Origin of the sequence: Bradyrhizobium altum, assembly GCF_020889705.1 — a bacterium.
GTDB lineage: Bacteria > Pseudomonadota > Alphaproteobacteria > Rhizobiales > Xanthobacteraceae > Bradyrhizobium > Bradyrhizobium altum.
Genome location: NZ_JACMYP010000030.1, coordinates 1 through 50,272 on the forward strand (window position 1 = coordinate 1; position 50,272 = coordinate 50,272).

The 50,272-nt window shown below is 64.8% G+C and carries 46 protein-coding genes, 1 tRNA gene and 2 pseudogenes; 26 read left to right on the forward strand and 23 right to left on the reverse strand.

All coding sequences use genetic code 11. The features are described from left to right. The 3 genes from H8B02_RS11050 to H8B02_RS11060 all read right to left on the reverse strand — a co-directional run. Window positions 1-678: helix-turn-helix domain-containing protein (locus tag H8B02_RS11050; RefSeq protein WP_229166272.1), on the reverse strand; the 678-nt coding region annotated here is incomplete at its 3' end. Window positions 679-702: 24 nt separating this feature from the next. Continuing rightward, window positions 703-1,413 carry a bifunctional nicotinamidase/pyrazinamidase gene (pncA, locus tag H8B02_RS11055; RefSeq protein WP_229166273.1) on the reverse strand — a complete coding sequence of 237 codons (711 nt, stop codon included), beginning with the start codon at window positions 1,411-1,413 and terminating at the stop codon, window positions 703-705. A 96-nt stretch (window positions 1,414-1,509) separates the two neighbouring features. Further along, window positions 1,510-2,445 (reverse strand): hypothetical protein, encoded by a 936-nt coding sequence (locus H8B02_RS11060; protein ID WP_229166304.1) that lies wholly within the window; start codon window positions 2,443-2,445, stop codon window positions 1,510-1,512. Between the two features lie 574 nt (window positions 2,446-3,019). On the opposite strand from H8B02_RS11060, the gene dnaK reads away from it, so the two are divergent. The 8 genes from dnaK (at window position 3,020) to H8B02_RS11100 (ending at window position 10,288) form a co-directional block, all read left to right on the forward strand. Beyond that, a complete protein-coding gene (gene dnaK / locus H8B02_RS11065; protein WP_097671378.1) occupies window positions 3,020-4,921 on the forward strand; it encodes a molecular chaperone DnaK in 1,902 nt (633 codons plus the stop codon). Between the two features lie 158 nt (window positions 4,922-5,079). Further along, window positions 5,080-6,210: a molecular chaperone DnaJ gene (gene dnaJ, locus H8B02_RS11070; RefSeq protein WP_229166274.1), complete on the forward strand. Its 1,131-nt coding sequence runs from the start codon at window positions 5,080-5,082 to the stop codon at window positions 6,208-6,210. A gap of 100 nt (window positions 6,211-6,310) precedes the next feature. After that, window positions 6,311-6,913 (forward strand): class I SAM-dependent methyltransferase, encoded by a 603-nt coding sequence (locus tag H8B02_RS11075; RefSeq protein WP_092120946.1) that lies wholly within the window; start codon window positions 6,311-6,313, stop codon window positions 6,911-6,913. A gap of 131 nt (window positions 6,914-7,044) precedes the next feature. After that, complete coding sequence (locus H8B02_RS11080) at window positions 7,045-7,623, forward strand: NADPH-dependent FMN reductase (protein ID WP_229166275.1); 579 nt, start codon at window positions 7,045-7,047, stop codon at window positions 7,621-7,623. A 6-nt stretch (window positions 7,624-7,629) separates the two neighbouring features. Continuing rightward, window positions 7,630-8,352, forward strand: a complete 723-nt coding sequence (gene pyrF, locus H8B02_RS11085; protein ID WP_229166276.1) for an orotidine-5'-phosphate decarboxylase — start codon at window positions 7,630-7,632, stop codon at window positions 8,350-8,352. A gap of 23 nt (window positions 8,353-8,375) precedes the next feature. After that, window positions 8,376-8,672 (forward strand): DUF1330 domain-containing protein, encoded by a 297-nt coding sequence (locus H8B02_RS11090; RefSeq protein WP_057020363.1) that lies wholly within the window; start codon window positions 8,376-8,378, stop codon window positions 8,670-8,672. Window positions 8,673-8,804: 132 nt separating this feature from the next. Continuing rightward, window positions 8,805-9,617: a 4-hydroxy-tetrahydrodipicolinate reductase gene (gene dapB, locus H8B02_RS11095; protein WP_229166277.1), complete on the forward strand. Its 813-nt coding sequence runs from the start codon at window positions 8,805-8,807 to the stop codon at window positions 9,615-9,617. A gap of 47 nt (window positions 9,618-9,664) precedes the next feature. Continuing rightward, window positions 9,665-10,288, forward strand: a complete 624-nt coding sequence (locus H8B02_RS11100) for a 2,3-bisphosphoglycerate-dependent phosphoglycerate mutase (protein WP_229166278.1) — start codon at window positions 9,665-9,667, stop codon at window positions 10,286-10,288. A gap of 66 nt (window positions 10,289-10,354) precedes the next feature. Here H8B02_RS11100 and H8B02_RS11105 read toward each other — a convergent pair whose 3' ends face one another. Together H8B02_RS11105 and H8B02_RS11110 are read right to left on the reverse strand one after the other, a co-directional pair. Further along, a complete protein-coding gene (locus H8B02_RS11105) occupies window positions 10,355-11,254 on the reverse strand; it encodes a methylated-DNA--[protein]-cysteine S-methyltransferase (RefSeq protein ID WP_229166305.1) in 900 nt (299 codons plus the stop codon). A 111-nt stretch (window positions 11,255-11,365) separates the two neighbouring features. Then, on the reverse strand, window positions 11,366-11,926 hold the full coding sequence (locus H8B02_RS11110) for a DUF2244 domain-containing protein (protein WP_229166279.1): 561 nt from the start codon (window positions 11,924-11,926) through the stop codon (window positions 11,366-11,368). 22 nt (window positions 11,927-11,948) lie between these two features. Here H8B02_RS11110 and nth point away from each other — a divergent pair, with 22 nt between their 5' ends. The 9 genes from nth to H8B02_RS11155 all read left to right on the forward strand — a co-directional run bounded on the left by nth (window position 11,949) and on the right by H8B02_RS11155 (window position 21,064). Further along, complete coding sequence (nth, locus tag H8B02_RS11115) at window positions 11,949-12,734, forward strand: endonuclease III (RefSeq protein WP_229166306.1); 786 nt, start codon at window positions 11,949-11,951, stop codon at window positions 12,732-12,734. Between the two features lie 225 nt (window positions 12,735-12,959). Further along, on the forward strand, window positions 12,960-14,054 hold the full coding sequence (locus tag H8B02_RS11120) for an HlyD family secretion protein (RefSeq protein WP_229166307.1): 1,095 nt from the start codon (window positions 12,960-12,962) through the stop codon (window positions 14,052-14,054). After that, entirely contained in the window at window positions 14,041-15,669 is a 1,629-nt protein-coding gene (locus H8B02_RS11125; protein WP_229166280.1) for an MFS transporter, read from the forward strand. The genes H8B02_RS11120 and H8B02_RS11125 overlap by 14 nt, the downstream gene beginning before the upstream one ends. 146 nt (window positions 15,670-15,815) lie before the next feature. Next, window positions 15,816-16,877, forward strand: coding sequence for a type III polyketide synthase (locus tag H8B02_RS11130; protein ID WP_229166281.1), 1,062 nt, complete (start codon window positions 15,816-15,818; stop codon window positions 16,875-16,877). Continuing rightward, window positions 16,874-17,386: an isoprenylcysteine carboxyl methyltransferase family protein gene (locus H8B02_RS11135; RefSeq protein ID WP_229166282.1), complete on the forward strand. Its 513-nt coding sequence runs from the start codon at window positions 16,874-16,876 to the stop codon at window positions 17,384-17,386. Before H8B02_RS11130 ends, H8B02_RS11135 begins: the two co-directional genes overlap by 4 nt. After that, on the forward strand, window positions 17,383-18,951 hold the full coding sequence (locus H8B02_RS11140; RefSeq protein ID WP_229166283.1) for a DHA2 family efflux MFS transporter permease subunit: 1,569 nt from the start codon (window positions 17,383-17,385) through the stop codon (window positions 18,949-18,951). Before H8B02_RS11135 ends, H8B02_RS11140 begins: the two co-directional genes overlap by 4 nt. Window positions 18,952-19,124: 173 nt before the next feature. After that, window positions 19,125-19,454 (forward strand): PadR family transcriptional regulator, encoded by a 330-nt coding sequence (locus H8B02_RS11145; RefSeq protein WP_229166284.1) that lies wholly within the window; start codon window positions 19,125-19,127, stop codon window positions 19,452-19,454. Beyond that, window positions 19,451-19,801 carry a DUF1048 domain-containing protein gene (locus tag H8B02_RS11150; protein WP_229166285.1) on the forward strand — a complete coding sequence of 117 codons (351 nt, stop codon included), beginning with the start codon at window positions 19,451-19,453 and terminating at the stop codon, window positions 19,799-19,801. The genes H8B02_RS11145 and H8B02_RS11150 overlap by 4 nt, the downstream gene beginning before the upstream one ends. A gap of 39 nt (window positions 19,802-19,840) precedes the next feature. Further along, entirely contained in the window at window positions 19,841-21,064 is a 1,224-nt protein-coding gene (locus H8B02_RS11155) for a serine hydrolase domain-containing protein (protein ID WP_229166286.1), read from the forward strand. 97 nt (window positions 21,065-21,161) lie between these two features. Here H8B02_RS11155 and H8B02_RS11160 read toward each other — a convergent pair whose 3' ends face one another. The 3 genes from H8B02_RS11160 to H8B02_RS11170 all read right to left on the reverse strand — a co-directional run bounded on the left by H8B02_RS11160 (window position 21,162) and on the right by H8B02_RS11170 (window position 24,594). Beyond that, a complete protein-coding gene (locus H8B02_RS11160) occupies window positions 21,162-21,914 on the reverse strand; it encodes a sulfate transporter family protein (protein WP_229166308.1) in 753 nt (250 codons plus the stop codon). 189 nt (window positions 21,915-22,103) lie between these two features. Next, window positions 22,104-23,516: an MFS transporter gene (locus tag H8B02_RS11165; protein ID WP_229166287.1), complete on the reverse strand. Its 1,413-nt coding sequence runs from the start codon at window positions 23,514-23,516 to the stop codon at window positions 22,104-22,106. A 154-nt stretch (window positions 23,517-23,670) separates the two neighbouring features. Further along, entirely contained in the window at window positions 23,671-24,594 is a 924-nt protein-coding gene (locus H8B02_RS11170) for a LysR family transcriptional regulator (protein WP_207834204.1), read from the reverse strand. 194 nt (window positions 24,595-24,788) lie between these two features. On the opposite strand from H8B02_RS11170, the gene H8B02_RS11175 reads away from it, so the two are divergent. Both H8B02_RS11175 and H8B02_RS11180 read left to right on the forward strand, forming a co-directional pair. Next, entirely contained in the window at window positions 24,789-25,958 is a 1,170-nt protein-coding gene (locus H8B02_RS11175) for a CaiB/BaiF CoA transferase family protein (RefSeq protein WP_229166288.1), read from the forward strand. A gap of 7 nt (window positions 25,959-25,965) precedes the next feature. Next, on the forward strand, window positions 25,966-26,913 hold the full coding sequence (locus tag H8B02_RS11180; protein ID WP_229166289.1) for a hydroxymethylglutaryl-CoA lyase-like TIM-barrel protein: 948 nt from the start codon (window positions 25,966-25,968) through the stop codon (window positions 26,911-26,913). A 34-nt stretch (window positions 26,914-26,947) separates the two neighbouring features. Here H8B02_RS11180 and H8B02_RS11185 read toward each other — a convergent pair whose 3' ends face one another. After that, the gene (locus H8B02_RS11185) at window positions 26,948-28,546 is read right to left on the reverse strand and encodes a glycosyltransferase family 39 protein (protein ID WP_229166309.1); all 1,599 of its coding nucleotides are present in this window, start codon (window positions 28,544-28,546) and stop codon (window positions 26,948-26,950) included. Window positions 28,547-28,721: 175 nt separating this feature from the next. Then, the gene (locus tag H8B02_RS11190; protein WP_229166290.1) at window positions 28,722-29,603 is read right to left on the reverse strand and encodes a YiiX/YebB-like N1pC/P60 family cysteine hydrolase; all 882 of its coding nucleotides are present in this window, start codon (window positions 29,601-29,603) and stop codon (window positions 28,722-28,724) included. A gap of 198 nt (window positions 29,604-29,801) precedes the next feature. On the opposite strand from H8B02_RS11190, the gene H8B02_RS11195 reads away from it, so the two are divergent. After that, entirely contained in the window at window positions 29,802-31,211 is a 1,410-nt protein-coding gene (locus tag H8B02_RS11195; protein ID WP_229166291.1) for a flavin monoamine oxidase family protein, read from the forward strand. Between the two features lie 390 nt (window positions 31,212-31,601). On the opposite strand, the gene H8B02_RS11200 is transcribed toward H8B02_RS11195, so the two are convergent. The 4 genes from H8B02_RS11200 to pheS all read right to left on the reverse strand — a co-directional run bounded on the left by H8B02_RS11200 (window position 31,602) and on the right by pheS (window position 37,153). Continuing rightward, a complete protein-coding gene (locus H8B02_RS11200) occupies window positions 31,602-32,546 on the reverse strand; it encodes an MBL fold metallo-hydrolase (RefSeq protein ID WP_229166292.1) in 945 nt (314 codons plus the stop codon). Window positions 32,547-32,575: 29 nt separating this feature from the next. Further along, window positions 32,576-33,352, reverse strand: a complete 777-nt coding sequence (locus H8B02_RS11205; protein WP_229166293.1) for a sulfite exporter TauE/SafE family protein — start codon at window positions 33,350-33,352, stop codon at window positions 32,576-32,578. Window positions 33,353-33,580: 228 nt separating this feature from the next. Next, window positions 33,581-35,989, reverse strand: coding sequence for a phenylalanine--tRNA ligase subunit beta (gene pheT / locus H8B02_RS11210; protein WP_229166294.1), 2,409 nt, complete (start codon window positions 35,987-35,989; stop codon window positions 33,581-33,583). Window positions 35,990-36,070: 81 nt separating this feature from the next. Further along, complete coding sequence (pheS, locus tag H8B02_RS11215; protein ID WP_229166295.1) at window positions 36,071-37,153, reverse strand: phenylalanine--tRNA ligase subunit alpha; 1,083 nt, start codon at window positions 37,151-37,153, stop codon at window positions 36,071-36,073. Window positions 37,154-37,348: 195 nt separating this feature from the next. On the opposite strand from pheS, the gene H8B02_RS11220 reads away from it, so the two are divergent. Next, a complete protein-coding gene (locus tag H8B02_RS11220) occupies window positions 37,349-37,759 on the forward strand; it encodes a hypothetical protein (protein ID WP_229166296.1) in 411 nt (136 codons plus the stop codon). 2 nt (window positions 37,760-37,761) lie between these two features. Here the strand turns inward: H8B02_RS11220 and rplT are convergent, their stop codons facing one another. The 3 genes from rplT to infC form a co-directional block, all read right to left on the reverse strand. After that, window positions 37,762-38,121 (reverse strand): 50S ribosomal protein L20, encoded by a 360-nt coding sequence (gene rplT / locus H8B02_RS11225; RefSeq protein WP_029081033.1) that lies wholly within the window; start codon window positions 38,119-38,121, stop codon window positions 37,762-37,764. A gap of 77 nt (window positions 38,122-38,198) precedes the next feature. Further along, a complete protein-coding gene (gene rpmI, locus H8B02_RS11230) occupies window positions 38,199-38,399 on the reverse strand; it encodes a 50S ribosomal protein L35 (protein ID WP_008539890.1) in 201 nt (66 codons plus the stop codon). Window positions 38,400-38,689: 290 nt separating this feature from the next. Next, window positions 38,690-39,229, reverse strand: coding sequence for a translation initiation factor IF-3 (gene infC / locus H8B02_RS11235; RefSeq protein ID WP_092126381.1), 540 nt, complete (start codon window positions 39,227-39,229; stop codon window positions 38,690-38,692). A gap of 228 nt (window positions 39,230-39,457) precedes the next feature. Here infC and H8B02_RS11240 point away from each other — a divergent pair, with 228 nt between their 5' ends. Together H8B02_RS11240 and H8B02_RS11245 are read left to right on the forward strand one after the other, a co-directional pair. After that, a complete protein-coding gene (locus H8B02_RS11240; protein WP_229166297.1) occupies window positions 39,458-40,303 on the forward strand; it encodes an alpha/beta hydrolase in 846 nt (281 codons plus the stop codon). Between the two features lie 159 nt (window positions 40,304-40,462). After that, the gene (locus H8B02_RS11245; RefSeq protein WP_229166298.1) at window positions 40,463-40,930 is read left to right on the forward strand and encodes a nuclear transport factor 2 family protein; all 468 of its coding nucleotides are present in this window, start codon (window positions 40,463-40,465) and stop codon (window positions 40,928-40,930) included. A 138-nt stretch (window positions 40,931-41,068) separates the two neighbouring features. Here the strand turns inward: H8B02_RS11245 and H8B02_RS11250 are convergent. The 3 genes and pseudogenes from H8B02_RS11250 to H8B02_RS11260 form a co-directional block, all read right to left on the reverse strand. Further along, window positions 41,069-41,865: pseudogene (locus H8B02_RS11250) on the reverse strand (acyl-CoA thioesterase domain-containing protein). A 34-nt stretch (window positions 41,866-41,899) separates the two neighbouring features. Next, window positions 41,900-43,090 (reverse strand): tRNA epoxyqueuosine(34) reductase QueG, encoded by a 1,191-nt coding sequence (gene queG, locus H8B02_RS11255; RefSeq protein ID WP_229166299.1) that lies wholly within the window; start codon window positions 43,088-43,090, stop codon window positions 41,900-41,902. Further along, on the reverse strand, window positions 43,039-43,731 hold the full coding sequence (locus tag H8B02_RS11260) for a glutathione S-transferase family protein (protein WP_092120870.1): 693 nt from the start codon (window positions 43,729-43,731) through the stop codon (window positions 43,039-43,041). Before H8B02_RS11260 ends, queG begins: the two co-directional genes overlap by 52 nt. A gap of 263 nt (window positions 43,732-43,994) precedes the next feature. Here H8B02_RS11260 and H8B02_RS11265 point away from each other — a divergent pair, with 263 nt between their 5' ends. Beyond that, window positions 43,995-44,801, forward strand: coding sequence for an undecaprenyl-diphosphate phosphatase (locus tag H8B02_RS11265; protein ID WP_229166300.1), 807 nt, complete (start codon window positions 43,995-43,997; stop codon window positions 44,799-44,801). 230 nt (window positions 44,802-45,031) lie between these two features. Here H8B02_RS11265 and H8B02_RS11270 read toward each other — a convergent pair whose 3' ends face one another. After that, window positions 45,032-46,000, reverse strand: a complete 969-nt coding sequence (locus H8B02_RS11270) for a complex I NDUFA9 subunit family protein (protein WP_229166301.1) — start codon at window positions 45,998-46,000, stop codon at window positions 45,032-45,034. 148 nt (window positions 46,001-46,148) lie between these two features. On the opposite strand from H8B02_RS11270, the gene H8B02_RS11275 reads away from it, so the two are divergent. Next, window positions 46,149-46,235 (forward strand) — tRNA-Leu (locus H8B02_RS11275). A gap of 384 nt (window positions 46,236-46,619) precedes the next feature. Here the strand turns inward: H8B02_RS11275 and H8B02_RS11280 are convergent. Both H8B02_RS11280 and H8B02_RS11285 read right to left on the reverse strand, forming a co-directional pair. Next, window positions 46,620-46,808, reverse strand: a complete 189-nt coding sequence (locus H8B02_RS11280; protein ID WP_229166302.1) for a hypothetical protein — start codon at window positions 46,806-46,808, stop codon at window positions 46,620-46,622. A 34-nt stretch (window positions 46,809-46,842) separates the two neighbouring features. Next, window positions 46,843-48,108 carry an MFS transporter gene (locus H8B02_RS11285; RefSeq protein ID WP_229166303.1) on the reverse strand — a complete coding sequence of 422 codons (1,266 nt, stop codon included), beginning with the start codon at window positions 48,106-48,108 and terminating at the stop codon, window positions 46,843-46,845. Between the two features lie 440 nt (window positions 48,109-48,548). Here H8B02_RS11285 and H8B02_RS11290 point away from each other — a divergent pair. Then, window positions 48,549-50,272 (forward strand): annotated as a pseudogene (locus H8B02_RS11290) (hypothetical protein); the annotation flags it as partial.

Sequence of the window (50,272 nt, forward strand, 5' to 3'; positions counted from 1 at the left end):
CTGGGCGAGCCGGCTCGCCCGGTGAAACCGCATCACGCGCGCCAGCGATTTCGGCGCCAGACCGAGTTCGGATCGAAACCGGCTGGCCAGGTGCTTGCGGCTCCAGCCGATCTCGTCGGCCAATGTCGTGATGTTGACGGCACCGGCCGAGCGCGCCAGCCTCCGATAGGCGAACGCGACTTCGGGAGACGGCGTGTGGCGGGCGCGGCGCAGCACGAAGGCTTCGATCAGGTCGAAGCGGCGCTGCCAGCACGTCACAGCGCCGAGCCGTTCGCGCAAACGGCGGCCCTCATGACCGAGCACATCGTCGATCTCGACCATGCGTCCGACCAGATCGGCCACAGTGCCGCCGAAGAAACTGTAGGCGCCGAGCGGCGTGAAATCCACCTGCACGCAGGCGGCCCGGCCATCGGATTCGATATAGACCGGCCCCGCATGCAGGCCGGCGGCGAAGCTGAGTTGACGATCGGCAGCTCCAGGCTCGCGTCCGAGCGCGATCAGGAACGGGGTGCCGAAACTGACGATCAGCGGGACGATGAGCGGCGCGGTCTGCCGATGCGCGAACCGGCCGGTCGCGGTCTCGCGATAACCCGTGATCCGGACGATCAGGCCCGTCATGGGTGGCGACGGCAGGCGCTGCGCGAAATCGAATGCAATGGGTGAGGCGAACTCGGCCATGCGAATCTCGCGCGAGGCGGCGACTTACCCGATATCCGACGACTGGATGCGCTTGACGCCGGCCTTGTCCATGTCGGTCCAGGCCTTGGCCAGCGATCCCTGGGTGTCGATGCCGCGACAGGCGTCCTCCACGACATAGGTTTCGAAGCCGGCCTTGCGCGCATCGAGCGCGGTCCATGCCACGCAGAAATCGGTGGCGAGCCCGGCCACGAAAACCCGCTCGACATTGCGCGCCTTCAGATAGGCGGCGAGCCCGGTGGTGGTCTTGCCGTCGGCTTCGGTGAAGGCGGAATAGCTGTCGACGTCCTTGTGAAAACCCTTGCGGATGATCAGCTCGGCCTGCGGGATCGCGAGATCCTTCGACAGCGAGGCGCCGTCAGTGCCCTGCACACAGTGATCGGGCCACAGCACCTGCTTGCCGTAGGCGAGGTCGATGGTCTCGAACGGCTTCTTGCCGGCATGAACCGAGGCAAACGAGACGTGTCCGGGCGTGTGCCAGTCCTGGGTCATCACCACATTGGCAAAGCTCTTGGCGATCTTGTTGATCACCGGCACCACCTGCTCGCCGTCCTTCACCGCGAGGCTGCCGCCGGGCAGGAAGCAGTTCTGGACGTCGATCACGAGCAGCGCGGAGCCATCGTCGGGCTTGATCGCAGCCGCCCAGAGATTCCTGGGAACCAGGGTCGCAAGCGCCAACGTGCCGAGGCCTGCAACTATCTGTCGTCGATCCAACATCGCGCCCCTCCTTGCTTTGATACCGCGCGAGGAGGCTAGTTCCGTTCGGCGAACGGCGAAAGTGGGATTTTTCCAACCGGCCTTGCGAAGGGCCGATCAGCCGCGCGGCTGGATGCCGTCGCGGACTGCGCGGAAGCGTGGGAAGGCGGTCTCCCAATCGGTGCGCGGCGAGCTGCCGATGATCCGCAGCGATGTCTGCGCGCCGAACCGCAGCCATTGCACGATGGTCACCGGGGTGTTGTCCTTGCCGCTGACGGCGTCGATCCGGGTCTCGAAGCCGGGCTGGCCATCGATCCGGATCGGTTCGGACATGGTGATCCGCCCGTCGCGCACGCCGGGGATCGTGGTGGCGATCTGCTGGGCAAAGCGGCCGCGATCATCGGGCGTGGCCGGCGCCGAAGCGATGACGCCGAGCAGCATGAAGGGCTTGCTCTCCAGGCCCTTGTCGTCGCCGTCGGCCATCAGCAGCGCTGCGCCCGGCGCCAGCATGCGGATATTCTTGAAGCCGCTGAGCTCGGTGACCTTGAACGGCATCATGGCGAGCTGCTCGTCGACCGGCACCTCCCTGCGGATTTCGGCGGAGGCGAACATCTGCCGGACGGCGTCGTCGGTGTAGATCTTGCCCGCGTTCTCCGGCACCTGCACCGCGACATAGCCGGAGAAGGTCGGCCCCGGCAGGATCATGGAATAGCGCCGCACATTGCTGGCGCCGTCGCGGGCGCTCTCCACGGTGTAGTAGGCGAGGCCGGCCGGCGTCTCGAGGCTCTCGGGCTTGATGTTTCCGGTGCCGGCCGGGTTGGCTTTGAAGGCGGTCACGACCTCTTTGTAGGCGTCCGCGGGCAGGTCGGCGATCAGGACCTTGACGCCCTGGTCCTCGGTTTCGAAGCCGATGAAGGATTTGGCGCGGACGAGGCCCACCAGCGGTTTCATCCCGACATGCGCGCCCGGCGGAAACACCACGTCGGCGGCAAAGCCATGACAGGTGGCAGCAATCAGCAAGGCAACCGCAACGAGAACTCGAAAAGGCGTCATGGGGGATCTACCGGTTTTGCTTGGTGGCCGCGCAACGGGGCCGGTGCAGGGCTGGATGGCCTCTTCAGTCGGACCGCTTTTAGCGGTTTTGATGGCCCAGCAACAGGCCGCCAAATCTCCGCTCCAGGCCAGCCGGTTCGATTCCATGGGCTTTTCGCCTTGATTGGCAGGCACTTTCCAGTTTCCCGAGCTTTCCAGGAACGACCGCCTGCGGCCGCCAGCGGCCAAACAGCGCGCCCTCGACCCGTGCGCCGCTCTCGCATACGACGTTTGTGAGCGTTCACTCAACAGCGCTGACGTCGCGCCGCGAATGTCGCGGTCGACGGCGGGCGGCATTCTTGCCGATTTGTTAACTCGGTCCTGGTTTGAACCGGTGCCGCGGCCGGGCTGACACAATCTTTCAAACGTCAGTCTTTTCAGGCCTCAACGTTGCGTCCAGTCCTTGCGGGCAGGACCCTCTCTCCTATATCAGGCTCACCGTCGCAATATCGCGAGTATGTGAACGTCTGGGGGTTCGGTACGGAGCGCCGTCAGGGCCCAACCAACCTGCCGTAGCAAAGAGGATATCAAAACCATGGGTAAGGTCATTGGGATCGACCTCGGCACCACCAATTCGTGCGTCGCCGTGATGGATGGCAAGAACGCCAAGGTGATCGAGAATGCCGAGGGCATGCGAACGACGCCGTCGATCGTTGCTTTCACCGACGATGGCGAGCGCCTTGTCGGACAGCCGGCGAAGCGCCAGGCGGTGACCAATCCCGAGCGTACGTTCTTTGCGGTGAAGCGCCTCATTGGCCGCCGCTATGACGACCCGATGGTCGAGAAGGACAAGAAGCTCGTTCCCTACAAGATCGTCAAAGCATCGAACGGCGATGCCTGGGTCGAAGCCGACGGCAAGACCTATTCGCCCTCGCAGGTCTCGGCCTTCATTCTGCAGAAGATGAAGGAGACCGCTGAGGCGCATCTCGGCCAGAAGGTCGATCAGGCCGTCATCACGGTTCCTGCCTATTTCAACGACGCGCAGCGTCAGGCCACCAAGGATGCCGGCAAGATCGCCGGCCTCGAAGTGCTGCGCATCATCAACGAGCCGACGGCTGCCGCGCTCGCCTACGGTCTCGACAAGACGAAGGCCGGCACGATCGCCGTGTACGACCTCGGCGGCGGCACCTTCGACGTCTCGATCCTCGAGATCGGCGACGGCGTGTTTGAGGTGAAGTCGACCAACGGCGACACCTTCCTCGGTGGTGAAGACTTCGACATGCGCTTGGTCGGCTACCTCGCCGACGAGTTCCAGAAGGAGCAGGGCATCAACCTGCGCAACGACAAGCTCGCTTTGCAGCGCCTCAAGGAAGCCGCCGAGAAGGCCAAGATCGAGCTGTCGTCGACCACGCAGACCGAAATCAATCTGCCGTTCATCACGGCCGACCAGACCGGTCCGAAGCATCTGACGATGAAGCTGACCCGCGCCAAGTTCGAGGCGCTGGTGGCCGACCTCGTCGAGAAGACCATCGAGCCGTGCCGCAAGGCGCTGAAGGATGCCGGCCTGACCGCCGGCGAGATCGGCGAAGTGGTGCTGGTCGGCGGCATGACCCGCATGCCGAAGATCCAGGAAGTGGTGAAGCAGTTCTTCGGCAAGGAGCCGCACAAGGGCGTCAATCCCGACGAAGTCGTCGCGATCGGTGCTGCGATCCAGGCCGGCGTGCTGCAGGGCGACGTCAAGGACGTGCTGCTGCTCGACGTGACCCCGCTGTCGCTGGGCATCGAGACGCTGGGCGGCGTGTTCACCCGCATCATCGACCGCAACACCACGATCCCGACCAAGAAGAGCCAGGTGTTCTCGACGGCCGAAGACAATCAGGGCGCCGTCACCATCCGCGTCTTCCAGGGCGAGCGTGAAATGGCGGCCGACAACAAGATGCTCGGCCAGTTCGATCTGATGGGCATTCCGCCGGCTCCGCGTGGCATGCCGCAGATCGAGGTGACCTTCGACATCGACGCCAACGGCATCGTCAACGTCTCGGCCAAGGACAAGGCGACCGGCAAGGAACAGCAGATCCGGATCCAGGCATCCGGCGGTCTGTCCGAGGCCGACATCGACAAGATGGTCAAGGACGCCGAGGCCAATGCGGCCGAGGACAAGAAGCGCCGCGAGGCGGTCGACGCCAAGAACCATGCCGATGGTCTGGTTCATTCGACCGAGAAGGCTTTGGCCGAGCACGGTTCGAAGATCCCGGAAACCGATCGTCGCGCGATCGAGGACGCCGTCAGCGACCTCAAGGAAGCGCTGAAGGGCGACGACGCCGAGGCGATCAAGGCCAAGACCAACACGCTGGCGCAGGCTTCGATGAAGCTCGGCGAGGCCATGTACAAGCAGCAGGCCGAGGCCGATGCGGCCAAGGACGCTGCGAAGGATGACGTCGTCGACGCGGAGTTCACCGAGGTCGACGACGACAAGAACAACAAGAAATCTGCTTAAGCGGGCTTGCGATCATGGCCCTCACACCAAAGAGCACGCGACGCGTCTCGGAGGAGTGGGGGTCATTTTTCTTTAAGGCGATCGCTGCATCTTCCAGACAGGCGCAATCCTTTGCGCAATCCTTGGCGATCGCGACGAACTTCGGACGGAATTGAAGGATGTCCACCAAGCGCTGCTATTACGAGACCCTCGAGGTCGAGCGGAACGCGGACGAGACCAAGCTGAAATCGGCTTTCCGCAAACTCGCGATGAAATGGCATCCGGACAAGAATCCGGGCGACGCCACCAGCGAGGTCCGGTTCAAGGAAATCAACGAAGCCTATGAGGTGCTGAAGGACGGCGACAAGCGCGCCGCCTATGACCGCTTCGGCCATGCCGCTTTCGAGCAGGGCATGGGCGGTGGCGGTCCCGGCTTCGGCGCCGGCTTCGCCTCCTCCTTCTCCGACATCTTCGAGGATCTGTTCGGCATGGCCGGGCAGCGCCGCGGCAGCGGCGGCCGCGAACGCGGTGCCGACCTGCGCTACAACATGGAGATCACGCTCGAGGAGGCCTTCCAGGGCAAGACCGCGCAGATCGAGATCCCGGTTTCGGTGACCTGCGAATCCTGCTCCGGCACCGGCGCCAAGGCCGGCACCAAGCCGAAGACCTGCTCGCATTGCGGTGGCGCCGGCCGTATCCGGCAGGCCCAGGGCTTCTTCACGCTGGAGCGGACCTGCCCCGGCTGTCAGGGCCGCGGCCAGATGATCGAGGACGCCTGCGCCTCCTGCGCCGGTTCCGGCCGGGTGACGCGCGAGCGCGCGCTGTCGGTCAACATTCCTCCGGGGGTCGAGGACGGCACCCGTATTCGTCTCGCCGGCGAAGGCGAGGCCGGTGTCCGCGGCGGCCCGCCCGGCGACCTCTACATTTTCCTGTCGCTGACCACGCACCAGTTCTTCCAGCGTGACGGCGCCGACCTGCACTGCCGCGTGCCGATCTCGATGGTGACCGCAGCCCTCGGCGGCGAGTTCGAGGTGCCGACCATCGACAAGAGCAAAACCAAGGTGAAGGTGCCGGCCGGGACCCAGTCCAGCCGCCGATTCCGCATCGCATCAAAGGGTATGCCGGTGCTCCGCTCGCGCCAGACCGGCGACATGTATGTCCAGGTTGTGGTCGAAACGCCGCAGAATCTGACCAAGAAGCAGCAAGAATTGCTGATGGAGTTCGAAAAACTCTCGTCCGGTGCAACGCAACCGGAGGCAGCGGGTTTCTTCTCTAAGGTCAAGGACTTCTTCGGAAGCCGCTCCGTCTAGCCGCAGTCGTTATGCTTGACCGTAACGACTTCGATCTATACGTGTTTATGACTGTTTTCTGACAACCGCTCGATTGTGCGCGGTCCCGCCTGGTAGCGACATGCCTCTGCAATCGTCCGTGCGTGCGTCGAAGAAGCCCCTCCGTCTCGACGACGAGGTTCGATTTCTCCGTTCATGGATCGAGAAGCCGTTGCATATGGGCGCGGTGATGCCGTCCGGGCGGCTGCTCGCACGCACCATGGCGCAATATGTCGATCCCGAAGCCGAAGGACCGGTCGTCGAGCTCGGACCCGGCACCGGTGCGATCACCAATGCGCTGATCGAGCATGGCGTCGATCAAAAGCGTCTCGTCTTGGTTGAATACAATCCCGGCTTCTGTGCGCTGCTGCGCGAACGCTATCCGCAGGCCAAGGTGGTCCAGGGCGACGCCTACAGGCTTCGCGATACGTTGTGGGACGTCATGAAGTCTCCGGCCTCGGCCGTGGTCTCCGGCCTGCCGCTGGTCACCAAGCCGATGCTGACCCGCCTGAAGCTGGTCCGCGACGCCTTCCTGGCTCTCGCGCCCGGTGCGCCGTTCGTCCAGTTCACCTATTCGGTGGCGCCGCCGATTCCGAAGTCGCTGCCCGGCGTGTCCACAGAGGCGTCCGAGCGGATCTGGATGAACCTTCCGCCCGCGCGGGTCTGGGTGTATCGCAAGGGCTGACGCGTATTCCGCAAAAGTGGGTACCGGTTTTGCGCATGGAATACGCGCAGAACATTAGCTAAGAGCATTTTCAGAGAAAATGCTCGCCCTGCGTGGTCGCGCCGGGCGCGTGCCCTAACCGCGATTTCGAAATGTCCGCGCTGAAAATCCTCGTGATCCCCGGATCGCTTCGATCAGGCTCGCTCAACGCGAAGCTCGCGGCTGTGCTGGCCCAGGAGCTCGCGCAGCTCGGGGCCGACGTCACCCGTATCTCGCTCGGCGATTTTCCGCTGCCGATCTATGACGGCGATTTGCAGGCCAAATCGGGCGTGCCGCAGCACGCCGTCAATCTGAAGCGGATGATTGGCGCCCATCATGGCGTGCTGATCGTGACGCCGGAATACAATTCCTCGGTGCCGGCGCTGGTGAAGAACACGATCGACTGGGTGAGCCGCGTGCAGGATCCGCACGAGACCCGTGGCCAGGTGTTCCACGGCCGCGCCTTCGCGCTAGCTGCGGCATCCGGCAACCGGCTCGGCGGCACGCGCGCGCTGGCGGCGCTGCGCCTGATCCTGACGGCGTGCCATGCCACCGTGATCCCGAACCAGCTCGCGCTGTCATTCGCCGAGCACGCCTATGACGACATGGATCGTCTGAAGCACCAGGCCGACATCGATACGATGCGGGCGCTGGTGCGGCAGCTGATCGACCATTCCCAACGCATGATGTGAGGTGACATGCAGCCAGCCAAGATCGCTCCAAGGATCGCTCCAAGAGACCGGTTGATTGTGGCGCTCGATTTGCCGTCGGTCGCCAGCGCCGAGGCGATGATCGACAGGCTCGGCGACAGCGTCACCTTCTACAAGATCGGCTATCAGCTCGGTTACGCCGGCGGTCTCGCGCTGGCGAAGCAGCTTGCGGGCAGCGGCAAGAAGGTCTTCCTCGATCTCAAGCTGCACGACATCGGCAACACGGTGGCGCGCGGGGTCGAAAGCGTCGGCGCCCTCGGCGCGACCTTTCTCACCGTGCATGCCTACCCGCAGACCATGAAGGCGGCGGTCGAGGCGCGGACCGGCTCCGGTCTGAAGATCCTCGCGGTGACGGTGCTGACCTCCTACGACGACAGCGACCTGCACGCAGCGGGCTATCGCCTCAACGTCTCCGATCTCGTCGAAGCGCGCGCCAGGCAGGCGCAGGCGCTCGGTGTCGACGGTCTCGTCAGCTCGCCCGAGGAAGCTGTCGCCCTGCGCAAGATCGTGGGTGATCAGATGAACCTCGTGACCCCGGGCATCCGCCCGGCGGGTTCGGCGACCGGCGACCAGAAGCGCATCATGACGCCGGCCCGCGCCATTGCCGCCGGCGCCGACTATCTGGTGGTCGGACGTCCGGTGATGGAAGCCGCGGATCCGAAAGCCGCGGCCGAAGCCATTCATGCCGAGGTCGCCCAGGCACTCGCCTGAGCCAACAACAAGGGAGAACAGAGATGGCGAAGGGATACTGGATTGGACGCGTCGACGTTCACAATGAGGAGGGCTACAAGCCCTACATGGCGGCCAACCCCGCCATCTTCCAGAAATTCGGCGGCAAGTTCATCGTTCGCGGTGGCAAGTTCACCGGCGTGGAGGGCCAGAGCCGCTCGCGCAATGTCGTGATCGAATTCCCCGATTACGCGACCGCGCTCGCTTGCTACCAATCGCCGGAATACCAGGCCAATATCAAGGTGCGGCAGCCACACTCGATCGCCGACCTGATTATCATCGAGGGGCACGACAGCCCGTAGCCCGGACGCCAGCCCGCCGGTTCGGCTGCTCGGAACAAGCCTCCGATGGCCGTCGTTTAGGCATGTTGTGGTGCCGGAAAACCGGTTTCCACTTTGCCGGATCATGCTTTATACGGCGGTGAGAGGTGAGCCATGGCTGACATGCGTCTGATTGTTGCGGGAGCCGGCGGCCGGATGGGCCGCACGCTGACGCGGGTGATTTCCGAAACCCCGGGGGCGGTCCTGGTCGGCGCGCTGGAAGCGCCGGGCTCGGAACTGCTCGGCAAGGACGCCGGCGTGCTCGCCGGCCTTCCCGCCAATGACGTCAAGCTGTCGGCCGATCTGTGGTCGATGTCCGCGGCTGCCGACGGCATCCTGGATTTCACGGTGCCGGCCGCGACCATCGCCAATGTCGCGATCGCGGCCGAGCGCGGTCTTGTGCACGTCATCGGCACCACCGGCCTGTCACAGTCCGACGACGCGGTGATCCGGAGCGTCACCAACCGCGCCATCGTGGTGAAGTCGGGCAATATGAGCCTCGGCGTCAATCTGCTTGCCGCGCTGGTCAAGCGCGTCGCGCAATCGCTCGACCAGAGCTTTGACATCGAAATTCTCGAGATGCACCACAAGTCCAAGATCGATGCGCCGTCCGGCACCGCGCTGATGCTCGGCGAAGCCGCTGCCGCGGGACGCCAGATCGCGCTGGAGCAGCATTCGGCGCGCGGCCGCGACGGCCTGACCGGGGCGCGGCGTCCCGGCGATATCGGCTTTGCCTCGTTGCGCGGCGGCACCGCGGCTGGCGATCACAGCGTGATCTTTGCCGGTCCTTCGGAGCGCATCACGCTCTCGCATCATGCCGAGGATCGCGCGCTGTTCGCGCAGGGCGCGCTGAAGGCAGCGCTGTGGGCGCACGGCAAGAAGCCCGGCATGTATTCGATGACCGACGTTCTCGGGTTGAGCGACTGAGATCGCGCGACGAAATAAAATCCAGCCAAGCGAAAACGGAATCTGAAATGAGTGATCGTCTTCTTGTGCTCGTTCGTCATGGTCAGAGCGAATGGAATCTGAAGAACCTGTTCACCGGGTGGAAGGATCCCGATCTCACCGAGCAGGGCATCACCGAGGCCAAGGATGCCGGCCGCAAGCTGAAGGCGCAGGGCCTGTCGTTCGACGTCGCCTTTACGTCAGACCTGACGCGCGCGCAGCACACGCTGAAGCTGATGCTGGAGCAGATCGGCCAGACCGGATTGCCGACCACGAAGAATCTGGCGCTCAATGAGCGCGACTACGGCGATCTCTCGGGCCTCAACAAGGACGACGCCCGCAAGAAGTGGGGCGAGGACCGGGTCCTGGTCTGGCGCCGCTCCTACGACGTCCCGCCGCCCGGCGGCGAGAGCCTCAAGGATACGCTGGCGCGCACGCTGCCCTATTACGTGCAGGAGATCCTGCCCGGCGTACTGCGCGGCCAGCGCACGCTGATCGCCGCCCACGGCAATTCGCTGCGCGCGCTGATCATGGTGCTGGAGAAGCTTTCGCCGGAGCAGATCCTCAAACGCGAGCTCGCGACCGGCGCGCCGGTGGTCTATCGGCTCAACGCCGATTCCACCGTTGCTTCCAAGGTCGATTTGGCAGGGTAAGCGGGGCCGTCGACCCTTCGAGACGCGCTTCGCGCTCCTCAGGGTGACGGTGAGAGCGCGTTCGCTTCAGTGCAATCCCACCTGGCCGGCTTCCCAGCCCAGCATCGCCTGCTTGCGGGTGATGCCCCAGTGATAGCCGGTCAGCGCGCCGCTCTTGCCGAGTGCGCGATGGCAGGGCACCACGAACGACACCGGATTGCGGCCAACCGCGGCGCCGACGGCGCGCGAGGCCTTCGGGCTGCTGATCTTGCTCGCAATGTCGGAATAGCTCACCGCGCGGCCCATCGGGACTTTGAGCAGCGTTTCCCACACCCGCACCTCGAAGTCGGTGCCGATCAAGACGACGCGCAGCGGCTGATCCGCCCGCCACAACCGTGTATCGAACACGCGCTGCGCCAGTGCGGTGGTGCCGTCGGTATCCTCGACAAAGGTCGCGTTCGGCCAGCGGCGTTTCATGTCGGCAAACGCGGTCTGCTCGTCGCCGGGGTCGGCGAAGGCAAGCCCCGCGAGCCCGCGGTCGGTTGCGATCACGATCGCGGTGCCGAACGGTGAGGGGTGGAAGCCGAAGCGCAGCGTCATGCCGCCGCCGCCGGTCTTCCATTCGCCTGGAGACATCGCCTCATGCGTGACGAACAGATCGTGCAGCCGTCCCGGTCCCGAGAGACCCGAGTCGAGTGCGGCGTCGAGCACGCTGGCGGAATCGCGCAGCAGGTTCTTGGCGTGGTCGAGGGTCAGCGCCTGCATGAAGGCCTTCGGCGTCAACCCGGCCCAGCGGCGGAACAGATGGTGCAGTTCATCCGGCGTCACGGCGGCGGCATCGGCCATCGCTTCGATGGTCGGCTGCGCGCGCCAGTGCTCCGAAATGAACGCGATGGCGCGCCGCACCGAGTCGTAGTCGCGCAGCGCGGCGCTCTGGTGGAAGCCCGGCTTGGCCAGGCGCTGGTCATGGATGGCGAGTGTCATCATGCTGTCTGATTTAGGAGCCATGGCGCGTCCAAACCACCCGATTTCCGACAAGCATGATCCGGAAAAGTGGGGACCGGTTTTCCGGCAAGATCATGCTTAAGATAAGTATGATCAAGCGATGGGATTGTAAGTCGGGCCGCGTTTCGCGGTGTTCAGGGCCGCAGTCAACGCCTTGGAAAGGCTTGCCTTTTCGTCCGGGCTCAAGAAGCTGCCGACGCTGACCCGGCGGCCCCGCGACACCAGGTAAAGCCGCTCGATGCCGAACTCCTCGTGCGAAATCTGCTCGAACCGCACCCAGAGCGGGTTGAGCACCCATTCGGCCACATGGCCGCGGTGACTGGTCCGGCGCACCCGCAGTTCCGACGGCGTGACGGTGATCTCTTCGCTCGCTTTGGCGGAGCGGAAATTGACCTTGAACGCCCAGTAGATCACCAGCACGTCGAGGCCGAAGAAACCGAAGATCGGCCAGGCACCGAGCCACCAGAACACCGCGCCGGCGATGAAGCTGACCACGGTGACGAACGACATCAGCACGATGAAGCCGGTGCGATTCAGCGAGCGGTGCGGCGTCAGCAGCGCCGAGAACAGTTTCGGCTCCGCCTCGGGCGCATCGACGTCGAGGTCATTGGCCCTGGGGTCTTCGCCCGGATCAAAGTCGTTGCCTGCGGTCATGACGTATCAGTATATCCCGTTCATGGCCAAAATCATCCGCTCTCAACGCGCCAGCACCTCAAGCGTTCGGTCCGCGCCGAAGAAGAAAGCCGCGAAGGCGGCAACACCGCAGCCCAAACGCGCGGCAAAGAAGGTGGCCACCAAGGCCGCCAAGAAGGTTGTAAAACCAAAGCCATGGACGGCGGAGGAGGTCTACGAGGCCTTCGACCGGTTCCGCAAAGCCAATCCCGAGCCGAAGGGCGAGCTCGAGCATCTCAATCCCTACACGCTGCTGGTTGCGGTGGTGTTGTCGGCGCAGGCAACCGATGCCGGCGTCAACAAGGCGACGCGGGCGCTGTTTGCAATCGCCGACACGCCGGAGAAGATGCTTGAGCTCGGCGAAGACAAGGTGCGCGACTACATCAAGACCATCGGGCTCTATCGCAACAAGGCCAGGAACGTCATCGCGCTGTCGGAGAAGCTGATCGCCGAATTCGGCGGTGAGGTGCCGCGCACCCGCGCCGAAATCGAATCATTGCCCGGCGCCGGCCGCAAGACTGCGAATGTCGTGCTCAACATGGCGTTCGGCGAACGCACGATGGCGGTCGACACCCATGTGTTTCGCGTCGGCAACCGCACCGGACTCGCGCCCGGCAAGACGCCGCTCGAGGTCGAGCTGGGATTGGAGAAGGTGATCCCGACCGAGTTCATGCTGCACGCCCATCATTGGCTGATCCTGCACGGCCGCTACACCTGCCTCGCCCGCGGTCCGCGTTGCGACGTGTGCCTGATCAATGACCTTTGCCGGTGGCCGGAGAAAACCGTCTGAGCCATGATCGTCATGTGCTACCAGAGCGTTTTCGAGCGAAGTGGATGCCGGTTCGCGTGAAGAAAACGCGTCAAAAACGAATCTGGAGCCCCGTTCCGATTCAATCGGAACGGAAAAAGGCTGTACGCGCGCCCGGCGTTCGGCGCGTGTGATTGAGGGGAGTGTGGTGTGGCAGCGCAGGTTCAAGACGGTCCATCACAAGTCAGCCAGACCGCGTCCGCAGCAGTGACAACACCAGCCAGGCCGCAGCCTGCGGCGAGCGGCTTCGGAAGCCGCTTCGCCATCCCGCTGTTCGCGGTGCTGGCCGCGCTTGTATTCGTCGCGGTGGCGACCACGCATTGGGACGCCTGGGTCGGCAGCGCCACGATCCAGACCACCAATGATGCCTATGTGCGCGCCGAACTGACCCAGCTCAGCAGCCGCGTGTCCGGCGAAGTGCTCACGGTCGCCGTCTCCGATTTCCAGCGCGTCAAGACCGGCGATCTGCTGGTGCAGATCGATCCTGCCGACTATCAGGCGCAAGTCGCGCAGGCCGAGGCGGGTGTGGTCGGTGCGCAGGCCGCGCTCGATAACCTCAACAACCAGGTCGAGCTGCAATATGCGACCATCGCGCAGGCCGAGGCCGCGCGGTTGTCTGCGGAGGCGCAGCAGACCCTGGCACGTCAGGAGCAAGAGCGTCAGCAGTCGCTGTCGCAAACCGACGCCGGTACGCGGCAGCGGCTCGAGCAGGCCACCGCATCCTATGCCAAGTCGGAGGCCGACGTGCAGGCCAGCCGTGCGGTGATCGCTGCGCAGCGCCATCAGCTCGAGGTCCTGCAAGGCACCAAGAAGCAGCGCGCCGCCGACCTCGACGCCGCCAGGGCGCTGCTGGCATCGGCCAAGCTCAAGCTTGGATACACCAGGATCGTCGCGCCGTTCGACGGCGTCACCGGCGAGCGCCAGGTGCAGCCGGGCGACTACGTCAACATCGGCACCAATCTGATCAATGTCGTGCCGCTGCCGAACGTTTATGTGATCGCCAACTACAAGGAAACCCAGCTGACCAACGTCAAGCCGGGCCAGCCGGTCGAGGTGACCGTCGACACATTCTCCGGCCAGACGCTGCGCGGCGTTGTCGAACGCATCGCACCGGCGAGCGGCTCGCAATTCGCGCTGCTGCCGCCCGACAACGCCACCGGCAATTTCACCAAGGTGGTGCAGCGCATCCCGGTGCGTATCCAGTTCGACAAGGGCCAGCCGTTGCTCGAGCGCCTGCTGCCGGGCATGTCGGTGGTGACGCAGATCAACACCGGCGAGGCGGTCACCAATGGCGGAAAGTGACGAGCGCGAGCGCGGTCCGGTCTCGCGCGGCGATGTCGCGCGCTACCCGCTGTTCGCCGTCGTCGCCGTGCTGCTCGGCGCGTTCCTGGCGAATTTCGACAGCCGGTTGACCTCGGTCGGCCTGCCCGACCTGCGGGGCGCTTTCTCGCTCACCTTCGACGAGGGGGCCTGGCTCTCGACCGCCGCCATCGGCTCGCAGATATTCATCGCGCCCGCGGTGGCCTGGCTCGCCACCGCGTTCGGTCTGCGCCGCGTGCTCGGGATTCCGAGCCTGGTGTATGCCGTGGTCTCGCTGACCATCCCGTTCGTGCACGACTACACGACGCTGATCGTGCTCAGCATCGCCCACGGCATGCTGCTCGGCACCTTCGTGCCCGCGACGCTGATGATCATCCTGCGCAACCTGCCGATCCGCTGGTGGCTGCCGGCGATCGCGATGTATTCGATCCGCGTCGGCTTCGCGCTGGACTCGTCGAGCTCCCTTGTCGGCTTCTATGTCGAGCATCTCGGTTGGCCGTGGCTGTACTGGCAGGGCGCGGTGATCGCGCCGCTGATGGGGTTGATGGTGTATCTCGGCACGCCGAATGAGCCGGTCAATCGCGACCTGCTGCACCATGCCGATTGGGGCGGCATGCTGCTGCTCGGCGCCGGCCTGGCGTTGGTCTATGCCGGCCTCGATCAGGGCAACCGGCTGGACTGGTTGTCGTCGGGCACCGTGATGGCGCTGCTGATCGGCGGCGGGCTTTTGATCATCGCCTTCATGATCAACGAGACGGTCGCGCGCCGGCCGTGGGCGCATTTCAACGTGCTGTTCTCGCGCAATATCGGGCTCTCGCTGATCGTCATCCTGCTGTACACGCTGACCAGCCTGTCGAACTCGTCGCTGGTGCCGAATTTCCTCGGCACCATCGGCGCGCTGCGGCCGGAGCAGTCGGGCGTGCTGCTGTTCACCTACGGCGCGCTGCCGATGTTCGTGCTGGTGCCGATCTCGATTGTCCTGTTGCGTCACCTCGATCCGCGCATCGTCGTGGTGCTCGGATTCTCGGCATTCGCGGCCGCCAATCTCTGGGGCACGCAGCTGAGCCATGTCTGGGCGCGCGAGGACTTCGTCGGCATCGTCCTGCTCACGTCGGTCGGGCAGGCGTTCACGCTGCTGCCGATCATCATCATGGCGCTGTCCAATTCCGATCCGTCGCGGGCGACGGCGTTCGCGGCCTATATCCAGATCATGCGGCTCGGCGGCGCCGAGATCGGCATCGCCCTGATGGGCACCTGGCTGCGCGTTCGCGAGCAGATCCATTCGAACTATCTCGGACAGCACGTCCAGAGCGGCGATGTCGACGTCGTGAACCTGCTGAAGCGGTTGGCGGGTGAATTTTCCGGCCACGGCATCGGGGCGGCGACGGGACGCGCCATCGGCACGCTCGCGGCGCTGGTGCAGCGCGAGGCCAACACGCTCGCCTACATTGACGGCTTCTGGCTGTGTTTCTGGATCGCGATCCTGGCGCTGTTCCTGGTCGCCCTGATCACGCGCGCGCCGCAGGGCCCGCTGTCGCCGGTGCCGCTTGGCTTCGTGAAGAACGCGCTGCGCAAGCCAGACACCGCCGCTTCCTGATTTGCGAACGGTGCGGCGCGGGTATCGCCGGGGGCTTGCCGCTGCCAGAGTCAATTTATAGTGAATGCGGCGCTCCAGCTATCTCGCGGGCGCCTGAAATATTTTGCACGCCGCGTGGTTCCACAAGCGGGGGAACGGGAGCCACGATGATCGAGACCAAGCAGACGGCCGCGCTTGTTTCCATGGCGACGGCGGTTCCACCGCATCTATTCCATCAGGGACAAATCCTGCAGGCCGCGCGCGGCCTTCTCGCCGACCGCTATCCGGAGTTCGAGACGCTCTCCAGCCTGTTCGCCAACACCGGCATCCAGCATCGCTACGGCGTGAAGCCGATCGAGTGGTATCTCGAACGGCGTGGCTGGCCGGAGCGAACGCAGGCCTTCCTGGAAGGCGCGGAGGCGCTGTTCGTCGATGTCGCCCGCAAGGCGTTGACCCGTGCCGACCTGACCGGCAGCGACATCGATATCGTGGTCACGGTATGCTCGACGGGCATCGCCACGCCGACGCTGGAGGCGCGCGTCGCCGGCAAGCTCGGCCTGCGGACCGATGTGTCGCGCGTGCCGGTGTTCGGCCTCGGCTGCGCCGGCGGCGTGTCCGGCCTGTCGATCGCGGCGCGGCTGGCGCAGGCGCAGCCAGGCGCGAATGTGCTGCTGGTTGCGCTCGAACTCTGCACGCTCGCGGTCCGCCACGATGAGCTCACCAAGGCGAATATCGTCGCGGCCAGCCTGTTCGGCGACGGCGCCGCTGCGATCGTGCTGCGCGCCGGCGACGGCGGCGCGACGCGGATCGAGGCGGCCGGCGAAAAGCTGTGGCCGGATACGCTCGGCATCATGGGTTGGACGGTCGATCCGGAAGGCTTCGGCGTCGTCTTTCAGCGCACCATTCCGGATTTCGTCCGCGACCATGTCGGACCGGCGGTTGCTGAGATTCTGGCTCGGATGGAGCTGACGGCCGATGACATCGATCGCTTCCTCTGTCATCCCGGCGGCGCCAAGGTCATCGCCGCGCTGGAGCGGGCGCTCGCGCTTGATCAGGGCACGCTCGATCACGAACGCGACGTCATTGCTGCCTGCGGCAACATGTCGGCCCCGACGGTTCTCTTCGTCCTCGAACGCGCCCGCGCCAAGGGCTTGCCGCCGCGCTCGCTGCTCACGGCGCTCGGCCCTGGCTTCACGCTCAGCTGCGTCGCGCTCAGGCACGCGGCATGAGCTTCGCTTCGGTCATCCTTGCGCTGGTCACCTTGCAGCGTCTCGGCGAGCTCGTGCTGTCCCGTCGCAACACGGAGCGGCTGCTGGCGCGCGGCGCGATCGAGGTCGGCGCGAGGCATTACCCGCTCATTGTGCTGGTTCACGCCGGCTGGCTCGCCGCGCTGTGGATCTGGGGCCGCAACCAGGATGTCAACCTGGCCATACTGGCGGCCCTTCTGCTGCTGCAAGGCTTGCGGTTGTGGATCCTCGCTGCGCTCGGACCGCGATGGACCACGCGGATCATCGTCTTGCCGGGCGCGCCGCTGGTCGCATCCGGGCCGTACCGATATTTTCCGCATCCAAACTATGCCGTCGTCGTCGGTGAGATCGCGCTGCTTCCGCTCGCACTGCATCTGCCGGTGCTGGCGCTGATTTTCACCTTGCTCAATCTCGCGGTGCTCGCGATCCGAATTCGCGCCGAGAGCCGTGCTCTCTCGGTGGCGGACTGGCCGCGCGTCAGCACGCCATGAGCGACCGGGCGGAGCATCGCACCGACAGCCCATCGGCTGCGACCTGGGCAGGCTTCCTCCTGATGTGCTTCGGCATGTTCATGGCGATCCTCGACATCCAGGTCGTCGCGACTTCGTTGCCGACGATCCAGCGCGCGCTTGCGATCTCGCCTTCCGCGATGAGCTGGATCCAGACCGCCTATTTGATCGCGGAGGTGATCGCGATCCCGCTGACCGGATTGTTCACCCATGCGCTGTCGTTGCGATGGCTGTTCGCGATCGCCGTGAGCCTGTTCACCATCGCCTCGGTCGGCTGCGCCTTCAGTGGCGGCTTTGCCGTGCTGCTGGTGTTTCGCGTGCTGCAGGGATTTTCCGGCGGCGTCCTGATCCCTGCGGTGTTCTCCGCCGTGTTCATGTTGTTCCCGGCGCGGCTTCATCCCGTGGCCACCACGATCGGCGGCGTCGTCGCGGTGCTTGCGCCGACCGTTGGACCGGTCGTCGGCGGCTGGATCACGCAGACCTGGTCGTGGCCGTGGCTGTTCCTGATCAACCTGATTCCGGGAACGATCGCGGCCACGGTCACGCCGCTGCTGCTTCCGAAGGAGGGCGTGCACCTCCGCGCGTTCGCCAGACTGGACAGATGGTCGCTGGTCCTGCTCGCAGCGGCGCTCGCAAGCCTCATGATCGGCTTGAAGGAAGCGCCGCAGCGCGGCTGGGTCTCGATGCTTTGCCTGAGCCTGCTGATCGGAAGCATGGCCGGGATCGCGCTGCTGATCCGGCGCACGCTCCGCGCGGCGGATCCGATCGCGCGATTGAACTTGTTCAGGCGGCGTTCGTTCGCGATCGGCTGCGCCCTGAGCTTCTGCCTCGGCATCGGCCTGTATGGATCGACCTATCTGATGCCGGTATTCCTCGCCTTCGTCCGCCGCCATGACGCCTTCGAGATCGGCACCATCATGCTGGTCACGGGGGTTGCGCAGCTGATCGCCGCGCCGCTCGCGGCAATCCTCGAAAGCCGCGTCGGCGCGCTCTTGTTGACTGCTACAGGCTTCGCCTTGTTCGCGCTCGGTCTCGGGTTGAGCGCTTTTCAGCCGCGCACCGCGGATTTCGGCGAGATGTTTTGGCCGCAGATCGTGCGCGGCGTCGCGATCATGTTCTGCCTGCTGCCGCCGACGCGCATTGCGCTGGGCACCCTGCCGGAGGCGGAGGTTGCCGACGCCAGCGGATTGTTCAACCTGATGCGCAATCTGGGGGGCGCGATCGGGATCGCCTTGATCGATACCATCCTCTATGGGCAAAGCCCTGTTCATGGCGAGGCGTTTCGTGCGCGCCTGCTCGCAGGAGACGTCACCGCGGCACAGGCGATCGGGCTCGATCCGAAGTTGCTGATCGACCGTCCGCCGGGTCCGCCTGATGACGCGACGGTGGCGTTTATCCGGCCGCTGGTCGAACGGGCATCGCTCGCACTCAGCGTCAACGAGGCATGGGCGATGCTCGCCTGCGTGGCGATCGTCGGGCTTCTGCTGGTGCCATTGGCGCGCGATCGGATGCCCTCTCCACCGTCGGTGCCTTCAGAGCCGGTCTAGCTGCGGCCGTGCTCCTTGACCTGCTTTTCTCATCGGAGGCGATGGCCGAAATCGCCACCGGCTTCCCTCCGAACAGCCCCGGCCTCCCGCCGCCTCGTAGAGCTTGACGGCTGCTAGTCAGTGATGCTATGTACTGGTAGTCAGTAATGCTAAGTAGAATCAGGAGATGCTTCGTGAGCAAGCAGATGACGGAGATGCTCAAGGGCACGCTGGAGGGCATCGTCCTCGCAATCCTCTCCGTTCAGCCCGCGTACGGTTACGAGATCACGGCACGCTTGCGGGAGCAGGGCTTCTCCGACATCGCCGAAGGCACCGTCTACGCATTGCTCGTCAGGAACGAGCAAAAGGGCTTCGTCGCCGTTGAGAAGGTCCCGTCCGAGAAGGGCCCACCGCGCAAGGTGTATTCGCTCAACGCTCTGGGACACGAATATCTCGCGGAGTTTTGGAGGACGTGGAGCTTCCTCGCGGAACGTCTCGAACAGCTCCGGGAAAGAAAGGCATGAACATGTTCATCGCACGGATGATCGACGAGAAGAAACGCTACTGGCAGTACAAGGCGCGCACGGATCAGCTTCCCGCAAACTATCACACCGCGATCGATGCGCTGGAGCGGTACCTCATGTACTTCGGGCCGGGGAAGGGCGACGAGTTGCTGGCGATGCTGGAGGATCTTGCCGATCTCTTCGACGAGAGCGCCGCGAACGGAACTCCAATCCGCGCGATCGTCGGTGAAGATCCCGTGGAGTTCGCCGAGGCGTTTCGTCGGAATTATCCGGTGGGCCAGTGGATCATCCGGGAGCGCGAACGGCTGACCCAAGCCATCGATGGCGTCGCGGCCAACCAACCGTAACGAAACAGAGAGCGGATGTCCGACGGGAGGCACGAGGCGATGAGCGACGTCAATGGCGTGGTCGAGCACGGCTGGGAGCAGGTAGCGGACACCTTCCGCGCCAACTTCAAGGAAGGAAAGGATCTGGGCGCTGCATGCTGCGTCTATGTCGATGGGCGTGCTGTAGTCGATCTGTGGGGCGGTCTGGCCGACCGCGACGGGAATCGCCCGTGGGTACAGGACACGGTGGCGCTCGTCGCGTCGACGACGAAGGGTGCGACCGCAATGTGCGCTCACCTTCTTGTCCAGCGTGGACAGCTCGATCTCGATGCTCCCGTCACCCGATACTGGCCGGCGTTCGGCGCGGCGGGCAAGGGAACGATGCCGGTCAGGCATTTGCTCTCTCACCAGGCCGGTCTGCCCTATGTCGACACACCGCTGACATTCGAGGAGGCGTGCGCCTGGGATCCGCCTATTCGCGCGCTGGAAGCACAGCAGCCGCTCTGGACGCCGGGGACGGAGCACCTCTACCACGCCATGACGTTCGGCTTCCTCGTCGGAGAGGTCGTCAGGCGGATCACGGGCAAATCCTTGGGCACATTCTTCGCCGAGGAAATCGCCCGCCCTCTCAAGCTCTCCGCATGGATCGGTCTACCCGAAGAGATCGAGCCGCGGGTTGCCCGGCTCGAAGTGGCTCCCTTCCCATACGATTCTCCCGAAGACCTGGTGACCGACTTCGCCAAGCTCATGGGGCTGGACCTCGCCGTGGCGGCGACCTTGGTGAAGGATGTTTACGGACCGGGTTCGGCCTTCATGAAGGCTGGGGCAGTCGGCGGCGTCACCGAGCAGAACATGCACTCGCGGGCTTATCGGGCGGCGGAGTTTCCCGCCGCGAACATGTTCGCCAACGCCCACTCCATCGCCCGCATGTACGCTGCAACGGTGAGCGACGTCGACGGCATCCGTCTCCTCCAGCCTGACACGGTGGCGGCGATGACGGTGGTTCAGACCGACCGCACGCCCATGCACGGCGTCCCGCCGGAGTTGCTGCCCTACACCAAGAACCTGTTCAACATGTCGCTGGGCTTTTGGCGGGCTACCCCGCCCATCAGCTCCCTGCTCGGCCCGGCGTCTTTCGGCCATCCGGGCAGCGGAGGGTCGCTGGGGGCTGCCGACCCCGAATCCCGGGTCGGCTTCGGCTACGTTACCAATCTCTGGGCGGCCACCCTGATCGATCCGCGTGCCATCGAGCTGACGTCCGCGGTTAGAAAGTGCCTTGGCTAAAGCGCGATGAGATTGGGTTGAATCATCATCGCGCCTTGGCTCGTTGTTCGAGCATGATCTTTCGGAAAACCGCTTCCACGCTTTTCCGGATCAAGCGCTAGATCGTCGGCACGTTGCTTCGCCGCGCGGGCTCGATCAGCTCGCGCCGCGGGCCTGACAGCCGCTTGTACATGTGCACCATGAAGGCCATCCCGAACAACGGCGTCGCCAGATTGACGATCGGGATCGACACGAAGGCCGCGATGAACAGGCCGGCGGTGAACACGGTTGCCGCATTCTCCTTGCGCATCGCCTTGGCGTCATCAGGCGCGCGGAAGCGCATCGCGGCGAGCTCGAAATATTCGCGGCCGAGCAGCCAGGCGGTCGCGATGAAGAAGATGATGAAGCCCGCGCCCGCGAACAGCACGAACGGCAGTGCGACCAGGTAGACCAGGACCGTCAGCAGCGCCGTCTTGACGCCTTCGATCGTTGCAAGCGTCACCGGCAGCGCCGTGCCGGGATGGTCGGCCGGATAGTGCTCGCGCTCGACATGGTCGGCGACGTCGTCGACAAACAGGCTCGCCATCAGCGAGGTGATCGCGGGCATCAGGAAGATGCCGCCGAGCACGACGCCGAGGCCCGCCGAGATCGAGACGATCCAGGACAGCACGTGCAGGGTGGAATGGAAGTTGGGGCCGAGCATGCCTTCGGCCCAGACCTCGCCAGTGTCGGCAAACCAACCCAGCAGCCGCTGCAATCCGATCGCGAGCACGGTGATCAGCACCAGCGCAAGTCCGATCGAGCGCCACAGGATCGTGCGCATCGGCGGCGACAGGGTTTGCGAAAGCGCCTTGACGGCGGCGTCGAACATGACCGGGTACCTCTGCAGAATGACGAGCGAGAGGTAGCCACCCAATATGGCTTCGGCAAGTGCCGCTTGTGTCGCGGTCACAGCGTTTTCGAGCAAGGCCTGTCCCGCACGTGATGCGGGGTCGACGCCGGTTCGCGTCAAGAAGAGATCCGGAGCTTCGGTTCTTGATCCAATCAGAACCGAAACGCTTCAGGCGTCGAGCGGCTTGCCGCGGACGTTGGGTCCCCAGACACCGATTGTAATAATTACGATGACCATCGCCGCGGTGATCAGGCTGAACACCCCGCTCACGCCGGCCTCCTTCAACATGAACGCCACGATGAAGCCGGAGAAGGTCGCGCTGAGCCGGCTCATCGAATAGACGAGGCCCGCCGCGCGCGCCCGGATCGAGGTCGGGAACACCTCGGTCTGGTAGGCGTGATAGGCGTAGGACAGCGTCATGTTGGCGCCGGTCACCAGCACGCCGCTGGCGATCAGCAGCATCGGTTCGGTGAGCTGCGCGAAGGCGAGGCCGAATACCGAGATCGCGGCGGCCGCGCCGCAGATGATCCATTTGCGCTCGAAGCGGTCGGCGAAGGTTGCGGCCAGCAGCGGCGCAAGCGGATAGGCGAAGGCGATGATGAAGGAATATTGCAGGCTCTTGGTGATATTGATGCCCTTCTGGACCAGGAGCGCCGGAACCCAGTTAGAGAAGCCGTAAACGCCGAATGCCTGGCACAGATTGAAGATCATGAAGAGCACGACGAGCGAGGCGTAGGGCGGCTTGAACAAATCGGCATAGCCGGTCTCGACCGGCGCACGTGCCGGCGCCATCGCAATCGTGGGGGCAGGACGCGGCGCGGCGATAGCCGATGAAGCTTCGAGCCTCCGCATGATTGCCGCGGCCTCGGCAAGGCGGCCATGCCGGGCCAGCCAGAGCGGGCTTTCCGGCACGTAGAGCCGCAGCACCCAGATGATCATGCTGGCGGCGGCGCCGATCAGCACCACCCAGCGCCAGCCATCGATGCCGTAGGGCGAGAGCGGCACCAGCCACCACGACAGCGCGGCGACGATCGGCACCGCCGAAAGCATCACCGCTTGGTTGATCGCAAAGGCCCGGCCGCGCATCCAGCTCGGCACCAGCTCGGTGATGTAGGCGTCGATGGTGATGACCTCGATGCCGATCCCGATTCCGGCGATGAAGCGCCACAGCAGCACGCCGCCAGGTGTGGTCTGGCACGCCATGATCACCGACGCCGCGCTGTAGAACAGCAGCGAATAAGTGAAGACGGCCTTGCGCCCGTAGCGATCGGCGAGGAAGCCGAGGCAGAAGGTGCCGATGAACAGGCCGGCGAAGGTCGCCGCGACGAAGGCGCCGATCCCGGAGAAGCCGAAGAAGGCCTGTGTCGTCGTGGTCATCAGCCCGCTGCGGACGAGACCCGGCGCGATATAGCCGGTGAAGAACAGATCGTAGATTTCGAAGCAGCCGCCGAGCGAGAGCAGGATCACCAGCCGCCAGCCGTAGCCGGAGGTGGGCAGCGCTTCGAGCCGCCGCGAAATCTCGTCCGGCCCGCTTGTCGTGTTGGCAAGATCGGCAACCGAGCTGAGTTCGACGGCGCTCATGATGGTCCTCCCCGAATGGTCCAACGGCCGCCTTTCTTGCGAAGGCGTGCCGGCTAGGCATGTTTGGCAGCTGGTAGCCAGAAATCCAGACGAACATATCGAAGCAATCGTTCGATATTTTCGATAGCGTCGTTCTGACGCGCTTGAAAGCGCGTTAGATCAGCAGCGTCGCCTCCCACGCGCCGCGCCCGACCTGTTCGGCGATCAGGGAGCGGATCAGCCGGCACATCTCCTCCATGACATAGGTCATCGGCCGGTTGCGCAAGCGGCAGAGATAGAGCGTGCGGCTCAGCCTGGGTTCGATCACCTCGCGTGCGACCAGCAAGCGCGCCTTCAATGGCTCGCTGACGAAATGCGTCGTCGCGATCGTGCAGCCGAGGCCCGCGGTCAAGGCACCGATCATCCCGCTGGTCGAATTGAGGTGCAGGATTGCATTGGCCTCCAGCCGCTTCAGCGGCACGGGGTCGTCCAGCAGGGCGCGGGCCGACAGCCCGTGCCGCAGCAGGATCAGCGGCAACTGGGCCACCTGCTCGAACGTGATCGGTCCCTTCTTGCCGATCAGCTTTTCGGTGCCGACGCAGAACATCTGCTCCTCCAGCACCGGCTCGGCGATCAGATCCTTCTCCGATGGCGGATTGTAGACCAGCGCGAGATCGACGTCGGAGCTCATCAAATGCAGCAGCGTCGCGCCGGAAAGACTCTCGGTCAGCGACAGCTTCAGGTTCGGATATTTCGCCAGCACGGTCCGCATCAGCGGCACGCCGATCGCCTTCATGCCGGAATTGGCCATGCCGATCGAGATCTCGCCGGCAATCGCACTGCCGCCTTCCTTGATCTCGCGCTCGGCCGCCGCCATCGCCCGCAGGATGATGCGGGCATGCTCGTAGAGCCGCTCGCCCGCCGCGGTCGGTTCCATGCCGCGCGGCTTGCGCTCGAACAGCGGCGTGGCGAATTCCGCCTCGAGATTGGCGATGTGGTGGCTGAGCGCGGATTGCGCGACATTGGCCTGATCCGCCGCCCGCGACAGGTTGCGTTGCTCGTAAACCGCGATGAAATAGCGAAGCTGGCGCGAATCCATTGGGGTTCTGCGTTCTAGAACGACGAATGCACTATTCGACAGATTATATTTTTCAGATAGCGTGCGGAAGCCTAACCTGCGCCGATCACAAAGCGTTTTCGAGCGGGGCCTGTCCCGCACTTGATGCGGGATGGGTACCGGTTCGCGTGAAGGAAACGCGTCTGAACAAGAGCGCAACGAGCACGGAGAAACCGATGACCGGGAGCGGACTGCCGCTGGAAGGCGTGAGGGTCGTCGAGATGACCCACATGGTGATGGGGCCGACCTGCGGGATGATCCTGGCGCAACTCGGCGCCGAGGTGATCAAGGTCGAACCCCCTGCGGGCGACAAGACCCGCTCGCTCGGCGGCATGGGCGTCTCGTTCTTCCCGCTGTTCAATCGCGGCAAGCGCAGCGTCGTGCTCGATTTCGCCAAGCCCGACGACCGCGACACGATGCACCGGCTGCTCGCCAGCGCCGACGTGTTCCTGGAGAATTTTCGTGATGGCCAGCTCGACAAGCAGGGTCTTGGGCCTGCGGAGCTGCGCGCGAAATATCCGCACCTGATCATCGCCGGCCACAAGGGCTTTCTCTCCGGCCCCTACGATCATCGCCCGGCGCTCGACGAGGTCGTGCAGATGATGTCGGGGCTCGCGGCGATGACCGGCACGCGCGACAAGCCGCAGCGCGTCGGCTCTTCCGCCAACGACATCATGGGCGGCATGTTCGGGGTGATCTCGATCCTCGCCGCGCTCTATCAGAAGCGTGGCGGCAACCGGAATGGCGCCGACATCCGCATCGGCCTGTTCGAGAACTGCCTGTTCCTGGTCGCCCAGCACATGGTCGAGTACGAGATGACCGGGCGCAAGCCGCGCTCGATGCCGGAGCGCGAGCATGCCTGGCCGATCTACGACATCTTCGATGCCGCCGGCGGCGACCGCATCTTCATCGGGGTCGTCACCGAAGGCCATTGGCAGAGCTTTTGCCGCGAGTTCGGTCTGACGGAATTCGCCGACGATCCGACGCTGCGCTCGACCACGGACCGCATCATGGCGCGCGACCGGATCATTCCGCGCGTCGCCGAGGTGATCAAAGGCTGGAACGTCGCCGACCTCTCGGCCAGGCTCGACGCGCTCAACATCTGCTTCTCGCCGATCAACCGGCCGGAGGATCTGCTGCAGGACCCGCATGTGCTGCGGCCCGGCGGGCTCGTCAATAATGTCAACGCCGACGGCAAGCCGTTCCGCGTTCCCGCGCTGCCGGTCGAATGGAACGGCAGCCATATCGGCGAAGGCCTGAAAGTGCCGGTGCTTGGCGCCGATACCGATGCGGTCCGCGCCGAACTCGCACAACAGAAGATTTCATCAACCGGAAACGCTGCGTGAGGCTGACATGACCCGCGTCCACGATATCTATCCCAACGACAAGGTGAGCTTGCGCGAGGTCGGCCTGCGCGACGGCCTGCAGCTCGTGAAGACATTTCCGTCCACCGCGGCGAAGCAGCGCTGGGTGCGCGACGAATATGCCGCCGGCGTCAGGCATTTCGAGGTCGGCTCGTTCCTGCCGGCCAAGACCTTTCCGCAATTCGTCGATGTCCGCGATGTCATCGCAACCATTGCCGCGCTGCCCGGCGCGCATGGTGTCGCGCTGGCGCTGAACGAGCGCGGCGTCAACGAAGCGTTGGCCTCCGGTGTCGCCGAGATCGCCTCGGTGGTGTCGGCGACCGAGGAGCACAGCCAGGCCAATGCCAACCGCTCGCGCGAGTCGGCGATCGAGAACATCAAGCGCCTTTGCGAGCTGCGCGACGCCAGCGCGCACAAGCCGCTGGTCAATGCCGCGATCTCGATGGGGCTGGGCTGCTCGATCGTGGGTGCGGTCGATCCGAAGGAGGTGCTGCGCCTCACCGAGAAGCTCTATGAGGTCGGCGTCGACATGGTCGCGATTGCCGATACCGTCGGCTATGCCGGGCCGAAGCAGGTCGGCGAGCTGGCGCGCGGCGCGGTGAAGATCGCAGGCTCCAAGCCGGTCTGCGTCCATCTGCACGACACCCGCGGCATGGGCATCGCGAATGCCTCCGCCGCGCTCGATGAAGGTGCCCGCGTTCTGGACGGCTCGCTCGGTGGCCTCGGCGGCTGCCCGTTCGCGCCGGGCGCAACCGGCAATGTCGTGTTCGAGGACCTCGTCTTCCTCTGCGAGAGCAAGGGATTTCCGACCGGCATCGATCTCGATCGCCTGGTCGAGGTGCGCGCGATCCTGAAATCCGAGATGCCGAACGAGCAGCTCTATGGCGGCCTCGCCCGTGCCGGCCTGCCGCGCGGCGCCAAGGCGAAGGTGGCGTAGCGTGACCTGTGGCCACGCATGGGCGTCGTTCTGATCAGTCGCGCGCGCGGCGGCTCGAGCTGAAATCCTCGATATCGGGCTGCACCGGGGATGTTTCGCGATAGGGCGGTACGATCAGCATCACGACCCGCCGTGTCCGGCCGGCCCTGCCGAGCAGCGTCGCCTGGGCATCAAACTCGGAGCGAAAAACGTCGGTTGCGCGCAAGGTCGTGCGCTCCATCCAGCTCAGGCAATCCGTCTGGTCGGCGAAGCACAATGCGGCCCAGCCGCGATCGAGCGTGGTCTTGCGCGGCAATCCCCAGGTGTACTGGTAAGCGAACGGCCGGGCATAGTGCGGATGGTCCGGACTGTAGAAGGCGGCAGCGAAAGCGAGCGCGTCGTCGCCGCTGACGGCGGCGAGCGGCGTCACGGCGGCGTCGCGCCACCGCGCGGTGAGCTCCGCCGCGGCGGCGTGATAGAAGTCGCGGCCTTCTTCATAGCCGCAAGCGTTGCGATAGAGGGCATGGATCGGAGCGCCGACGGTGACCGCGAGAATGGCGATCCCGGCCACCATGACGGTCAGGTTGACCGCGTAGAAGCGCTCGATCGGGTAGCTCGTTGCGCACACGATCAGAACCACGAACAGGAAGAGACCCTGTACCGCCCAGAGCGACGGCAGGTCGGTGCCGATCGCGAGCGAGACGGTCACCGGAAACAGGATGGTCCCGATTGCGACCAGCAGCAGCAGACGGAGCCCTGGGTTCATCGCGCGGAAATCGGCCGGCAGCCGCGCCAGCCGGGGGCCGGCAATGAACACCCAGGTCACCGCCGCGATCGCGAGCGCTGCGATCAGGCCCGTGATGAAGTAGGTGACTTCCCATAGCGCGGCGACATGATCGGCGCCGGCATGCGCGAGCGCATAGTCGAACGGCGTTGCGCCTGTGGTGGCGAGCCAGTGCAGATGCGGGCCAAGCACGAGCATGCCGGCCAGCGTCGAGATCCAGGGTGAGGCCGACAGCAGATAGCGGCGGCGATCCGGATGCAGCACGGCTGCGGAGACGAAGCTCGCGACCAGGAAGATCGAATAATATTTGCCGAGCATCGCCAGTGCGCACGCCGCGCCCGCCGCGATCGCCCAGCCGAGCTGCCTGGGCGCCTCGAACGCACGCAGGAAGCAGTAGGTCGCCAGCGGCCAGACCGCCAGCAGCACCGTGTTCGCATTGAAGCGCTGGGCGTGGAATTGATAGACCGGCAGCAGCATCAACAGCAGCAGCACGATCGCCCGCTTCTCGCCACGGACAAAGCGGCGGGCGATCAGGTCGACCGCCCACAGCGCCACGGCCGCGTTGACCATTGCCATCAGCTGCAGCGACCAGTCGGTCAGGGGGAAGATCGCCGTCCATCCCCGCGTGATCCAGCCCATCAACGGCGGATGCTTGGGGTATCCCCATGCGAGGTGCCGGCCGAGCGTCCAGGTCTCGAGCACGTCCGGATGCAGGCCGGCGCCGAGATAGGCGATGACGAGATACGCGGTCCAGATCGCGACAAAGAGGGCGAGCAGCAGCGGGATCGACCACCCGGTCTCGATCCCCTCCAGCCACGCGATGAAAGGACGACGCCACCGCGCCGGGTCCTTCTCCGACGCCGCAGCCATCGCCGAGAAATCTATGATCGAAAGCACCGTAAAACTACCGAATGAAAACAAACCCGAAGCACGTGCACCCTAGTGATGCAGCAATACGAACTCAACGACGAAGCCGGACGATGAGACGAAGGTCTTGGTCGACGCCGCCAACGCGCGATTTTTTCGACCCTGACATCGGCACCCGTCACACCGGCGCGGTCTCTGCCACGGTCACTTCCGCAGCCGGAAGCGCCGCCTCTTCGTCAATCGCTTCAGGAACAAGCGGCGGCGACTTGTACTCCGGAAACACACCGAATTCGCCGGCTACCTCCTGGAGCGGCTTCTGCTTGTCGGCCCAGTGCAGGGCCGTGTAGTCGAAACCGTGCACGATGGTGGGTTTGATGACTTCGAAATAGGGCGAGATGTCGAAGTCGCGCGGCATGTAGAGCGAGGAATCGCGGATGTGCAGTATCTCGCGACGCGCCTTGCGGCTGGCAGCACGCGTGATCTTGGGCAGGATCGGATAGCGCACGGCATCGAACGCCTGCGCGATCAGCGCCGAGCAGATGATCTTGGTCGGATCGCCGGAGCCGAACGCGATCATCCGGCGCCGCCAGCGCTGCGGGATCGGCAGCGGAAACAGGAAGCGCGCGAGATCGACGATGTTCTTGGTGTCGTAGCCGAAGCCGATGCGGTTGATGGCGTAGCGGCACACCGTGGTGCGGTCCTCGAAGGACAGCCCGACCGGGCGGCAGAGGCGGGTGTGATAGGACAGGTATTTCGACAGCGGCGCGGAGGTCACGCCTTCGCCGATATTGGCCTCGATCAGCACATGCTGTTCGCCGTCAGGCTCGAACGCGCCCTCGATCGGTCCAACGAAAAGCGCGGCATGCGACCAGGTCGATTGCGTGAGGTATTTGATGATGCCGGAAATCCGGTTGTTGCCCTCGACCAGCAGCACATCGCCGGGCTGCATGATGCCCCGCAGATGGTCCGGGTCGCTCGGCGTGAACGGCTCGTAACCGGGGACTTCCTTCTGCAGGTACCCCGCGATCCATTTACCGACGGTATCGAGCATTACGCCCATGGATTCCCCCCAGCGGTTCTACGACCGCTTCTGTTCACTTAATCATGGTCGCAAGCCGTTGCAATTTAGTTCATGCCATCGGCGGATCAATCATGATTGATTTACCGTGATGGTTGCTGCGGTCGGTGAGATGCGGCACAGTTCGCGAAGCGTTCCCATTCTCTGCAAGTCCCCGGAAACCATGCCAGAAGCTATGTCATGACAGCGACCCGCCGCGATTTCCTGTCGGCGTCCGCAGCTCTTGCGCTGGCGCCCGTGCTGGGCGGCCCGGTTGTCGCTGCGCCGCTGCCGCGCGAGGCCGACATCGTGGTGATCGGCGCGGGTGTCGCGGGCATTGCCGCGGCGCGACGGATCGCCGGCGCGAACCGCAAGGTGATCGTGGTGGAGGCGTCCGGCCAGGTCGGCGGCCGCTGCCAGACCGATGCATCGACCTTCGAGGTGCCGTTCGACCGCGGTGCGCGCTGGATGCACAATCCCGAAACCAATCCGATGATCCGGCTGGCGCGCTCCGCGGGCCTCGACATCGTCACGGCGCCGGCAGGGCAGAAGATCCGCATCGGCCGGCGCTACGCCCGCCCCGGCGAGACCGAGGAGTTTCTGGCGGCGCTGGTGCGCGCCAATCGCGCCATCGACGACGCCTCGCGCAAGGCCGATATCGCCTGCGCCGCGGCGATGCCGAAGGATCTCGGCGATTGGGCCGGTACCGCGGAATTCCTGCTCGGCGCCAATTTCAGCGGCAAGGATCTGAGGGACCTTTCGGCCGTCGACAAGGTGCGCGCGCAGGATCGCAACACCGCGATCGCCTGCCGGCAGGGGCTCGGCGCGCTGATCGCGAAGCTCGGCGAGCAGCTTCCGCTGGCGCTGTCGACACCCGCGCAGCGTATCCTCTGGAGCAATCGCGACGTGATGGTCGAGACGCCGTCCGGCAAGATCACGGCGCGCGCCGCCATCGTCACGGTGTCGAGCAACGTGCTCGCGAGCGGCAATATCAAGTTTGCGCCTGAGATCCCGAAGCGCACGCTCGACGCCGCCGCCAAGCTCGGACTCGGCAGCTATGATCGCATCGCGTTGCAGATCCCCGGCAATCCGCTCGGGCTGTCGCGCGACGACGTCATCATCGAGCAGAGCAATTCGACCAAGACGGCGCTGCTCTACGGCAATATCGCGGGCTCCTCGCTGTGCACGATCGACGTCGCAGGCTCGTTCGGCCGCGACCTGTCCGCGCAGGGCGAGAAGGCGATGTCGGCCTTCGCGGTGGAATGGCTGACCAAGCTCTATGGTAGCGAGGTCGGCGCTGCTGTGAAGAAGACCAGCGCGACGCGCTGGAATGCACAGCCCTTCATCCTTGGCGCGATGTCGGCCGCGATACCCGGTGCGCAATTTTCCCGCAGGATCCTGTCCGAGCCAATCGGCGCGATGTATCTCGCGGGCGAGGCCACGCACGAGACGCTGTGGGGCACGGTCGATGGCGCCTGGGAAAGCGGCGAGCGCGCCGCCGACGCCGCGCTGCGCAGGATCGGCGGGGTGAAGGATGCGACGCCGGAGCCCGCAGCGCCCGCCGCAAAACACAAGCGCCGCGCGCCGCGCTCTGCCGGGCCGATGAATTGATGGCTGTGTGAGATCAGGCAGCTTGGTGGAGTGTGGGTAGAACGCTGCCGCACGACAGATGTCGTCCCTGCGAACGCAGGGACCCATACTCCGCGGCCGTTGTTGTGTGAACGCAACTCGTCGCTCGAGCATCGCGTAACCATCACCATTCGTGGTTATGGGTCCCTGCGTTCGCAGGGACGACGGCGAGTCTGTGGCGCCACCTGAGTCGCCCATCCCCGTCGCCGTCGGGCAGCTCAGTGATTGGGGCGGCTTTTCTTCCCGTCATTCCGGGGCAGCCCGCAGGGCTGAGCCCGGAATCCATCGGGCCGCAAAGTGGTGGTGAAATGGATTCCGGGCTCGAAGCTGCGCGTCGCCCCGGAATGACAGGAACGGACAGCGTGCCCAGCCTCACACCGGCAGCTTCAGCTCCATCAGATCCTTGGCCACCACGATGCGGCCCTTGAAATTCGTCTTCACGTCCCGTGTCCAGTCGTCGTCGGTGACATCAGGGTCGTCGCCGGGGACGAAATGGCTCAGCACCAGTGTCTTCACGCCGGCGGCGGCTGCGATGCGGCCGACGTCTTCGGTCGAGGTGTGGCTGTCGAGCAGATGCTTCTTCAAGGTCGCGCCGTTCTTGGTCTTGGCGACCAGCCGATCGACCGCCGGAACGTACAGGCATTCGTGCACCAGCACGTCGGCGTCCCTGGCGAACTCGGCGAGCTTTGGATTGTAGGCGGTGTCGCTGGAGAACACGATCGTGCCGTCCGGGGTCTCGAACTTGTAGGCGAAATTGTCGACGATGGGCGGATGCGGCGTGCGGAACGCGGTGACGGTGACGTCAGGCGTCTTCAGCACCACGCCGTCGTCGGTGATGTCCTTGGCGATCAGCAGCTTGCGCGGATCGGGCCGGCCTTCGTCCGCGATCCGGGTCTCGACGTCGAACTTGTTCAGCTCCCAATATTCCTTGGTCATCGCCTCGATGCCCTTGGGGCCGAACGAATGGATCGGCGTCGAGAGGCCGGCCGCCCAGGCGTTGTAGAACAGATTGCCGTATTCCAGATTGTGATCGGAATGGTGGTGGCTGATGAAGATGTACTTCACCGAGGGGATCGGCACGCCGGCGTTGACCAGCTGCCGGCTGACGCCCATGCCGCAATCGATCACGAACGGCGTGTCGTTGACGACGACGAGATTGGCGGGGTTGGAGGCGCCGATGCCGACGCGGGGACCGCCCTTGGTGCCCAGGAACACGATGCGAGTGCGCGGCTTTGCACCCTGCGCGCGCACCGCAGGCGCCGCGAGCATGGCAGCGCTGCCGAGCGCCAGTTTCAATGCATTGCGGCGGTCGATCATCGGTTCTCTCCCTGACTGTTTTCTGGACCCTAGCCGCCGCGCAAAATGCCATCAAGCGCCGGCAGGCCGACGATGACGGCCGCTGCAATCAGCGCGTAGCAGATCGCGCGAAATACCTGCTCGCTAGCCTTGCCGAACAGCGACGCGCCAAACCAGACGCCGATGCCGTAGATCGGGCCGACGATCAGCGAGAACTTGACCGATTCGATCGTGATCAATCCGGTGAACCAGTAGCTGACCAGCGAGAAGAAATCCGAGGCGCCGAAAAACAGCACGATGTTGGCGCGCGAGATCACCGACGAGATCGGGCGTCCCAGCCAATAGGCGACGATCGGCGGGCCGCCGGTCTGCGCAAGGCCGCTGCAGAAGCCGGAGAGGCCGCCGACGCCGATCGAGAGCGCGGCGTGATCCTTGCCGTGATAGCGCCAGCCCGACAGCAGCAGCGCGAGCAGCGCCGCGACGAAGCAGGAGATGATCCAGCGCGTCGTCACCGGCTCGAGCACCGTCAGGAAATAGGTGCCGACGGGAACGCCGACCAGCGCGCCGGCGACCATCACCGCGGTCGCCTTGCGATCGGCATGGGTCCAGGCGTTCGGCAGCAGCGGCGCGGCGGCGACGAAGTCGATGATGAGCAGCAGCGCCGCCACCAGCCGCGGCGCCGCCACGCTGCTCGCCAGCGGCATGAAGATCAGCGCCGAGCCGAAGCCCGAGAAGCCGCGCGCCGTGCCCGACACGAACGCAATCGCGCAGATCGCAAGCGCGATGCTGGTCGAGATGTCGGAGGGGAGGAGGGTGAAAGAGGTCATGGGAGGATAGCGAGATCCAACTAGCTGGCCGGCAAATGGACTCAGACCCGTCATCCTGAGGTGCGAGCGGAGCGAGCCTCGAAGGATGAATCGGCAACAGCTGGGCCGTCGACCCTTCGAGACGGCCGCTGCGCGGCCTCCTCAGGGTGACGGTGATGGGTCCGCGTACGTTCCCGACCCGCGTTCCCGAGCGAGGGAGGGAACGCAGCAGCGGAACACGCGGCCCGATCACGCGCGCAGCGTGCCGCCGGTCTTCTTGGTCACTTCGGCGACGACCTTGGCGGCGACGGCGTCGATCTCCTGGTCGGTCATCGTCTTCTCGCGCGGCTGGATCGTCACGGCGATCGCGATCGACTTCTTGTCGGGATCGATGCCCTTGCCTTCATAGACGTCGAACACGGTGACGCCGGTGATCAACTTCTTGTCGACATTCTGCGCCGCGCGGACGATGTCGCCGGCCTTGACGCTGCGATCGACGATGAAGGCGAAGTCGCGTGATACCGGCTGGAAGGCCGAGAGCTCCAACACCGGCTTGGCGCGGGTCGCCTTCTGCTTGCCTTCCGGGATCCGCTCGAGGATCACCTCGAACACGATCATCGGACCATCGGCGCCGAGCGCCTCGGCCGCACGCGGATGCAGCTCGCCGAAAGTGCCGAGCACGTTCTGCGGGCCGATCTGGATGGTGCCGGAACGTCCCGGATGCAGCCAGGCAGGACCGCCCGGCACGATCTGCAGCGCCTGCATCGGCGCGCCGGCGGCCGCCAGCACGGCGAAGGCGTCGGCCTTGGCATCCATCGCATCGGCCATGGCTGAGCCGATCCAGTGCCGCCCGATCCCCTTCGACGAGGCGTAGCCATGGCGTACGCCGGAGGCGGCCACGAGCTGATCCTCCGGCCTGTCGCCGCGGAACACCTGGCCGACCTCGAACAGCGCGACGTCGGGATAGCCGCGGTTGATGTTGGCCTGTGCCGCCGCAACGAGGCCGGGCAGCAGGCTCGGCCGCATGTCGGAGAGGTCGGCCGCGATCGGGTTGGCGAGCACGAGCTCGCTTTGGCCGCCGCCGAACAGCTTTGCCGCGTCGTTGGTGATGAACGACCAGGTCACGGCTTCCACCAGGCCGCGGACGCCGAGCGCGCGCTTGGCGCGGCGGGTGCGCTGCTGCATCGGCGTCAGCACCGGCTTGCGCGGCTCCTCGCCACGATCGAACGGCGTCATCGGCACCTTGTCGACGCCGACGATGCGCACGATCTCCTCGACGATGTCGGCCTTGCCCTGCACATCGGTGCGCCAGGACGGGATCGCGATCTTCACGACAGGGCCGTTGCCGGCCAGCATGAAGCCGAGCCGGGTCAGGATCAGCTTCACCTCGACCAGCGGCACCTCGATGCCGGCGAGGCGCTTGACCTCGCTGAGCGGGAAATCGACCACGCGATCCTCGCCGAACTGCTTGCCGACCACGACGTTCTCGGACGGCGTGCCGCCGCACAGCTCCAGCACCAGCTTGGTCGCGAGCTCGAGCCCGGGCACCATGAAGGCCGGATCGACGCCGCGCTCGAAGCGGTAGCGCGCATCCGAATTGATGCCGAGCTTGCGGCCGGTATGCGCGATGTTGATCTCGTTCCACAGCGCCGATTCGATCAGCACGTCAGTCGTGTTGTCGTCGCAGCCCGAGGCCTCGCCGCCCATGATGCCGGCGAGCGATTCGACGCCGTGCTCGTCCGCGATCACGCAGACATTGCTGTCGAGCGTGTAGGTGCGGCCGTCGAGCGCGAGCAGGGTCTCGCCGTCCTTGGCGCGGCGGACGCTGAGGTTGCCCTTGACCTTCTTGGCGTCGAACACGTGCAGCGGACGCGCGCGGTCGTAGGTCATGAAGTTGGTGATGTCGACCAGCGCGTTGATCGGGCGCAGGCCGATCGAGGTCAGCCGCTTCTGCAGCCATTCCGGCGACGGCCCGTTCTTGACGCCGCGCACCAGCCGCAGCGCGAAGCCCGGACACAGCGTGGCGTCTTCCACCTTCACCTGAACCGGGCAGGGGAATTCGCCCTTGATCGGCCTGATGCCGGGATCCTTGAATTTACCCATGTCGGCGGCGGAGAGATCGCGCGCGATGCCGTGCACGCCGGTGCAGTCCTGCCGGTTCGGCGTCAAATTGATCTCGATGACGGGATCGCCGAGCCCGGCCCAGTCGGCATAGCCCTTGCCGAGCGGCGCGTCGGCCGGCAGCTCCATGATGCCGTCGTGGTCTTCCGAGATCTGCAATTCGGCCGCCGAGCACAACATGCCGCGGCTCTCGACGCCGCGGATGGTGCCGACGCCCAGCGTGATGTCTTTGCCCGGGATGTAGGTGCCGGGCGGCGAGAATACGCTGATCAGCCCGGCACGCGCATTCGGCGCACCGCACACCACCTGCACCGGCGCACCGCCGTCGCCGGTGTCGACCACGCAGACGCGCAGCCGGTCGGCATTCGGATGCTGCTCGGCCGAGATCACGCGCGCGATGGTGAACGGCGCGAGCGCCTTCGCCTTGTCCTCGATGTTCTCGACCTCGAGCCCGATCATGGTGAGCTTGTCGGCGAGCTTGTCGAGCGGCTCGTCAGTCTCGAGATGTTCCTTCAGCCAGGAGAGGGTGAACTTCACGGCTGCATGCCTCGGTTCTTGTTGGTGTTGACTAGATTATCTTGGTCGCTCGTTTCGCAATGTCGCGCTCACGCGCGGACGTCACGTGCTGAGCCCGCCAGCGATGGTCGGGATGTCGAGCGGCTTGAAGCCGTAGTGGTTGAGCCAGCGGATGTCGTTCTCGAACAGCTGGCGGAGATCGGCGATGCCGTATTTCAGCATCGCGATGCGGTCGATGCCCATGCCCCAGGCAAAGCCCTGGTAGACGTCGGGATCGATGCCGCAGGCGCGCAGCACGTTCGGGTGCACCATGCCGCAGCCGAGGATCTCCATCCAGTCCTCGCCCTCGCCGAAGCGGATCTCGCCCTTGTCGCGGCGGCACTGGATGTCGACCTCGAGCGACGGCTCGGTGAACGGGAAGAACGACGGCCGGAATCGCATGTTGATGTGGTCGACCTCGAAGAACGCCTTGCAGAACTCGTGCAAGATCCATTTGAGGTGACCGAGATGCGGGCCCTTGTCGATCACGAGGCCCTCGACCTGGTGGAATTGCGGCGTGTGGGTCGCATCGGAGTCGATGCGATAGGTGCGGCCCGGGCAGATCACGCGGATCGGCGGCTTCTGGGTCAGCATGGTTCGCACCTGCACCGGCGAGGTGTGGGTCCGCAGCAGCATGCGCGAGCCGTCCTCCTTCGGATTGAAGAAGAAGGTGTCGTGCATCTCGCGCGCGGGATGGCCCTCGGGGAAATTCAGCTTGGTGAAGTTGTAGTCGTCGGTCTCGATGTCGGGACCTTCCGCGACCGCAAAGCCCATGTCGGCGAAGATCGTGGTGAGCTCGTCCCACACCTGGCTCAGCGGATGGATGCGGCCGGTCTCGGCCGGCGTCTCGCGCAGCGGTAGCGTGACGTCGATGGTCTCGGCGGCGAGGCGCGCGTCGAGCGCGGCCGCCTTCAGCACGTCGCGCCTGGCTGCGAGCGCCTGCGTCACCGCATCCTTGGCGAGGTTGATCCTGGCGCCCTCGGTCTTGCGCTCCTCCGGCGACATTTTTCCAAGGGTCGCAAGGAGCGCCGAGATCGAGCCCTTCTTGCCGAGCGCCGAGACGCGCACCGCCTCGAGGGCGGCCTCGTCAGCGGCCGAGGCGATCTGGTCGAGGATGGATGTTTCAAGCGTTGCGAGGTCGGACACGGTCAATTCCTGCGCTGAGCATGATCCGGTGGGAAGAACCGGCTTCCGAACCATGCGCCAAAATTCGGCTGGGTTGTCGCCGCCCGAAGGCCCAAACGTCAAGCAAAAAGCCGGTCATTTCGGGCTTGTGGCCGACTGCATTGAACCCCCCGCGGAGGTCAGGCTACCCAAGGGGAGTTCAAGGAGACCCACGCGATGTTGCTGCGATCTTGCCTGGCCGTGCCGGCGGTCCTGTTCATGCTCGGCACGGCGTATGCCGCGACCGAGGAATGTCCCGCCAAATCGACCCAGATGGACGACATCATCGCGGTGCTGGAGAAGGCACCGAGCTGCAACCGCGCGATGAAGATCTTCGAGGCGTGCGAATACGGCGCCAGCGGAGACGTCCAGTTCGGTGCCGTGGTCGAGAAGAAATGCGAGGCGGACTTCCTGTCCGGCCTCAAGGGCGCGCCGAAGCGGGCGTATCAGCACGAGATGCAGGTCTGCGACCGCAAGTACCGGAATGAATCCGGCACCATGTACATCTCGTTTACGGCGTTCTGCCGGGCGCAGGTCGCCCAGCGCTATTCGCAGAAGGCGCTGAAAGCGGGCCAGAAGGCCCGCTAGGATCAGGCGGCCAGCGCGGCCTTGGCCTTCTCGGCGATCGCCTGGAACGCAACCGGCTCGTGGATCGCGAGATCCGACAGCACCTTGCGGTCGACCACGACGCCCGACTTGGAGAGGCCGTTGATAAACACGCTGTAGGTCATGCCGAACGGACGGACTGCGGCATTGATGCGCTGGATCCAGAGCGCGCGGAAGGTGCGCTTCTTGCGCTTGCGGTCGCGGAAGGCGTACTGGCCGGCCTTCTCGACGGCCTGCTTGGCGGTCCGGATGGTGTTCTTGCGGCGGCCGTAATAGCCCTTGGCGGCCTTGAAGACTTTCTTGTGCTTGGCGTGAGAGGTCACACCGCGTTTGACGCGAGACATGACGGAAATCCTTGAGATCTAGAAGAAGTGACGGGGCGCCGCGCCAGGCGCGGCCGGGTTCAAGCAGATGAGCGCGATCAGGCGTTCGGCAAGAAGTACTTCTTGACGTTGTCGCCGTCGGTCTTGAACAGCACGCGGGTGCCGCGGAGCTGACGGATCTGCTTCTTCGTCCGCTTGATCATGCCGTGGCGCTTGCCGCGCTGGGCGTGCATGACTTTGCCAGTGGCAGTCACCTTGAAGCGCTTTTTAGCGCCCGACTTGGTCTTCAACTTGGGCATTTAGCTCTCCTGTCGCCCAACACGAATATCGCCCAAAGAGGCGTTCGGCCGGCTAAAATGCTCGTTAGAGCGTTGAAAGTGCTGTGGTTTTTTCCGAATTGAAAGAACCTGCACTGAACGTCGCCACGGCAGCCCTTGATCAGCCGGGCGGCGAAGGCCCGGCTTATGACAGAGGATCGGCGATTTTGCAACGTTTCAGGTAGCTAAACTACGGGAGCCCCCCAGACACGAAACGGCCCGCCAGAGGGTCTGACGGGCTGCTCCATTTTCAGCAAAGCGACGAATTCGAATTAGCGCGGCGCCAGCACCATCACGACCTGGCGGCCTTCGAACCTCGCGTCCTGCTCGACCTTGGCGAACTCGGCAACGTCGGCCTTCACCTTGTCCAAGAGCTTGGTGCCGATCTCCTGGTGCGCCATCTCACGACCGCGGTAGCGCAAGGTGATCTTGACCTTGTCGCCTTCCTCGAAGAAGCGCTGCATCGCGCGCATCTTCACGTCGTAGTCGTGATCGTCGATCATCGGGCGGAGCTTGATCTCCTTGATCTCGACGACCTTCTGCTTCTTGCGAGCTTCGGCGGCCTTCTTCTGCGCGGAATATTTGTACTTGCCGTAGTCCATGATCTTGCAGACCGGGGGACTGACGTTCGGCGAAATCTCGACGAGATCCATGCCGGCTTCCATGGCCATCTTGATGGCCACCATGGTTTCGACGGTGCCCTGGTTGACACCATCTGAATCAATCAGCTGGATCTGCGCGTTGCGAATCTCATCATTGGTGCGCGGCCCGTCTTTTGCGACTGTGGGCGGGGCTCTATTGGGACGGCGAATGGGTAACTCTCCAAAGTTGTGAAAGGGAAGGCGGATATTTTGAAGCAAGACGCTGCGACGGGCAAGCGAACTCGCTCTTTTACGCGGCAAAACCGTCAATTGCGAGGCATTTTGGCCACGCCCGGCACATATAGCGGGCGCGCCTGCTCTGCAAGGCGGGCCTGCTGCCGTTGACCGCTGCCGCGCGACGATTGAAAAGCAGGTCTCTGACACGCGAGTGACCAAACCATGAGCCAAACCGCCGCATTCGAGCAGGAACCCGCCTTCATCGAGGTCGGCGAGGGCCTTGGGGCGCGCCGGATCGCGGTGCGCGCCCGTCCAGGCGGCGGCCCCGGCAGCGCAAGTGGCGCGCCGGGCAGCACAAGTGGTGCGCCAGGGCTGTTCTGGCTTGGCGGCTTCAAGTCCGACATGACCGGCACCAAAGCGATCGCGCTCGATGCTTGGGCCGCCGAGCATGGCCGCAGCTCGGTCAGGTTCGACTATTCCGGCCATGGCGAATCCGCGGGCGACTTCGCCGACGGCACGATCGGCCGCTGGCTCGAGGAGAGCGTCGCCGTCTTCTCGCAATTCTGCCGCGGGCCGCAGGTCGTGATCGGGTCCTCGATGGGCGGCTGGATGGCGCTGCTGTTGGCGCGTGAGATTGCCAGACGTGGCAATGCGGGCGGCGGCGGCAAAGCCCAGCTCGCCGGCCTCGTGCTGATCGCGCCGGCGCCCGACTTCACCGAGGAATTGATGTGGAAGGGCTTCTCGCCGGAGATCCGCGCCGAGATCGAGACCAAGGGCGTCTGGCTCAGGCCGTCCGAATATGGCGACGGCTCGCCCTATCCGATCACCCGCAATCTGATCGAGGAGGGCCGCAACCATTTGCTGCTCGGCAGCCAGATCGACGTCGGCTGTCCGGTGCGCATCCTGCAGGGCGCGCAGGATCCCGACGTGCCGTGGAAGCACGCGTTCGCGCTGGTGCATCGGCTGCCGGCCGAGGACGTGGTGCTGACCATGATCCAGGACGGCGACCACCGCCTGTCGCGCCCGCAGGACATCGCGCGGATCATCGCCGCGGTGGCGGAGATTTAGCCACGCCGCCGCCCTTCGAGGGCCGCTGAAGAAGCGGCCACCTCCAGCGACAATGGCTTCGCCGTTGCGCGGGGGTGACGGCTACGGAAACAGGCGTCATCCTGAGGTGCGAGCGAAGCGAGCCTCGAAGGATGGCCACACGCACCGGGGAGAAACGCAATGGATACAACAAGCATGCTACGCGCGTTCTGCGACGCGGTCGAACAGCGCAACGGCAAGGCCTTCGCAAGCCTCTTCACCGAGGACGGCGTCTATCACGACGTGTTCTACGGTGCGTTCGAGGGCCACTCCAAAATCGCCGAGATGATCGACGACTGGTTCTACCGGACCGCGACCGATTTCCGCTGGGTCATGCATGATCCGATCACTGACGGCGCGACGCTCTACGCGCGCTACACGTTCAGCTACCGCTCGACCTTGCCGGAAGCCAAGGGGGCGCGTGCGATGTTCGAGGGCGTCGCGATCATGCGGCTGCGCGACGGCAAGATCACGGAGTACCACGAGGTCGCCAACACCGCGCCGGCCTTCGTCGATCTGAACTTCGCGCCGGAGCGGATCGCCAAGATCGTCGGCAAGCAGGGCGCTGCGCTGAGGGCCCGGCCGGAGATGAAGCGGCATTTGGATTGATCGAAGCCTCAATTTCTCTGTCGTCATTCCGGGATGCGCCGATAGGCGCAGGCCCGGAATCCATAACCACGATCGTGAGTATGGATTCCGGGCTCGCGCCAAGGGGCGCGCCCCGGAATGACGACAGTGGAGAAAGACCTACGGCGGCGGCGGATTGGTCATCGGCTTGCGCTGGGCGAGCGCCGCCACGGTCGACGTGCCGATCGGGCCGTTCTCGTCATAGAGCCAGCATTCACCGATCGCGATGCCGTCGGTGGCGTGATGGTTGACGACCTCGAAGCCGATCCAGTTGCTCACCGGCAAACGGTGCAGATAGATCGTGACGTCGCTGTTGATGTAGCCGAGGCCCTGGTCGCCGGCGTTTGCGAACGGGCTGGCGAAATCCGCGCCGGTCGCGACATGGACGAACGGCGTCATCTTCACGCCTGCGACGAGCTCGCGGACTTCGCTCATCCAGAGCCGGCGCTCGCCGAGCGAACCCATATGGCCGATGATCGGCCGCGTCTCCCACTTGCCGTTCATGCCGAGCCTCGGATCGGCGGGCCTCGGAATCTCCGCGGGCGCCGGCACCTTCCAGTTCGGCGGCGACCACACATTGCCGGGCGCATCTTCCGTCCTGCGCAACAACTGGCAGGAGCGCGCGCCATGCTGGTGCCGCCCGAGACAAACTCGGCCTCGATCACCTTGATGCGGAGCCCATCGCGCACGAGCTTGGTCGTCACCTCGACCGGTGTCGTGATGTTGGGCAGCCGAAACATGTCGACCGTGAGCCGTGCCGGGACGAAATCGTCGGAGCCGTGGCGCTCCTCGATGACGAAGCCGAGCAGGCCGATCACGACGCGGCCGTGCATCGATTCCGGGCTCCACGGTCCGTTCGCAACTGACGTCGGCATGAAGCCGTCGCCATGTCTGGTGAAGAAGGGCTGGTTTGTCATGGTTGTCGACCATGACGGGAACGGCGCGATGAAATCAAGAGGCGGCTGCCGCGCGCCATTCCTGCTGCACCGTGACGTCGGGCTCGCCGCCGGCCCGTGACGCCAGCGCCCCGAACGCATCGCGGGCGATCAGTTGCGACAGCGCCCACACCGCCGCGCCGCGCACCAGCGGGCTTGCATCGTCGAGCAGGCGCCGCGCCTCGCCGGCAAGGTTTGCGTCGCCGGAATTGCCGATCGCGATCAGCACATTGCGGATGAAGCGGTCGCGGCCGATGCGCTTGACCGGTGATTTCGTGAACAGCGCACGAAACGCCGCATCGTCGAGCCGCGCAAGATCGGCGAGCGCGGGCGCGCGCAACACGTCGCGCGCCGCAAGCTTCTGCTCGCGTCCCGCAATCGCGAACTTGTTCCATGGACACACCGCGAGGCAGTCGTCGCAGCCATAGATGCGGTTGCCGATGGCCTTGCGGAATTCGTGCGGGATCGGGCCCTTGTTCTCGATCGTCAGATACGAGATGCAGCGCCGCGCATCGAGTTTGTAGGGTGCGGGAAACGCCGCGGTCGGGCAGATGTCCTGGCAGGCGCGGCAGCTGCCGCAATGATCCGCTTCGCCCTCGTCGCGCGGCAGCTCGGTGGCGGAATAGATCGCGCCGAGAAACAGCCACGAGCCGAATTCGCGCGACACCAGATTGGTGTGCTTGCCCTGCCAGCCGATGCCTGCGGCTTGCGCCAGCGGCTTCTCCATGACCGCGGCGGTGTCGACGAACACTTTCACTTCGTCGCCGGTCATGGCGGCGAGCCAGCGCGCCAGAATCTTCAGCCGCTTCTTGATCACGTCGTGATAGTCGTCGCCCTGTGCATAGACCGAGATCGCGCCATGCGATCGGCGCGCGAGAATATCGAGCGGATTGTCGTCGGGTCCGTAATTGACGCCGAGCATGATGATCGAGCGCACGCCGCCCCACAGCACGCGCGGCTCAGTGCGCCGCTCCGGCTTGGCCGCGAGCCAGTCCATGTCGCCATGGCCGCCGGAGCCGAGGAATTCCAAAAAATACTGTCCGGCCTCGCGCGTCGCATCAGGATCGGTGAAGCCGATGGCATCGAAGCCGAGCGCGCGCGCCTCGCGCCCAAGGGCGGCCTTGAGATCGGACGGAGAGAGCCTGACCGCCTGGTTCAGAAGTCGAGGTCGACATAGGTGCGCGACGCCGGCACCCCCGCCAGCCATTCGCTGAGCAGCGGGCGGAACGACGGGCGGGATTTCACCCGCGCGTACCACGCCTTTGCCGCGTCGTCCTCGCTCCATGGCACGTCGCCCAGATAGTCGATCGCCGAGAGGTGCGCCGCGGCGGCGAGATCCGCGTAGGTGAGGCGGTCACCGGCGAGATAGTTCCGCGTCTTCGCCAGCCAGCCGATATAGTTCAGATGATAGCGCACATTGACCTTGGCGGCGCGCATGATGTCGGGGGCGGGCGGGCCGCCGCCATTGTCCTCGCTCATGAAGCGCTTGTAGATCCGCTCGGTCACCAGCGGGTTGGAGGCTTCCTCGAAGAATTTCTCGTTGAACCACGCCATCAGCCGGCGCACCTCGACGCGCTCGGCCGTTGAGGTCGGCAGCAGCCGACGTTCGCCGGCATCGAGGCCGTGCGTCTCGTCGACATATTCGGCGATCACGGGAGCCCCCGGAATCGGCGGAAAGCCCTCGGCGATCAGGACCGGCGTGTTGGCCGCCGGATTGAGCGCCAGGAACGCCTCGCGCCGCTCCCAGACCCGTTCCTCCACCAGGCGCAGATCGAGGCCATACTCGCCGAGCACGAGGCGAATGAAGCGCGAATGCGGGCAGAACGGATGGTGATACAGCGTATACATGAAGCCCTTGGTAGTGTCGTGGCGCTTAAGAAACCATCAACCTGTGTGACCTGAACCTGTGATTTGGCCAGACCAGTTCCGCTCGTCTCTATGTCGCGTCGGCACGCAAACCGGTAGCCACCCCCGCAGATGGTGCGGGTCACAAAAACGCTATAGCCCAGCAAATCGGCCGGGTAACCCATTGTTTGACGATTCTTTGCGATTGCGGCCTATGTGCGAATAAGCGAGAAGAATTCGGTTTTCCACACAGGGCAGATCAGATCATGATGACGGATATGCTGCGGGCGGTGATTCTCGGCATCGTCGAAGGCGTCACAGAGTTCCTGCCGGTTTCTTCGACAGGCCACCTGCTGCTCGCGGAACGCTTCTTCAATCTCGGCGAAGGCAATTTCTGGAAGAGTTTCGCGATCCTGATTCAGCTCGGTGCGATCCTTGCGATCCTCGTGCTCTACTTCACCAGATTGTGGCGCGTCGCGCTCGGCATGTTCTCCAATCCCGACGACCGCCGCTTCGTCATCGGCGTGTTGGTGGCGTTCCTGCCTGCCGTCGTGATCGGCCTGATCGCCGGCAAATACATCAAGGAATTCCTGTTCAATCCGTGGGTGGTCTGCTTCACGCTGATCGTCGGCGGCGCCGTCCTGCTCTGGGTCGATCAGCTCGATCTCAAAGTGTACGAGGACGACGCGACCCGGTTCCCGCTGCTGATGTATTTCTGGATCGGCGTCGCGCAGTGCCTGGCAATGATCCCGGGCGTGTCGCGCTCCGGCGCCAGCATCGTCGCGGCGATGCTGCTCGGCGCCGACAAGCGCTCGGCGGCAGAGTTCTCGTTCTTCCTTGCGATCCCGACCATGGTCGGCGCGTTCGCCTATGATTTCTACAAGAATCGCGCCGACTTCACATCGGACAATCTCAGCGTCATCGCGGTCGGCTTCGTGGTGTCGTTCATCACCGCGATGATCGTGGTGCGGGCATTCCTCAACTTCGTCACCCGCCGCGGCTTCACCTTCTTTGCCTGGTGGCGCGTGATCGTCGGCACGCTCGGCCTGATCGCGCTGGCGATGGGACGGTAAAGGCTGACGGACGCTGATTTACCTCGCCCCGCCTGCGAGAGAGATCGGAACTCAAGCGCAGCGTGAATTTCCATCCATCATCACCCTGAGGTGGCCGCTTCTTTAGCGGCCCTCGAAGGGTCGACGGCCCAACTGTGGCCGATTCATCCTTCGAGGCTCGCTGCGCTCGCACCTCCAGCCACAAAGGCGAAGCCTTTGCGCCGGGATGACGGGGAGTTGGGGAGCGCCGCCTACGCGCTCTTCTTCTGGAACTGCCCCGTCGCGCGGAAGCGCCAGAGATATTGCGGGGCGATCGCTTCCATCGAATCGGGCGTGATGCCGAGACCCGCGAAAGTGAGACCGGCGGCCTTGGCGGCGTCGGACACGACGTTGTCCGAGCGCAGCATCGCGACCTGGTCAGGGGTCAGTGTGAACGGCCCCGGCGCGAATTGCAGGACATATGACTGCAGCTTGGCGAGGCCGAACGGCAGCGGCGCCAGCATGCGGTCGCGCTGGGTGATCTGAAGGATGATCTGCATCACCTCGCGCATGGTCAGCACTTCCGGGCCGCCGAGCTCGTAGGTCCCGCCCGGCTTCGCCTTGCCGTCCACGGCATCGGCCACGGCGTCCGCGGCGTCGGCGACATAGGCCGGCTGCACCTTGTTGAGGCCGCCGCCGACCAGCGGCAGCACCGGCGACATCCGCGCCAGCGCCGCAAAGCGGTTGGTGAACTGATCCTCGGGCCCGAACAGCAGCGACGGGCGCATCACGATGGACGACGGCAGGGCCGCCTGCACCGCCTGCTCGCCTTCCGCCTTGGCGCGGTAATAACCCGACAGCGAATCCTTATCGGCCCCGATGGCCGAGACATGGACCATCCGGGCGCCATTCGCGGCTGCCGCCCTGGCAATGGTCTCGGCGCCCTTCACCTGCACGGCGTCAAAGCTCTGCCCGCCGCCCTCGGCCAGGATGCCGACCAGGTTGATGGCGATATGCGAATCACGCATCGCCGCCTCGACCGAGGCCGGGTAGCGCACATTGGCCTGGACGGCATGAATCTGCCCGACGCGGCCGAGCGGCTGCAGATGGCCGGCCAGTTCGGGCCGCCGCACCGCGACTCGCACGCGGTATTCGCGCTTGCAGAGCGCCCGGACCACGTTCCGTCCCAGAAAACCCGATCCGCCGAAGACCGTGACGAGCGTTTCCAGGTTCGATGCCATGAGGTCCATTCCTGCCGGATTCGAGAGCGATTGGGCGTATTTAGCGCTTCTCGCGATACGCCATCAGCCCAATCCTGTACAGGCTATTTGAATTTCCAATCGCGAATTTGACAAGCGCGTAACCGATCCTTACTAAGCCGCTCCACATGCCCAGGTGGCGGAATTGGTAGACGCGCTGGCTTCAGGTGCCAGTGGCTTAACGGCCGTGAAGGTTCGAGTCCTTTCCTGGGCACCACCCCCTTTTTAAGCGATTGAAATCGCTCAGCATCCGCGGGGCGGGTGCGGCGAAGCCGTGACCCGCCGGGGGCGCGGCGCGACGGCGATCATTCGCTTCGTTCTGTGCGCCGAATCCCCGATTTGGAGTGACTGGTTTCCCGCCTAGCGTTGAGGAAAATCAGACTATGCCTCGATCAGGGGCAGGCACACCGTGAAGCCCTTCCCGTTGGGCTTCGAGCCACACCAAGCGTTTCATTGCCGACTTCTTTAGCGAGGCAGAAAGCTCAAGGTGCAATGCCCGAAATTCGGCGCGGCTGATCCAGCTATTCAGTTCGCGCAAACTGAGTTCGGCCGCATCGGCCTCAGTTTGCGGTGATCGCGACCGTTTGCGCATTTTCCAGCGTCAGGCGAGACGGACATAATCTTGTTCGATCCAAAAGGAGTGCATGTAGCTTGGCTCCTGGACGACCTCGCCGACTTCGAGCTCGACCAGGCGTCCCTTGAGATCGACGATCGGAAAATGACGGCCGAGGCACCTCATGAATAGTGCCCGCGTTTCGATGTCTTCCGGCAGCGCCTCCGGAATTGCCACGATTCAACCCTATCCCCATTCCAACGCCCGCCCGTCACACCACCCGCCGCCCCGCCCGCCGCGCGATCGGCCGCTGCACAAAATACATCGCGATCAGCGAGATCATCGAGCTCGCTACGACGACGTAGCCGATCCGGTCGAAATGCAGCAGCGAGCCGTCCGCATTCTCGGCGACGATCGCGGCTGCAGCCACCGAGCCGAGCCCGCCCGACAACTGCTGCACCGACGCGCTGATGGCGCTGAACGAGCCGCGCTGGCTGGCGTCGGGAATCGCCGACATCAGCGCCTGCGACGGGATCATGCGCGAGAAGATGCCGACGAACATCAGCACATTGACGATGATCGCGGTCAGCAGCGAGACATGGCCGAGATGGGTGTAGATCAGCACCATGATGGCCGACACCACGCAGCCGAAGATGAAGGTCGGATATTTGCCGAACGCATCGCTGGCGCGGCCGACCAGCGGCCCCATCAGGATGCTGAACAGGCCGGAGACGAGATAGATCGTCGGCAGATGGACGATATCGATGCCGAGATTGTGCACGGTGAAGGCGCTGCCGAACGGCATCAGCATGAAGCCGCCGGTCGCCAGCAGCGTCGTGACCAAAAAGGCCAGCGTGTAGCGCGGCTGCGCCACGGTTGCGATCAAATGCTGGAACGGGTTGCTGTCGTGCTGCAGCTTGAGATGCCCGTCGACCGGCTCCATCACCAGCGCGATGGTGGCGATCGCCGCGATCGACAGGCCGACGATGGCCACGAAGCAGATGTGCCAGTTCCAACGATTGGCCAGGAAAAGTCCAGCGGGCACGCCGAGCACCTGGCTCGCGGCGAACGCGGTCTGGATGAAGCCCATCACCCGGCCGCGCAGATGCAGCGGAAACAGGTCGGTGACGATGGCGAGCACGACCGAGCCGATCACCCCGCCGAACAGGCCGGTGACGATGCGGCCGAGCAGCAGCACGTGGAAATTCTGCGCCAGCGCGCACAGCACGGTGCCGAAGGTGAAGCCGACATAGAAGAACAGCAGCATCCGCTTGCGGTCGAAACGATCGGCAAAGCCGGCGGCGAGGATGCCGGAAATGCCTGCCGCGAACGCGTAGGCCGAGACCGCGACGCCGAACTGCCCGGCCGTGATGTTGAGCGACGGCATCAGGATGGCGCCAAGCGGCGACATGATGACGAAGTCGAGGATCAGGGTGAACTGCGTGAACGCAAGCAGCGCGATCAGGAACGATTGATAGCGCGAAAAGCCGCGTTCCTGCGGCTCGTCGATCGGCGCGGCGATGGTCTGTTCCGACATAAGGCTCATTTCATTGCGAAGCGGGTCCGGGCTGGCAACAGATAGGGAGGGTGCGGTCGGATTTCATGGGGCGCGCGGGCAACAGTTCCATCGAAATTGAGCGCGTAGCGACAATGACTTGGCCGCGCACCCCACGTCGAGTGCTGCGAGAATATGGGGGCTGCAGCGCACCCGGCGCGCACGGCAATTGTTTCCGGTTGTGTCGGTCGATAACTGCAACGAGTGAGTGGTGTACTTCACAACCTCGGAAGCGTACGCACGTCAAGGATGTGAATCGCGATGATACATCTCATGGTTCCGTCTGTGGCGATCGCGCAACAGATCGCTGCAAATCGTCTCAAGCTTGAACGGAGCGGATCAGCCGACGCTGAGAGCGGGGCAGGGGGGCACAGGTGGCGTGAGGCCGGGGGTCGGGTTCGCGCCGAGGTTGGAGTAAGGGCATGGTTTCATCGCGGCTCGCGGCGATCCTGTCGTGCACTTTCGGTGGCGGCTGTCTTCTATCGGTGTCGCAGGCGTTTGCCGCCTGCGACAGTCTTGCGCCGGCGAGCGGTCAGACGGTGACCTGCTCGACCACGGCGCCGAATCCCTCGCCCGCTGGCGTGCAAGCCGCAGCCGGCAGCTCGAACGTCACCGTGAACGTGCTGCAGGGCGCCGGCATCACGCCGGGCGCCGGTGCGACCGCGATCGGCCTTGTCTCCCGCAGCACCGCCACCAACAACGGCACGCTGACCATCAGCGGCGGCGGCACCGGAATCTTCGGCAGCGGCGACGGCAATGTCTTCACCAACGGTGCGTCGGGCGTGATCACGACCACCGGCGCCGGCAGCAATGCGATCGCCGCCAGCAGCAATGGCAACACGCTGATCAACAACGGCACGATCACGACGCTGAACGGCACCTCGCGCGGGCTCGCCATCACCGGTCTCACGCAGCACAACAACAATACGCTGATCAATACCGGGACCATCACCACCCAGGGCCCGCAGTCGCACGGCCTCTATGTGCAGACCGGCGACAGCAACACCTTCACCAATAGCGGCACCATCACCACGGCCGGCGCCGGTGCGCGTGCGATCTTCTCCGCCGGACAATTCATGACCATCACCAACACCGGCACGCTGCTCACGACCGGCGGCGATGCCGGCGGCACCGCCAACAACACCGTCTTCATGCAAGGCAATGCCGCCGTCCTGCGCAACAGCGGCACCATCGAGGCGCGTGGCGTCAATGCCGACGGTGTGTTCTCCAACACTGCCGGTTCATCGTTCACCGCCCGAATCGAGAACCTCGCCGGCGGCAAGATCATCAGCCAGAACGGGCCCGCGATCCGCACGCTCAACGGCGCCACCACCATCGTCAATGCCGGCCTGATCGCCGGCAACAGCGGCACGGCGCTGGCGGGCGGCGGCGGCGCGGTGACGATGATCCTGCAAACCGGCTCGCAGATATCAGGCCTTGCCGATGGCGGCGGCGGCAACAACCAGGTGCGGCTGCAAGGCAGCGGCACGGCTGACAATGCGTTCGCGCGATTCCAGACGCTGACGATGGAAGGCACCGACTGGACCTGGGCCGGCACCGGCACCTTCGCCAACACCTTCATCAACAGCGGTTCGCTGACGCTGCAGACCTCGCTGACCGGCAATGTGTCGATTGCGGCGGGCACCAGCCTGCTGGCCGGCAACGGTGCCAATCCATCGATCACGTCGTTTCCGGGCGGGCCGCCGATCACCGTCACCAACGCCGGCGTTATCAACCTCACCAATGGCGGCGCCACCGCGGCGAACAGCCTGACGATCGCGGGCAGCTATGTCGGCAATGGTGGCGGGCTTTATCTGCGCACCGCGCTCGGTGGTGACGGTTCGCCGTCGGATCGGCTCGTGATTTCCGGCGGCAATGCGTCGGGATCGACCGCGGTGACCGTCACCAATGCCGGCGGCGCGGGCGCGCTGACCACCGCTGATGGCATCATGGTGGTGCAAGCCGTCAATGGCGGCAGCACGGCCCCCAGCGCATTCGGCCTCTCCAACGCCGTCGTGGCCGGCGCGCACGAATATCTGCTGTTTCGCGGCGGCGTCTCCGCCGGCAGCGCCGACAATTGGTATCTGCGCTCGCAGCTGTTGCCCGGCACGTCGTCGCCGGCGCCGCCGGCTGCACCCGCACCAAC

What these genes read in the sequence shown, in the direction of transcription:
- pncA (WP_229166273.1), bottom strand. Translation starts at nt 1,413, where the DNA reads ATGTTGGATCGACGACAGATAGTTGCAGGCCTCGGCACGTTGGCGCTT.
- H8B02_RS11060 (WP_229166304.1), bottom strand. Translation starts at nt 2,445, where the DNA reads ATGACGCCTTTTCGAGTTCTCGTTGCGGTTGCCTTGCTGATTGCTGCC.
- dnaK (WP_097671378.1), top strand. Translation starts at nt 3,020, where the DNA reads ATGGGTAAGGTCATTGGGATCGACCTCGGCACCACCAATTCGTGCGTC.
- dnaJ (WP_229166274.1), top strand. Translation starts at nt 5,080, where the DNA reads ATGTCCACCAAGCGCTGCTATTACGAGACCCTCGAGGTCGAGCGGAAC.
- H8B02_RS11075 (WP_092120946.1), top strand. Translation starts at nt 6,311, where the DNA reads ATGCCTCTGCAATCGTCCGTGCGTGCGTCGAAGAAGCCCCTCCGTCTC.
- H8B02_RS11080 (WP_229166275.1), top strand. Translation starts at nt 7,045, where the DNA reads ATGTCCGCGCTGAAAATCCTCGTGATCCCCGGATCGCTTCGATCAGGC.
- pyrF (WP_229166276.1), top strand. Translation starts at nt 7,630, where the DNA reads ATGCAGCCAGCCAAGATCGCTCCAAGGATCGCTCCAAGAGACCGGTTG.
- H8B02_RS11090 (WP_057020363.1), top strand. Translation starts at nt 8,376, where the DNA reads ATGGCGAAGGGATACTGGATTGGACGCGTCGACGTTCACAATGAGGAG.
- dapB (WP_229166277.1), top strand. Translation starts at nt 8,805, where the DNA reads ATGGCTGACATGCGTCTGATTGTTGCGGGAGCCGGCGGCCGGATGGGC.
- H8B02_RS11100 (WP_229166278.1), top strand. Translation starts at nt 9,665, where the DNA reads ATGAGTGATCGTCTTCTTGTGCTCGTTCGTCATGGTCAGAGCGAATGG.
- H8B02_RS11105 (WP_229166305.1), bottom strand. Translation starts at nt 11,254, where the DNA reads ATGATGACACTCGCCATCCATGACCAGCGCCTGGCCAAGCCGGGCTTC.
- H8B02_RS11110 (WP_229166279.1), bottom strand. Translation starts at nt 11,926, where the DNA reads ATGACCGCAGGCAACGACTTTGATCCGGGCGAAGACCCCAGGGCCAAT.
- nth (WP_229166306.1), top strand. Translation starts at nt 11,949, where the DNA reads ATGGCCAAAATCATCCGCTCTCAACGCGCCAGCACCTCAAGCGTTCGG.
- H8B02_RS11125 (WP_229166280.1), top strand. Translation starts at nt 14,041, where the DNA reads ATGGCGGAAAGTGACGAGCGCGAGCGCGGTCCGGTCTCGCGCGGCGAT.
- H8B02_RS11130 (WP_229166281.1), top strand. Translation starts at nt 15,816, where the DNA reads ATGATCGAGACCAAGCAGACGGCCGCGCTTGTTTCCATGGCGACGGCG.
- H8B02_RS11135 (WP_229166282.1), top strand. Translation starts at nt 16,874, where the DNA reads ATGAGCTTCGCTTCGGTCATCCTTGCGCTGGTCACCTTGCAGCGTCTC.
- H8B02_RS11140 (WP_229166283.1), top strand. Translation starts at nt 17,383, where the DNA reads ATGAGCGACCGGGCGGAGCATCGCACCGACAGCCCATCGGCTGCGACC.
- H8B02_RS11150 (WP_229166285.1), top strand. Translation starts at nt 19,451, where the DNA reads ATGAACATGTTCATCGCACGGATGATCGACGAGAAGAAACGCTACTGG.
- H8B02_RS11155 (WP_229166286.1), top strand. Translation starts at nt 19,841, where the DNA reads ATGAGCGACGTCAATGGCGTGGTCGAGCACGGCTGGGAGCAGGTAGCG.
- H8B02_RS11160 (WP_229166308.1), bottom strand. Translation starts at nt 21,914, where the DNA reads ATGTTCGACGCCGCCGTCAAGGCGCTTTCGCAAACCCTGTCGCCGCCG.
- H8B02_RS11165 (WP_229166287.1), bottom strand. Translation starts at nt 23,516, where the DNA reads ATGAGCGCCGTCGAACTCAGCTCGGTTGCCGATCTTGCCAACACGACA.
- H8B02_RS11170 (WP_207834204.1), bottom strand. Translation starts at nt 24,594, where the DNA reads ATGGATTCGCGCCAGCTTCGCTATTTCATCGCGGTTTACGAGCAACGC.
- H8B02_RS11175 (WP_229166288.1), top strand. Translation starts at nt 24,789, where the DNA reads ATGACCGGGAGCGGACTGCCGCTGGAAGGCGTGAGGGTCGTCGAGATG.
- H8B02_RS11180 (WP_229166289.1), top strand. Translation starts at nt 25,966, where the DNA reads ATGACCCGCGTCCACGATATCTATCCCAACGACAAGGTGAGCTTGCGC.
- H8B02_RS11185 (WP_229166309.1), bottom strand. Translation starts at nt 28,546, where the DNA reads ATGGCTGCGGCGTCGGAGAAGGACCCGGCGCGGTGGCGTCGTCCTTTC.
- H8B02_RS11190 (WP_229166290.1), bottom strand. Translation starts at nt 29,603, where the DNA reads ATGGGCGTAATGCTCGATACCGTCGGTAAATGGATCGCGGGGTACCTG.
- H8B02_RS11195 (WP_229166291.1), top strand. Translation starts at nt 29,802, where the DNA reads ATGACAGCGACCCGCCGCGATTTCCTGTCGGCGTCCGCAGCTCTTGCG.
- H8B02_RS11200 (WP_229166292.1), bottom strand. Translation starts at nt 32,546, where the DNA reads ATGATCGACCGCCGCAATGCATTGAAACTGGCGCTCGGCAGCGCTGCC.
- H8B02_RS11205 (WP_229166293.1), bottom strand. Translation starts at nt 33,352, where the DNA reads ATGACCTCTTTCACCCTCCTCCCCTCCGACATCTCGACCAGCATCGCG.
- H8B02_RS11220 (WP_229166296.1), top strand. Translation starts at nt 37,349, where the DNA reads ATGTTGCTGCGATCTTGCCTGGCCGTGCCGGCGGTCCTGTTCATGCTC.
- rplT (WP_029081033.1), bottom strand. Translation starts at nt 38,121, where the DNA reads ATGTCTCGCGTCAAACGCGGTGTGACCTCTCACGCCAAGCACAAGAAA.
- rpmI (WP_008539890.1), bottom strand. Translation starts at nt 38,399, where the DNA reads ATGCCCAAGTTGAAGACCAAGTCGGGCGCTAAAAAGCGCTTCAAGGTG.
- H8B02_RS11240 (WP_229166297.1), top strand. Translation starts at nt 39,458, where the DNA reads ATGAGCCAAACCGCCGCATTCGAGCAGGAACCCGCCTTCATCGAGGTC.
- H8B02_RS11245 (WP_229166298.1), top strand. Translation starts at nt 40,463, where the DNA reads ATGGATACAACAAGCATGCTACGCGCGTTCTGCGACGCGGTCGAACAG.
- queG (WP_229166299.1), bottom strand. Translation starts at nt 43,090, where the DNA reads ATGGCTGGCGGGGGTGCCGGCGTCGCGCACCTATGTCGACCTCGACTT.
- H8B02_RS11260 (WP_092120870.1), bottom strand. Translation starts at nt 43,731, where the DNA reads ATGTATACGCTGTATCACCATCCGTTCTGCCCGCATTCGCGCTTCATT.
- H8B02_RS11265 (WP_229166300.1), top strand. Translation starts at nt 43,995, where the DNA reads ATGATGACGGATATGCTGCGGGCGGTGATTCTCGGCATCGTCGAAGGC.
- H8B02_RS11270 (WP_229166301.1), bottom strand. Translation starts at nt 46,000, where the DNA reads ATGGCATCGAACCTGGAAACGCTCGTCACGGTCTTCGGCGGATCGGGT.
- H8B02_RS11285 (WP_229166303.1), bottom strand. Translation starts at nt 48,108, where the DNA reads ATGTCGGAACAGACCATCGCCGCGCCGATCGACGAGCCGCAGGAACGC.